This is a genomic window from Brevundimonas sp., assembly GCF_035626975.1.
GTDB lineage: Bacteria > Pseudomonadota > Alphaproteobacteria > Caulobacterales > Caulobacteraceae > Brevundimonas.
Genome location: NZ_DASPMQ010000044.1, coordinates 53,481 through 111,151 on the forward strand (window position 1 = coordinate 53,481; position 57,671 = coordinate 111,151).

The window sequence follows — 57,671 nt, forward strand, 5'->3', positions numbered from 1 at the left end:
CCAGGCGCGTCGTCGGTGAAATTCATCACGTCGCTGACGCGCGAGTCGATGTGGCCGGAGATGATGATGACGCGGTTCGGGTCGCCCGTGCCGCGCTGGATGGCGACGATGTCGACCACCTCGGTCGGGGTCGGGACGCGGGCGCCGGTGACCGTGTCCGAGGGCGTCACGACGGTCAGGCAGCCGCCGCAGTCGGCGCCGATCGCCTCGAACCGACGCTGGGCCCAGCGGCGGGCCGCGCCGATGCCGCGCGTTTCCGACTGCGTTTCCGACAGGGTGTGGCGGGTGCCGAAGCCGACCATGGCCTCGATGTCCGCGCGCATCCGCTCCGGACGCACCTCGCCCGCGACCTGATGGAGCAGCGCGTGCTCGGACGACGCGGGAGCCTGCGCCGCCGCGGGCCCGGATACCAGCATCAGCCCGGCCAGGGCGATCGACAGCGCGCGCATATCGGCGACCTCTTGGTGTGGAAGGCGCGGACCTTGCCGGGGCGAAGGGCGGCGGTCAATGCGCCGCGCCGGCCCCTCCGGCCTCTAGTCCGCGGCGAGCTGGCCGCAGACGAAAGCGACCTCGCCGGCGTTGAGCAGGGCCGCCAGCACCGGTTCGGCGTTCTCCGGCGCGACCAGGAGAATGAAGCCGACGCCGCAGTTGAAGGTCCGGCGCATTTCGTGATCGGAAACGCCGCCGGTTTCAGCCAGCCACTGGAACACCTGCGGCAGCGCCAGCGTGTCCCAGTCGAACACGGCGTGCAGGCCTTCGGCGATGCAACGCGGCGGGTTCTCGATCAGGCCGCCGCCGGTGATGTGAGCCGCGCCCTTGACCAGCCCGGCCTTCATCAACGGCAGCACCGGCTTCACATAGATCCGGGTCGGCTCCATCAGCGCCTGGGCCAGGGTGCGGTCCTTGGCGAACGGCGCGTCGTCGCCCCACGACAGGCCCGACTTCTCGACCACCTTGCGGATCAGGGAATAGCCGTTCGAGTGCGGCCCCGACGAGGCCAGCCCGATGATGACGTCCCCGGCGGCCTGCCGGTCGAGATACGGCAGGGCGTGGCCCCGCTCGACCGCGCCAAGCGAGAAGCCGGCCAGGTCGTAGTCGCCGCCGGCATACATGCCCGGCATCTCGGCCGTCTCGCCCCCGACCAGTGCGCAGCCGGCCTGACGGCAGCCCTCGGCGATGCCGGTCACGACCCGCTTCGCGGCGTCGATCTCAAGCTTGCCGGTGGCGTAGTAGTCGAGGAACAGCAGCGGCTCGGCCCCCTGGGCAAGCAGGTCGTTGACGCACATGGCGACCAGGTCGATGCCGACGCCGTCATGACGCCCGGTCTCGATGGCGATCTTCAGCTTGGTGCCGACGCCGTCCGTGGTGGCGACGATCAACGGGTCCTCGAACCCCGCCGCCTTCAGGTCGAACAGGGCCCCGAAACCGCCCAGGGAGGCCTCGGCGCCGGGCCGGCGGGTGGATTTCGCCAGCGGCTTGATGGCGTCGACCAGCATCTCCCCGGCGTCGATATCCACGCCCGCATCGGCGTAGGTCAGGCCGTTGCGCAGGCTTTCGGGGGTGTCGCTCATCGGTCACGGGCCTGAATCAGTGGGCGGATTTGTGCGGCGGCTCTTGCCACAACCGCATTGCGCGGGGCTATAGCATCCGAATGACGCCGATCACCACCACCGAGGCACTCCGCGAGTTCTGCGCCCGCCTCGCCGCCGCCCCCTTCGTCACGGTCGACACCGAGTTCATGCGGGAGACGACCTACTGGCCCCGGCTGTGCCTGATCCAGGCCGCGTCGGCCACAGACGCCGCGATCATCGACCCGATGGCCGAAGGCCTCGACCTGTCGCCCTTCCTCGACCTGATGCGGGACGAATCGATCCTGAAGGTGTTCCACGCCGCCCGGCAGGACGTGGAGATATTCGTCAAGCTGGGCGCCATGCCCAAACCGATGTTCGACACCCAGGTCGCCGCCATGGCCGCGGGCTTCGGCGATCAGGTCTCCTACGAGGCGCTGGTCCGGCAGATGGTGCGCCAGGAGGTCGACAAGGGCAGCCGCTTCACCGACTGGGCCCGCCGCCCGCTGTCGGACGCCCAGCTGATCTACGCCCTCGGCGACGTCACCCATCTCGCGGCCCTCTATCCGAAGCTGCGCGATCGCCTGCAGAAGGAGGGGCGGCTCGACTGGGTGATGGCCGAGATGGAGGATTTGACCGATCCGGCCCTCTACGACACCGATCCGGAAAAGGCGTGGAAGCGTCTGAAACCCAAGAAGTATTCGGCGAAATACCTCGCGGCCTTCGTGGCCACCGCGGTGTGGCGCGAACGGGCGGCGCAGGAGCGCGACCAGCCGCGCGGCCGCATCCTCAAGGATGAGGCCATCGACGAGATCGCGGCCCAGGGGCCGATCGACGCCGACGCCTTCAACCGGCTGCGCTCGGTGCCGAAGGGGTTCGGCGCCTCTCGCCTTGGCCTTGAGCTGACGGCGGAACTCAAGCGCGTGCTCGAGGATCCCGAGGCCCACGCGCCCAAGCTGGAGCGGCCGGCCCACAACCAGCCGGCGCCGCCTTCGGTCGTCGAGCTGCTCAAGGTGCTTCTGAAGGCCAAGAGCGACAACGCCGGCGTCGCCACCAAGCTGATCGCCAACGTCGCCGACCTCGAGAAGATCGCCCTGGACGACGAGGCCGACATCGACGCCCTGCGCGGCTGGCGCCGCCAGCTGTTCGGCGAGGACGCGCTGAAGCTCAAGCGCGGCGAGATCGCCCTGGTGCTGAACGGCGCCCGGGTCGAGGTGGTCGAGATCGAGTAGGTGGCAGCCACCCCACCGCCGTCATCCTCGGGCTCGACCCGAGGATGACGGAGGGGAGGGCTGTTCCAGATACGAAAAAGGGCCGCTCGATCGAGCGGCCCTTTCCGTTTCTAGCCCACCGTCGCCTTGACGATCTTGCCCGGGTTGCGGGGCGGTTCGCCCTTGGGCAGGGCGTCGACGTTGTCCATGCCTTCGATCACCTGGCCCCACACCGTGTACTGGCGGTCGAGGAAGGTCGCGTCATCCAGGCAGATGAAGAACTGGCTGTTGGCGCTGTTGGGATCGCTGGTCCGGGCCATCGAGCACACGCCGCGCACGTGCGGCTCGGACGAGAACTCGGCCTTCAGGTTCGGCTTGCTCGAGCCCGAGGTGCCGGTGCCGGTCGGATCGCCGCCCTGGGCCATGAAGCCGGCGATGACGCGGTGGAAGACGACGCCGTCGTAGAAGCCCTCTTTCGCCAGCTCGGTGATACGGGCCACGTGGCCAGGGGCCAGGTCGGGGCGCAGCTTGATCACCACGTCGCGGGCTTCGCCGTCGCCGGTGTCGAGAGTGAAGGTCAGGGTTTCGTCGGCCATCGGCGCGCTCCTTTGAAATGTCGCGGGGTCATAGCCCGCAATCCCGGTCGGGGCTATGGGAGAGGCATGAGTGACGACGAAAAGCCTGCCGGTCCGCCTGCCGGCCCGCCTTCTGGCCAGCCTCCCGAACGCCGCCGCATGGTCCGTCCGCCCTCCGGCGGGACCGCGGCCGGCCGCGGCATGGGCACGAAGATGAAGACGGCGGACACCAAGTCGATGTCCAGCCAGCAGTGGATCAAGCGCCAGCTGTCCGACAAATGGTCCGAAAAGGCCCGCGCCGAGGGCTGGCGTTCCCGCGCCGCCTTCAAACTGCTTGAGATCGACGACCGCTTCCATCTGATCAGACAGGGCAGCCGGGTCATCGACCTCGGCGCCGCGCCGGGCGGCTGGATCCAGGTGGCGGTGAAGCGCGGCGCGACCGCGGTCGTCGGCGTCGACCTGCTGCCGATCGCACCGATTCCCGGCGCGACCCTTATCCAGGCCGATTTCACCCATCCCGGCGTAGACCAGCAGATGATGGACCTGCTGGGTGGAGCGCCCGACCTGGTCCTGTCCGACATGGCCCACAACACGGTCGGCCACCGCCAGACCGATCACCTCAAGATCATCGCCCTGATCGAGATCGCCGCTGACTTCGCCATCCGCACCCTCAAGCCCGGCGGGCATTTCGTGTCGAAGAATTTCCAGGGCGGGGACGCCGGCGGGGTGCTGGCGCGGCTGCGGGCCGAGTTCGAGACGGTCAAATACGTCAAGCCGGAGTCGAGCCGGAAGGACAGCGCCGAGGTGTTCCTGGTGGCGATGAACCGGCGCTAGGCCGAGGCCAGTTCCGCCGCCCGCGCCTTCCGCGCCTCGATCCGCGTCCAGATACGGTCGTGGGCGGTGAAGAACACCGTCTGCACCAGGGGCTCGATGATGCCGATGGCCAGCGCCGTGCGCCAGTTCTGGGTCAGGGCGTAGGCTACGGTGACGGCCACGCTGAAATGCATCAGGCAATAGGTGACGGTCTTCAGCGCGACCTGTTTGAAAGAGCCGGGCAGGGCGTGGCTGTGGCCGTGGTGGCCATCCCCGTGGCCATGGGCCCGCGTCTGTTCCTCGGGTCGCATGACCTCGAGGCGAGCGGTGACCGCCTCGGCCGCCTCCTCGACGCCCGACAGCATGCCGCGATGCTCGATGCGGTGCCAGACACGGTCGTGGATCGAATAGGCGATGGTCTGGAAGAACGGCTCGACGACGCCGACCGCCAGAGCCAGCCGCCAGTCGCGGGTGATGGCGAAGGCGACCAGGATGGCGACCACCAGGTGCATCACGCCATAGCTCGCGATCTTGAGCGCGAGACGGCGGGCGGTGCTGATCAACAGTCGAACCATTCGTCTTTCAGATGTGGGGCCGGCGCCGCAGCCCGCAAGGCAATTGTTCTTATCGTCATCATAGGCCCGGGCGGCCCTTGCGGTTCCCCGCCTTCCACCGCTATACGCGGCCCGCAAAACGGAGACTCCTCATGGAGATACGCGAAGGGCTCACCTTCGACGATGTTTTGCTGGAACCCGGCCCGTCAGAGATCATGCCCGCCGACGCGGACGTCTCGACGAAGCTCACCCGCGACATCAGGCTGAACATCCCGCTGACCTCGTCCGCCATGGACACGGTCACCGAAAGCCGGCTCGCCATCGCCATGGCCCAGGCCGGCGGTCTGGGCGTGCTTCATCGCAATATGACGGTCGACGAACAGGCCGACATGGTGCGCGAGGTGAAGCGCTATGAAAGCGGCATGGTCATCAATCCGGTGACCATCACGCCGCAGACCACGCTGGGCGAAATCCGCGAGATTCGCGCCAGGAGGAAGATCAGCGGCTTCCCCGTCGTGGATCCGGCCACCGGCAGGCTGGTCGGCATCCTGACCAACCGCGACATGCGCTTCGACACCGATCCGAACCGCAAGGCCGCCGAGCTGATGACCACGGGCGACCTGATCACGGTGCGCGAGGGCGCCGGCCGCGACGAGGCCCGGGCCCTGCTGCGCGACCGCAAGATCGAGCGGGTGATCGTCGTCGACGAGGACTATCGCGCCGTCGGCCTGATCACGATGAAGGACATCGAGAAGGCCCAGGCTCACCCGCACGCCGCCAAGGACGATCAGGGCCGGCTGCTGGTCGGCGCCGCCTCGACCGTCGGCGACGCCGGTTACGAGCGCTCCATGGCCCTGGCCGAGGCCGGGGTGGACGTGGTCGTCATTGACACCGCCCACGGTCATTCGATCCAGGTCTCGCGCGCCGTTGAGCGCATCAAGCGCGAATCCAACCGCATCCAGATCATCGCCGGCAATGTGGCCACCTATGACGCCGCCCGGGCCCTGATCGACGCGGGCGCGGACGCGGTGAAGGTCGGCATCGGCCCCGGCTCGATCTGCACCACCCGTATCGTCGCCGGCGTCGGCGTGCCCCAGCTCACCGCCATCATGGAGGCAGTCCGGGCCGCCCGCGAGAGCGGCGCGCCGGTCATCGCCGACGGCGGCATCAAATATTCGGGCGATCTGGCCAAGGCCATCGCGGCGGGGGCGTCCTGCGCCATGATGGGTTCGATGTTCGCCGGGACCGACGAGAGTCCGGGCGAGGTCTTCCTGTACCAGGGCCGGTCCTACAAGTCGTACCGCGGCATGGGCTCGGTCGGGGCCATGGGCGCCGGCTCGGCCGACCGCTATTTCCAGAAGGAAGTGGAAGACACGCAGAAGCTGGTGCCCGAGGGCATCGAGGGCCAGACGCCCTACAAGGGGCCGATCGCGCCGGTGCTGCACCAGATGGTCGGAGGCCTGCGCGCCGCCATGGGCTATGTCGGCGCCGCCACCATCGCCGACTTCCAGGACCGCGCCCGGTTCGTGCGCATCACCGGCGCCGGCCTGCGGGAAAGCCACGTCCACGACGTGATGATCACGCGCGAGGCGCCGAACTACCGGCAGGGCTGAGGAGGGGAGGGCAGGCCATGGATATGACGCCGGAATTCATTCTGCTGGCCTTCACCCTGATCCTGGCGGTGGTCCAGATCATGGCCGCCGCCATGGCGCGGACGGCGGAGCTCGGCGTCAAATGGAACGCAAGCCCGCGCGACGCCGTCTCTCCGCCGCCCGGCAAGGTCGCCGGCCGTCTGATGCGCGCCCAGGCCAATCTGTTCGAGACCCTGCCGATCTTCGCCGCCGCCGTGATCATGGCGCATATCGCCGGTAAGGACGGGACGCTGACCGCCCTCGGGGCGCAGCTCTATTTCTTCGGGCGGCTGATCTATCTGCCGCTGTACGCCTTCGGCGTGCCCTACATCCGCTCGCTGGTCTGGCTCGCCGCCGCCGCCGGGCTGGTGATGGTCCTCGCCGCCCTGTTCGTTTGAAAGCCTGAATTGACCCCAGCCGCCCGCCTCGCCGCCGCCGCCTCCGTCCTCGACAGCATCGCCCAGGGGCGAGCCCCGGCCGAGGTCGTGCTCAAGGCCTGGGGCGCCGCCAACCGTTACGCGGGCTCCGGGGACCGTCGCGCCGTCGCCGACCGCGTCTACCGCGTGCTGCGCGCCCGCGGCCGGCTGGTCTGGGCCATGGGCGGGCGCGAGGACGGCCGCGCGCTGGTGATCGGCTCGCTGGCCCTGATCGACGGCCTGTCGCTGGAGGAGATCGAGGCCCTGCACTCCGGCGAGGGCTATGGTCCGCGACCGCTGTCGAAACAGGAACGCGCCCGCATCACGGCCCGGGAGGGGGACCTGCCCGGCTGGGTCGCCGCCGGCCTGCCGGAGTTCGTGGTCGAGGACTTCAAGACGACCTTCGGCGAGCGCTGGAGCGAGGAGGCCCGGGAACTGATGGCGCCGCGCGCGCCGATCGACCTGCGGGTCAATACGGCCAAGGCCCCGGTGGACATGGTCGCCGCCGAACTGACCGCCGCCGGCCTGTCGGCCGAACCGACGCCGTGGTCGGCCCGGGGCCTGCGTCTGTCGGCGGAGCCGCCACCCAATGTGCAGGCGCTCGAAGCCTTCAAGGCGGGCCGGATCGAGATCCAGGACGAGGGCAGCCAGATCGTCACCTGGCTGGCCGGTTCGGGGCTGACCTTCACGCCCGACAGCGTCGTCATCGACTATTGCGCAGGCGGCGGCGGCAAGACGCTGGCCCTGGCCCAGCAAGGCCTGCCGGACGCCGATCCGGCCAGGGCCGCCGCGCCGAAGCCGGCCGGATGGTCGCCGACGGGGGCCGACGAAGCCGCGGCCGCCCGCGCCGCGCCGCCGGCCGCCGGCCTGCGGCTGATCGCCTGCGACGTGGTGCAGAAGCGGCTCGACAACATCCGCCCGCGCCTGCAGCGCGCCGGCGTGGCTGCCGACCTGCGCCTGATCGGCCAGAACGGCGGCGGGGTCGAGGAGTTCAACGGCAAGGCCGACCTGGTCTTCGTCGACGCGCCGTGCAGCGGCTCGGGCACCTGGCGCCGCCGGCCCGAGGACGCCTGGCGGCTGAAGGCCGACGAGGTCGAGCGTCTGCACGCCCTGCAACTGCGCATCCTCGCCCAGGCGGTGGCGCTGGTGAAACCCGGCGGCCGGCTGGCCTATGTCACCTGCTCGATGCTGACGCTCGAGAACGAGGCCACGGCCGACGCCTTCGAGGCGGCCCATCCGGACTTCCGACCCCTGCTGGTCGCCGGTTTGCTGGACGCCCCGACGCTGACCCGCGCCGCCCGGGAGCGCCTCGTCGCCAACACCAGCGGCCATCGCCTGCGTCTGTCGCCGGCCGCGACCAACACCGACGGCTTCTTCCTCGCCCTCTATGAGCGGCGGGCGTGAGCCCGGACTGGACCCTCTCCCGCTTCGGTCCGAAGACCGTCCTGTGCGTCATGGCCGCCGAGCCTGAATACGGTCCGGCCCTGAAGGCGCGCATCCGGCCCCTGATCACCGGCGTGGGCCCGGTGGAGGCCGCCGCCGCCGTCGGCCATGCCCTCGCTGACCTGCGGGCCGGAGCCGGCCTGCCGGACCTCGTCGTGTCGCTCGGCTCGGCGGGTTCGCGCACGCTGGATCACGCCCGCGTCTACCGCGTGTCTCACGTCAGCTACCGCGACATGGACGCCAGCGCGCTCGGCTTCCCGAAGGGCGAGACGCCGTATCCACAGGTGGCCGCCATCCTGCCGCTCGCGGACGGCCCGGCCTCCCTGCCGTCAGCCCGGCTGGCGACCGGCGGCAGCGTCGTCTCCGGTGGAGCTTATGACGCCATCGACGCCGACATGGTCGACATGGAGACCTTCGCCGTCGTCCGCGCCGCCGCCCGATTCGACGTGCCGGTTCTCGGCCTGCGCGGCGTCAGTGACGGCCGCACGGACCTGAGCGAGCTTCGCCACTGGACCGACGCCCTGGCGGAGATCGATCTCCGTCTGTCCGAGGCGCTCGACCTGTTGCATGACCATTTCACGCCTGCCGCCACGGAGCCCGCATGACCGCCCCCGCCGATCACCAGAAGGTCCTCATCGTCGATTTCGGCAGCCAGGTGACCCAGTTGATCGCTCGCCGCCTGCGCGAGGCGAGCGTCTATTGCGAGATCCATCCCTATGCCAGGGCGGAGGCGGCGCTGGCCGCGCTGAAACCGGCGGCGATCATCCTGTCGGGCGGTCCCGAGAGCGTCCACGAAGAGGGCAGCCCCCGGGCGCCGCAGGCGGTGTTCGAGGCCGGCGTGCCCGTGCTCGGCATCTGCTACGGCGAGATGACCCTGTGCGAACAGCTGGGCGGCAAGGTTGAGGGCGGCCACACCCGCGAGTTCGGCCGCGCCGAAATCACGGTCGAGAAGGCGTCGCCCCTGCTCGCCGGACTGGCCCCGGTCGGCGAGGATGAGACCGTCTGGATGAGCCATGGCGACAAGATCGTCGCCATCCCGCGAGGCTTCGACGTCGTCGCCTCCTCGCCCGGCTCCCCCTACGCCGTGATCGCCGACGAGACCCGCCGCTTCTACGGCGTCCAGTTCCACCCCGAGGTGATGCACACCCCGCGCGGCGCCACCATGCTGAAGAACTTCACCCACGGCATCGCCGGGCTGAAGGGCGACTGGACCATGGCGGCCTATCGCGACGAGAAGATCGCCCAGATCCGCGAACAGGTCGGTTCGGCCAGGGTGATCTGCGGCCTGTCCGGCGGCGTCGACAGTTCGGTCGCCGCCGTCCTGATCCACGAGGCGATCGGCGACCAGCTGACCTGCGTCTTCGTCGACACCGGCCTGCTCAGGAAGGATGAGGCGGCCCAGGTCACCAAGCTCTTCCGCGAGCACTACAACATCCCGCTGATCCACGTTGATGCGTCGAAGGAATTCCTCGGCGCGCTTGCCGGCCAGTCTGACCCCGAGACGAAGCGCAAGACCATCGGTCGCGTCTTTATCGAGATCTTCGACCGCGAGGCCGGCAAGATCGAGGGCGCCGAATTCCTCGCCCAGGGCACCCTCTATCCCGACGTCATCGAGAGCGTCTCGTCTTCCAGCGGCAAGGCCCACGTCATCAAGAGCCATCACAACGTCGGCGGCCTGCCGGATTTCATGAAGCTGAAGCTGGTCGAGCCGCTGCGCGAACTGTTCAAGGACGAGGTGAGGGCGCTGGGCCGCGAACTGGGCCTGACCGACGCCTTCGTCGGCCGCCATCCGTTCCCCGGGCCGGGTCTGGCCATCCGCATCCCGGGGGAGATCACTCCCGAGGCGGTGGAGACCCTGCAACAGGCCGACGCCATCTATCTGGAAGAGATCCGCAAGGCTGGACTTTACGACCAGATCTGGCAGGCCTTCGCCGTCCTGCTGCCGGTGAAGACCGTCGGCGTGATGGGCGATGCCCGTACCTACGAGAAGGTGCTGGCCCTGCGCGCCGTCACCTCCACCGACGGCATGACCGCCGACTTCTTCGAATTCCCGTGGGACGTCCTGGGCCGGACGGCCACGCGGATCGTCAATGAGGTCAGGGGCGTCAACCGCGTCGTCTACGACGTCACGTCCAAGCCGCCGGGAACGATCGAGTGGGAGTGAGGGGCGACGGGCATGCGGGTGCTGCCTCGCGAAAGGGGCTTGATTGAAGAGGCGACGATAGCGGTCAGGGCCCAACCGCGCGATCCCGCGACTTCACGGTGGGAGATTTAAGGTACCGAGGCCCGGCTCTTGGTTCCGGCGGAGCTTCGGCAGGCTCGTTCACCGGGTCGCGGAGCCCGCCCCTCGGCCGCCAGGGAACTCGCTTTCACAGCCATTTCGAGCGTTTGAACCGGATGTGGAGGAACACACAGACGGTCAGGATGGGTGTCCACGACAGCTCCGGCCTGGCTTGGGCGAAGCGCCAGTGCCGCCCATAACTAATTACTCCTACAAAAGGGTTCTCATTTGACGAAATTTGTTTTATTTGTGAAGTGCGAGCGGGCCGGCGCGCCGGCAAAGACCGTTCCATTGGGAGAGGGCGTCACCCCAAGACCGTCTGAGAGCGGCCGCGGCGACAAAGGGGAGGATGGTTTGATGTTCCGGATTCACCGTGCCGGCAGGTTGGCGCTCATGTGTGGCGCATCTGTTCTTTCACTCGCAGCGATGACAGTCCCGTCGCTGGCGTTCGCGCAGGATGCGCCGGCGCCTCAAAACACTGAAGATGACGAGGCCGTCGAGGTCGAAGAGGTCGTCGTCTCCGGCATCCGGGCCCAGTCTCGCCTCCGCCCAGGCGATCAAGCAGAATTCCGATCAGTTCAGATCGTCGAGCCCCATCGTGACTACCAGGTCAACGATCGCAGGTTCAGCGTGAGGCTCCTTATCCGATACTGACGCGGGCGTCGCCGCCCGTGTCTCCTTCTGATCTCGACATCCCCCCCGGGATTGGACAGGCTTCCCAAAGGCTACTGTCCATACTTGGAGCGCCGCTTGAAACAAGCGGCGCTCCATTTTTGTGAGCGAACGCCTGCTGACCGCGATCGGCCGAGAGTATCATGGATCACAGGGGAACCTTCGCGCTGCGAATTCTACGGGGAGCGTGAACAGCCAGGCGCGCTCGGCGTGCATCAGGAGCGAAAGTCAGCTTTCAGGCGACGAGGCAAGGTCCGCTCATGGCGCTTCTGAGACCTTGGAGGGTCGACGTGATTCATTGCGGCCGTTCCCTGAGTCCGCTCACACGGCGACCTCCCAGAGGCGCCCCGGCGCGGCGGCCCGGCGTTTCCACTCATGAAAAATCGTTCCTATCCAAAAAGGTAGTTGCCCGACCTTAACCAGAGCGATACTCTGACAAATCTGCGCTGACGCTGACAGATGAGCGGCGTTGGAGGGGTTTGGGGCAGATCCATCGTGTCGCGCGCGACACCCATGGAAGGGGCGAACATGCGTCTGGTCGGACCCCGGGTCCTGAGAGCGGTCGTGCTCTGCTGCGCCGTAATCCTGACCGCCTGGCCTGCGTCCGCGATCGCGGACCCGGTCGTTCGGGCCGTCCGTCAGACGCCGCATGGGCTGGCGCTGGACCTGCCGGGGGGTGTTCTTCGCCTGGAGCCCTGGTCCGACCGGATCATACGCGTCCGCTTTTCCGCCGCCGGGGACTGGGTCGGTAACTACAACCCCGCCGTCATCAGCGAGCCCGTGCCGGTCACGTGGACCGTCCAGGACGATCCCGGTCACGTCGTCCTGGCGACAGGCGTGATCCGGGTCAGCATCGACAAGGCGACCGGTGAGATGCAGTTTCTCGATGAGCGCGGAGAGCGAATTCTGCGTGATCCGCCCTGGGGGCGCAATCCCACCGCCGGAGCACCGGCCCAGTTGTTCGACCTGCCGCCGACCGAGGCGATCTATGGCCTGGGCCAGCACCAGGGCGGACAACTCGACTATCGGGGAGCCAGCGTCCGGCTGCAGCAGATCAACACCGATGTCGGCGTCCCCCTGCTGGTTTCGTCGAGGGGCTACGGCGTGCTGTGGAACAATGCGGCCGTCACGCACGTCGAGGTCGCGACCCCGCATAACGCAGGCAACGTCAAGTTCCGGTCCGAGGCCGGCGAGGGCATCGACTATCACTTCATCTACGGGCCCGAGATCGACGATGTTGTCGCCGGATACCGCACGCTGACCGGTCAGGCGCCGATGATGGCGCGCTGGACATGGGGCCTCTGGCAGTCAAGGGAGCGATATCAGACCCAGGCAGAAACCCTTGACGTCGTTCGTCGCTACCGCGATCTCGGCATACCCTTCGATGCGGTGGTGCAGGATTGGCAGTACTGGGCCGGCGGCCAGTGGGGGAGCCACCAGTTCGACTCCAGCCGTTTTCCTGATCCCGCGGGACTGGTCGAGGCTGTCCATGCGCAAAACGCCCACATCATTATATCAGTCTGGCCGCGCTTCGACGTATCGACGACCCATCACGACGAACTGAGGGCCGCGGGCGCGCTGTTCGATCCTGTCTATCCGAATGTCTACCCCGCCGGCCAGGGCAGATGGTACGACGCCTGGTCGGAGGAAGGCCGCAGGATCTACTGGGCGCAGATCATGCGGGAACTGGGCCAATACGGTTTCGACGGATGGTGGCTGGACGGATCAGAGGCGGAGCTGGGCGGTCAAGCGGGGCAGATGGCCCAGCTGACGACGGCCGCGGGTCCGGGCTCCGAAACCTACAATTCCTATCCGTTGATGCACACGACGGCTGTCCATGACGGCATGCGCCGGGACATGCCGGCCAAGCGGGCCTTCATCCTGACGCGCTCGGCCTACGCCGGTCAGCAGCGAAACGCCGCGATCACCTGGTCTGGCGACGTCGCGGGCACCTGGGACACCTTCGCCAAGCAGATTCCCGCGGCGCTCAACTTCTCGGTCAGCGGAATTCCGTACTGGTCGGCCGACATCGGCGGATTCTTCGGCGGCGACCCCAAAGACCCCGCCTACGCCGAGCTCTTCACCCGTTGGTACCAGTTCGCTGTCTTCAACCCGATGTTCCGCATCCACGGCACCGGGCAGGGCAAGGAGATCTGGGAGTTTGACGAGCAGACCCGGCAGCGGCTCATCCGATATGATGGTCTGAGGTATCGCCTTCTGCCGTACATCTACTCCATGTCCTGGCGCGTGACCGATCGGGCGGACAGCCTGATGCGTCCGCTGGTCATGGATTTCCGCACCGATCCAGCGGTCCTCACGATCCGGGATCAGTATATGTTCGGGCGGGGCCTGATGGTCAGCCCCGTGACCCAGCCGCACGCTGACCTGAGAACGATCTACCTCCCGGCGGGCGACTGGTACGACTTCTGGACCGGAGCCAGGATCCAGGGCGGAAAAGTGGTGGCCGTCGCGGCCGATATAGACACGATCCCTGTCCACGTGCCCGCGGGGACATTGTTGCCGCTTGGGCCGGTCATCCAGTACGCCGATCAACCCTCTGACGATCCGCTAGAGATCCGGGTCTACCCCGGGCGGGACGCCGCCTTTCAGCTCTATGACGACGCCGGCGACGGGTATGGCTATCTCGACGGCGAGCGTGCGACGGTCGACCTGAATTGGGACAACGGCGCCCAGACGCTCCGGCTGGATGCGCGCCGGGGCAGCTACCCGGGCATGAGGCCGTCGTTCGCCCTCAAAGTGGTGTGCGTTTCGACGGGTGAAACCCGGCTTGAGACCTATGAGGGGCGTTCCAAGGTGGTGCGCCTTCCGGGGTGCGCATAGGCGGGCGATCGAGACTCTCGCCATTGCGCCACAGGGCCACAGGCTTCAGTCTGGCAGACCCTCCGGGCGGCTCAAGATCGGAGCGAAGGCTTGCTGGTCGCTGCGCCCGGGCAGGCGCACGACTAGCATCAGCGCGCTATCCCCCACCGGCCTCACACCCTCCTCGTCAACCTCCGACTGGAACATCCGATGCGGCTTCTCTCAATGATTTCGGGCGTCCTGCTGCCGACTTTTATTGCCCGGGTGAGAAACACAATCTCAACTAAACAAACAAATTTTCCTGACGTGCGAAGTTGATGAACAGTGGCAACCACAGGCCGTCCGGACGGCCTGGCAGGGCGCGCACGCCGAAGCCGTGACCGCCCCGAGCGAACAGGTGAGTCTCGACCGTGACCTTGGCCGCGACCATCGCCTCACGAAGCCGCACCGTATTGGCCACGGGCACCGTGTTGTCGTCCTCGGCGTGCACCAGGAATGTCGGGGCTGCCGCCGGGGTGACGTTGAGATCGGGCGACCACTCACGGATCTGAGCCGCCGTCGGCTGGGCGCCAAACAGCGACGGCGCCACACCCCCGTAGGCGTAGGCGGGATCGACGCTTTGCACCGGATAGATTGGCGCCGTCAGCAGAGGTCTGGCGCTTAGCTGATCCGCGGCGTCGACCGGCCTGTAGAACGGCGTCGAATGCCGCGTCGCGAGTGTCGCCGTCAGGAAACCGCCGGCGCTGAAGCCCATGACGCCAACCCGTTCCGGGTCAAGATGGAAGCGGGGAGCATTCGCGCGAATGAGCCGCATCGCCCGCTGGGCGTCGGCGGGCCCGACAGCGGCCGGGTCGGCCCAGCCGTCCCTGGCCAGGCGATAGATCAGCACGAAGCAGGTGATGCCCGCGCGATTGAGGACGTCGGCGATGTGGTAGCCCTCATGGTCGAAATAGTTCCATTCGAAGCCGCCGCCCGGAATGATCAGCATGGCCGAACCATTGGGCTGAGCCGCCGGTAACGCGATCAGGTACGGCTTCGAGACGCCCTTGGTGCGCCGGCTGCTATAGCCCGGACTCGACGATGTCTGCTCGATCACCTCGGCCATGCCGGGATGCATGGCGCCCGTCGGCGGCTGCGGCCACAGTCCAATGACCTCGCCCGCGCCCGCCGTACCTGACTGGACGAACACCTTGGTCGCCGTGCCCACGCCGATCGCTGACGCGCCGGCCACTACCAAAGGCGATTTTACAAGATCGCGTCGTGAAAGGCTCATGGAGACTCCTGTATTGTGTCCAAACCAGCCACATGTCCCGGGGCAGGGCCGGCCGTCCCGACGACAACGCCGTCAGGACATGCTCTTGGTCGCCGACCAACGCCGCGTTGCCTATGGGCGAAACCTGGGTCGTCGGATCGAGCACCTCCTGCCTGAACCGCCCTCGGAGCGGTGAGCTGTTCGTTCGTGACGCCCCGCTATTGTTGTGGGTTCGGGTGCGCCTGGGCCCAGTCCAACGCACCCTGCAGGGTGGTCACCCAAATCTCGCTGCGGTGGGCATCCAGCCAGGCGATCAGTTCGCGGTGCGCGGAGTCTGAGACCTGCAGATAGTCGCCGCCAACGCCGTGGAACAGATAGACCGCCATGCCTCCGCCGGCGGCCGCTTCCTCCGCGAACTCGATCAGCTGCGCTCCCGTGACCCCCTCGGGGAAACCGCGCGAGGGGATATGCATCGGATCCATGCGGCCGACGTCGGCGCGGAGATCGCCGGGCGAGGTGTAGACCCCGCGCGCATAGGTCACCAGATTCGCCGCCCTGAGCGCCTCAAGATAGTCGCGGCCACCTGCCAGGGTCTGGCCGCATGGCGCGGCAAATCCGTGGGCCGGCCTGCCGTCCAGCGAGGTCAGAAAAACATTCTGCTCCTCGATCTCCTCCAGCATTCTGTCGGTCGTATAAGCGTCGGAAGAGTGGCTGCGGTCGGCGGAAGGACCGGAGGCGGGGCAGGCGTGCAACACGGTGTGATTACCGAGTTCGTGGCCCCCGGCGGCCAGGGCGCGCCAACGTGGAACGGCCGCCGGCCTCAGGCGGGTGAGGAAGAAGGTCCCTTTGAATCCGGCGGCGTCCAGCACCGGCACGGCATGGTCGAGCTGCGAGTCCAGCGCGTCGTCATAGGTTAACACTACGGCCGCCTTGGCCCCGCCCGGCCACTCCGTCGCCGATGCGGCCGACACGCCGCAGACCACGCTCAGCGCGACCGCCAGAAGCATCTTCATCGTATCCCCCTCACGTCGAACACCGCCTGATTTTAATGCTGCTACCCCTCGCGGGCCGCGGACCTCGCCTATCGCGCAGGCCCGCGCCTCAGCCGGCCCGGGGCCGGACCCGGGACCGTCAATTCGTGAAGACATGTCCGTAAATCCGGATATCCGATATGCCTCGGCTTCCGGCCGGGGGAGACCGCAAGGTCAAGCGGAACTGTCGGCCCGTAAGGGGCGCCGTGTCGAGATCGACAACGCCGTCCGGCGTGGTTTCGCCAGACCACTCCGCCAAGCTCCGCCAGCCTCCCCCGACCTCCCTCGTCTCGACGACGAACGCAATCCTGCCTATGTGGGCGAAGGCGATCCTGAGGCGACGGTATCTGATGACGCGTTCAGGGTCGATCATGATCCAGGGCGTTTGTTCGTTCGGGCAGGCGATCCAGCTTGTCGAAGGGTCGCCGTCGTTAACGTGCCCGGGCATGTGACCAGGAGTGGTGCAGCTTGCGCTGGCCGGAGTGTCCATGCCGAACACTTCGTCGACGGCGACAGCCTCCACGGGCCGCGCCTCGTCATGGGGATAGGGCCGGTCCGGCGAAAGGGGCGTCACGCCGGGAAGGAAGGACGGACCCGTCAGGGTGCGAATTTCCAGCAGCGCGTCCTCGAGCCCAGGAGATGACGCCCGCAGACGGCTGACGCCAGCTTGCCAGCTTCGCATCGCGATGGCCGCCTGACCATCGCGAATGGGAATGTCGCCCGATGGCGTAAATTCGATCGCCCGGCCGGTCGGCAATTCGCCCGGACCAGATTCGATAACCAGGCGGACCGGAGGACTGTTACTGATCGCTTTCCCATTCTCGTCGACGACGGTGACCACCAACTGCACGTCGTCCGTTCCATCCGCGCGGCCTATGGACGGCGCGCTGCTGCTCAGGCGAAGCGCGGCGGCTCGACCCGGTTCCGGCCATCTCGGCGGAGCGATGCCGAGATAGGCGTTGCGGTACCAATACCAGGACCGTTTCGGCAGGCGGGAATAGTCGACGATGCCCATGGAGCCGAACTGCCGGCCGGCGATGGATCCGTGATCGAAACCGGCCCATATCGCCTCGCCGGAACGCCAGGGAAGTCGCCACGAGTAGGGCGTGTCGGGTGATGCTCCCGGCGTCCGTTCCAGATCGCCCCACCCCGGAGCATATTCCCCCGGTCGGTCGGCGATGGTCGAGCCGTATTCGGCCACGAAATTCGGGATGCCTGGATCGGGAAACAGGAAAGCACCGTCGCCATTATAGCCGGCGACATCGCCGATACGGTCGATTTCTCCGCGTTGCGCGCCGCTCACCGAAGCCAGCCGGGTCGGATCGAGTTCGTGGGCCAGAGCGACCATGTCCTGCAGGAGGCGACGCACATGCGGCATGGTTTCCGGCGCGGTAAAGAAGACCTCGTTGTCCATGCTCCAGGCGATGATGGACGGGCGATTGCGGTTAATGCGGATCATCTCCGCGAGTTGCTGCATGACGCTGGCGTCGAAGGCGGCGATATGCGCCGGGTCCGTTGGATAGGCCGAGGAACTCCACAGGTTATTGAACCCGGCCGTCCCCCAGAACGGAGCTTCGGACATGTACAGCATCCCGATACGGTCGGTGGCCTCGGCGAAGTGGGGGTCGTGCGGATAGTGTGAGCCGCGAATGAAATCGAAGCCCGCGTCCTTCATCATCTGGACGTCGCGTTCGATGGCCGCGTTCGTTACGGCGTCGCCCCAACCGGCCTGGTCCTGGTGCACGTTGGCGCCGCGGAAATATCGGTGCTGGCCGTTCAGGAAAAATCCCTTGTCGGCGGTCCACGAGACCCAGCGAAACCCGAATTCGGTTTCGTACCGGTCGCGTTCGACGCCGTTGGAAACCACACGGGTCCTTACGCGATAGAGGCTCGGCGTCTCGGGGCTCCACAGCTGGGGCCGAGACATCCGTTCGGACAGCTGAGTCACTGTGACGGTCTGCGACGGCGGCAGCTCCACGCGCCTTTCCGGAAGGATAGCGACGACGCGATCGCGGGGATCGATGACTTCGCCGCGCACGACCGCGGACACTGCCATGGCGCCATCATTGCGCACCTCGGTTTCTACTTGCACGCGGCTGGATGCGGCGGAAACCTCTGGCGTCGTGACGCGCGTTCCCATCCAGGCCACATGCACCGCGTCGGTCGTCACCAGCCAGACATCGCGGTAAAGTCCGCCGCTGAAGACATGCTCACCGGCGCGCGGCGCCAGGGTCGGATCCCAGTTGTTGTTGACGCGAACGGCGATCGTGTTGGCGCCTGCCTTCAGGGCGCTGGAGATGTCGATGGAGAAGCCGGTATAGCCGCCTCGATGTTGACCGGCGCGCGTACCGTTGACGAACACCTCGGCGGTCTGAAAGGCGCCCTCGAACTCCAGCACATGGCGCCGACCGGCCGGAACATCCGGCAACTGAAGCGTCTTACGATACCACCCATAGCCAACATAGAAGCTGGGCGCCTGGAAATAGGGCAGGCTGAAACTGTGCGGCAGTCCGGTAGGCTCCCAATCGCTGTCGTCGAGCGCCGGATCGGCTCCCGCCGCGACATCGCCGAGCTTGAAGCGCCAGTCGCCATTGAAATTCCGCCGCACCCGGGGGCTGGGATGCATCCCGTTCGCCGGGGCCGCGACCACCGTCGTCTGGGCGACGGCGGCCGAAGTCCCGCCCGACATAGCGAACGCCCCGAGGATGGCGACGATCATGTGCACCCAGACCAGGTCGACGCCGGATCGCCTTTTTCCTGCCGCGGCATCAATCCCAGGCTGGTTGTGCCTCGCCAGGGACCAGCGCCCTTCGCCGCGAGGTCTGTTTGCTGGCTCGAAGCCGCCTTCCCCGGTTGATCCGCCTGACGCCGGGCTCATGGCCGCGGCACGGCGGACGATACGACCCGAACTCCCCATACGGCCCCCCTTCGCACTTTGTCGGGTCTTAGGGTTCATTCGAAAATTTCGCCAATAAAAATTTATTCAAACCTTGCAACGCCCGTCAGAATAATTGAGGTTACCGCTATCAGTGTTTTTGTCAGAGTGATCCAGGTTCGACAACGAGCCGTGTCAAGCGGCCGAAAATGGGAGGCTACCGCTCCGCCCCGCCAGTTGGGCAGCGGCCATATTTCGACATGTAGGCGGCATGGCCGAGCTCGGCCCGTGCTGTGGGGAAGATAACAATCGTCGCCATACCGGCCCTCACAAGAAGGGGCGTCGTGAGCGACTTGGGGAGAGGCAATGAAACATCAATCGCGCATCCGTCACGCCCTGCTCGGCAGCGCTTCCGCCGCTGTCTTGTCGGCTCTGGCTTTCACAACCTCGGCCGTGGCTCAGGAACAAACGCCTGACCCGACTGCCGAGGCGACTGTCCTTGACGAAGTCATTGTCACGGCGCGTCGTCAGGCCATCCAGGCGGCAACGGAGTTGAAAAGGAACTCCGACACCATGATCGACTCGGTTGTGGCCGAGGACGCGGGTAAACTGCCCGACAATTCAATCACTGAAGTTCTCCAGCGGGTCTCCGGGGTGACCATGGTTCGTTTCGCCGCGCTCGGCGATCCGGACCACTTCTCTGTCGAGGGCTCCGGCGTTCAGGTTCGTGGCCTGTCGGGCATCACCGGCCTGCTGAACGGCCGTGAAGTGTTCGGCGCGAACGGCGGCGGCGGCCTGAGCTGGGGCGAAGTCACGCCCGAACTGATGGCGGGCGTCGATGTTTATAAGGCCAACCGGGCCGACATGATCGAGGGCGGCCTTGGCGGCGCGATCGATCTGCGAACCAAGATGCCTTTCGACTACCGGGAAGGCGCGGTGGAAGGGTCTCTCGGCGTGAGCTACGGCGACATGGTCGAAGAGGCCTCGCCGAGTGGGTCCATCCTGCTGACCGACCGCTGGGATACCTCCGTCGGCGAAGTCGGCCTGCTCGTCGATGTCGCCTATTCAGACTTCTATTCCCAGTCCAGCTTCCTGCGTGCCGAGCCGTACTACCGTCGGACGATCGGAGGCGAAGATCGTTATATTCCAGGCGGCTTCACCTATGGGGACGAGCACTTCCGCCGGACCCGCCGAGGCATTTACGAAGCCTTCCAATGGCGTCCGAACGACACTCTGACCGTCTTCCAGACCTTCTTCCAGTCGGAGTACGCGAGCGACAATGACGAGTCGGGCGTGTTCGTCGCCAACAATGATCTGCTGCTGCCAGACCCGACGACGTCTTCGGAGTTCGACGCAAACGGCTTCCTGATCCGGGCGGACCGGATCTACCGCGCGTCAGAAAACACGCCTGCGGACAATGTCGGCGGCGGGTGGGGCGGTCCTAACTGTCAGACGCCATACGGCACCCAGGCCCAACAGATCGATTGGGGCACCGGCGCCTGCGCGCTCCAGAGGATCCCCGTTGGCAGCACTCGCGGCGTTTCGGGCGGCGAGAACATGACCCGCGACTTCAGCCAGGGCTTCACCTGGGACGTAACGGACAGACTGAGGGTGGCGGGAACGCTTCAGTTCGTGGAGTCGTCGGTCCGCTCGAGAATGTTTGGCATGGGGCTGGGCAACTCGGTGAACTCCATCAGCATGGATTTCACCGGCGATCTGCCGGTGTTTACTGTCGAGGACAACGGCTACCTTTCAAACACCGCCAGCTATACCTGGGACAGCATCCGGTATCGCGAAGTTCGTAACCGCGCCAACATGAGTGCGGCCACTCTGGATGTCGATTACGACCTGGGCGACGGCTTCTTCAAGGAGATCAGCGCGGGCGTCCGTTACGCGGACAGGTCGGAACGCGACACCTTTGACGGCACCTATTGGGCGCCGACCGGCCGCGGCTGGAACGCGTCTAACCAACGAACGCTGGCCGACGGCTCGCCAGAGGACTCATCGCTTTACACGTTCGAGAACTTCTTCAGCGGCGACGCCACCCTGCCGGCGACCTTCTATCTGCCGACGACGGCTCTGCTGTCGAGCTTTGACACCGTCTATGCCCAGACGACCTATGGCTACACCAACGAGAACAACGGGGCGCCGGTCAATCCGACGGTCTTCACCGATCCATTCGGCACCTCTGACACCGACGTCACGACCAGCGCCGCCTATATCCAGGGTCGGTTCGCCAGCGACACGGGCCTGTTCGGCGTTCCGTTCACCGGCAACATCGGTGTCCGGGTCGTGGAGACCGAGACCATCAGCCGCGGGTTCTTCCAGTATTCCGAAAGCGACTTCTACCTGACCCAGGCAGAGGCCGACGCGGATTTACTGGCGACGGGCGGCAACAACCCGAACCACCTGAGCGCCACGGGATTCGAGCGTAGCGGCGGCGTGAAGTACACGAAAGTCTTGCCGTCGTTCAACATCAACTTCAAGCCGACTGAAGAGCTTTACTTCAGGATGGCGGTGAACCGGACGATGAGCCCCGCCGGCTATAACGACATCCGCGCCACGGGCTCGGCCGGCATCAACCGTGACGACAACGCCAACAACGTGCCCGGGCCGGGTGGCGTCACCTACGCCGGCATCTTCCGCAGCGTGAGCGGCAGCACCGGCAACCCGTTCCTCAAGCCCACGATGTCGACCAACTTCGACGCCACGGCTGAATGGTATCCCTCGAGAAGCACGTCGGCCCACCTGTCGGTGTTCCACAAGGATATCGATGATCTGATCATCTATGGCGACACCGTGAAGCCGATCACCATCAACTACACCAATGGTGCAGGTCAGGCCGCCACTCTCGATACGACGATTTCGTCTTCAGAGGTCTTCAACTCGCCTGAGAAGTCCACGATCAACGGATTCGAAGTCGGGCTGCGGACCTTCTTCGACAATCTGCCTGGGGCCTGGAAAGGTTTCGGCGTCGAAGCCAACTATACCTATATCGACAGCGACAACCCAGGCGCCAAGGCCCTCGACATCCATGGTCAGGTCATCACCACGCCCTTGCCGATCGTTGGCCTGTCGAAGGATACCTACAACGTCGTTTTGATGTATGAGTACAACAAGCTATCGGCCCGCCTCGCCTACAACTGGCGTAGTCGCTACCTTCAGTCGACGAACTCCAACGGCACCAATGGCGACTATCTGAACTATGCCAGCAGCGTCCAGAACACGAGCAGCAACCTCGTTGACATTTCTCTTCCCGTGTACGGCGAGGAATACGGGTCCCTGGACTTCGGCATCAACTATGAGCTGCCGAACAGGGTCAAGATCTGGTTCCAGGCGGCCAACGTCAACAACGAGATCGCCAAGACCGTGATGGGCGGCTACCCGGATGGGGTGACCCCCATTCGAAGCTGGTTCCAAAGCGATCGTCGGTACAGCGCCGGTCTCAATTTCCGGTTCTAGGCGTAAGAGTTGGCACAGGCCTCTCGACAACTGTCGGGAGGCCTGTTTCGTCTGTCAAAGCGCGTCAGTTTATACGTTCATATCGGGAACCGAGTGGTGTCAAAGACCGTCCTGGTGGTCGGTGGCGGTACGGCCGGCTGGATAACGGCTGCATACCTCGCCAAAGTGCTTGCGCCGAAGTCGGCGGACGGAATCCGCGTCACCCTCGTGGAATCCCGCGACATTGGCATCATCGGCGTCGGGGAGGGGACCTTCCCCAGCATCCGCAAGGTGCTGAAGCGAATCGGCGTCGATGAGGCGGATCTGATCCGCGAGTGCAGCGCCACCTTCAAACAGGGCATCAGGTTCGTCGACTGGCGTTACACGCCCGGTCAGGGCAAGCCGGATCACTATGTCCATCCGTTCGATGTCGCCAGGGCAGGCGGAGGGCTCGATCTACTGCCCTATTGGCTTCTGGGCTGCGCCGGCGACGTCGGCTGGGACGCGGTGAGCACGGTCCAAAGGCGGGTCGCAGACGACGACCGTGCGCCGAAACTGATCTCGCACGAAGATTACGGCGCGCCGCTGAACTACGCCTACCACTTCGATGCGGCGAAGCTCGCGGCACTGTTGCGCAAGACGGCCATAGGGCTTGGGGTGCATCACGTCGTCGACACGATTGACGCCGTCCATCTGACCCCCGATGGCGCGATCGACAGCCTCACGGCTCGAGACGGCGGGAAGATGACCGCAGACCTTTATATCGATTGCACCGGGTTCCGCGCCCAGTTGATCGGCGAGGCGATGAAGATCCCGTTCGGATCGAGGCGGTCCGAGCTGTTCACCGATCGGGCGGTCGCGATCCAGGTGCCTTACGACCGGCCGGATGCGCCCATCCCTTCCTACACCATCTCAAGCGGTCAGGAGGCGGGCTGGACCTGGGACATCGGGCTCGATGAGCGGCGCGGTGTGGGTTATGTCTATTCCAGCGATCATACGACCGATGAGCGGGCGGAAGCGGTCTTGCGCGCGTATATCGGGCCTGCGGCCGATGGGCTTGCGGCTCGCGTCCTGAAGTTCGAGCCTGGCTATCGACAGACCCAGTGGCGCAAAAACTGTGTCGCTATCGGACTGTCGGCGGGCTTTATCGAGCCTCTGGAGGCGACCGGGATAGGTTTTGCGGAAATAGCCGCGCTTAATCTCTCAAACCTTTTCCCATGGGCGGGCCCCATGGAGACGCCAGCCAAGCAGTTCAACGAGATGATGGCCAAGCGGTACGATCACGTGGTGGATTTCATCAAGCTGCACTATTGTCTGAGCGAGCGTCGGGACAGTGACTTCTGGCGAGACAACGTCGCGGCAAGCTCCATGTCCGACAGCCTGAAGGAGCGCCTCGAGCGGTGGCGCTACCGGCCGCCTTTGTTCATGGATGTGGATCTGAACCACGACATCTTCACCGAGGCGAACTGGCAGTATGTGCTGTACGGTATGGGCTACAAGACCGACCTTACCGCCCAGGCAGGCGTCTATCGCTACCATGACGAAGCCAGGGCGGAGTTCGCCGCGATCCAGCGCCGGGGGGACTATGCGCTCACCATCATGCCCAAGCACCGCGATCTGATTGCACAGGTTCGCCAGACCGGCTTCGCAAAACAGACCGCTCGACATGTCTGACGCCGCCCGGACGAACGCGGGCCCCGGCCGCGCCGAGCCTATTCGCCGCATCGTCATCGTCGGCGGCGGTACGGCGGGCTGGATGGCCGCGGCGGCGTTCAGCAAGCAGCTTGCCGATCTTCCCACGACCATAACATTGGTCGAGTCCGATGACATCGGCACGGTCGGCGTGGGCGAGGCGACGATCCCCGCCATCCACGCCTTCAACGCGATGCTGGGGATCGACCAGGCCGAGTTCATGCGGTTCTGCAACGGAACCTTCAAGCTCGGCATCGAGTTCGTCGACTGGGGCCGCCTCGGTTCGAGTTACATCCACCCGTTCACCAGCTTCGGGCGCGATTTTCGGCACCTTTCCTTCTATCAGATGTGGCTGAAATACAGCCGCCTGATGGCCGTTCACGGCGGGACCGCGCTGCCGTTCGACAACTACAACGTCTGCGCCGTCGCCGCCTACAAGCGGCGTTTCGCGCACCCCGAGGCCGGCGCCGGAGGTCCGGTGGCCCCGCTGAGATACGCCTTCCACTTCGACGCCAGCCGTTATGCGAAGTATCTTCGGGGCTTTGCCGAAAAGCGCGGCGTCACGCGCGTCGAAGGAAAGATCACGGACGTCCAGCAGGACAGCAGAACGGGGTTCATAACTTCTGTTCAACTGCAGGACGGGCAGGTCGTCCCGGGCGACCTCTTCATCGACTGTTCCGGCTTCAGGGGGCTGCTGATCGAGCAGACCCTGCACAGCGGCTATGAGGAATGGACGCACTGGTTGCCCTGCAACCGCGCGGTCGCCGTGCCCAGCGAGACTGTGGAGCCTCCGGTGCCCTATACCCGCTCGACCGCCGACGCCGCCGGGTGGCGATGGCGTATCCCGCTCCAGAACCGGGTCGGCAACGGCTATGTCTATTCGAGCGACTTCATCACCGACGACCAGGCGCAAGAGCAGATCCTGAGAACGATCGATGGCGAACCGCTCGCGGAGCCACGGCGGCTAAGCTTCGTCACGGGAAAACGCCGCCAGTTCTGGAACAGGAACTGTGTCGCCATCGGCCTGGCGTCGGGTTTTCTGGAGCCTCTTGAATCGACGAGCATCCATCTGATCCAGACGGCGATCCTCAAGCTGCTGGCCTTTTTCCCCGACAGTGACTTCTCGCCGGCGGATCGCGACGCCTACAACCGTCACACGTCCGATGAGTACGACTTCATCCGCGACTTCATCATCCTGCACTACAAGGCCACGGAAAGGGGCGACACGCCCTTCTGGCGCCAGTGTCGCGACATGGACGTCCCCGATACACTGGCGGCCAAGATGGATCTGTTCAGATCCCGGGGCCGCATGCTCATCTCAAACGACGATCTCTTCAAGACGCCGAGTTGGGAGGTGGTCATGGACGGGCAGGGGTTAAGCCCTCGCAGCTACGATCCAATCGTCGATACAATCCCCGACGACGATCTGGTGGCCGAGGTCGAGACAGCCTATCGCGATATTCAGAGCGCCGTGCAGCGCCTGCCGTCACATCAGGATTATATTGCCAGGTTCTGCCGGGCCGAAGTGCAACCGTGAGCCTTTCTCCCTCTGATCCTGTGCGCAAGGTCGTGATCGTGGGCGGGGGGACGACCGGCTGGATGTGCGCGGCCGCCATGGGGCGGTTTTTCGCAAGCGGCGGCCCTCGGGTGGTTCTGATTGAATCGGACGACATCGGGACGGTGGGGGTGGGCGAAGCGACCATTCCGCCGCTAAGGGATTTCAACGCGATCCTTGGCCTCGACGAAGACGAGTTTGTCCGCGAAACCCAGGGGACGTTCAAGCTCGGCATCGAGTTCGTCGACTGGAATCGCCTTGGAGGGCGCTACCTTCACCCGTTCGGGTTCCATGGCCGCGACACCGTTGATCACAGGTTCCACCAACTATGGCTGAGGCTGCGCAATGAGTTTGGTGACGAGGCGTCTGGCCCTCTAGGCGACTACAATATCAACGCGGTGGCGGCTCGGAGCGGCCGTTTTAGTCGCCCCAGCGGCGGGCCAAAAGCGATTCTATCGTCTCTGCAGTACGCCTTTCATTTCGATGCTGGGCTATACGGTAAATTCCTGCGCCGGTACGCTGAAGCGCGCAAGGTGCTGCGCATTGAAGGCCGCGTCACGAAGGTCAACCAGCGCGCCACGGACGGCTTTCTGACCTCCGTGACCCTGAGGGACGGCAGGGAGATTGCAGGTGATCTCTTCATCGACTGCTCCGGGTTTCGTGGCTTGTTGATCGAGCAGACCCTGAGGGCAGGATTCCGGGACTGGGGACACTGGCTGCCTTGCAATCGCGCCATTGCGGTCCCCACGAAAAATGTCGGGCCCGCTACGCCCTACACGCGTTCAACCGCGCGAGAGGCGGGTTGGCAGTGGCGCATCCCGCTGCAGCATCGGACCGGTAACGGCTACGTTTACAGTAACAATCACATTACGGATGAAGAAGCCCAGACCACGCTGCTCGAGAATCTCGGTGGCGATGCGTTAGCGGAGCCGCGCAGGCTCGCTTTCAACGCTGGCCATCGTGAGAGGTTGTGGGACCGGAATGTTGTCGCGCTTGGGCTCGCTGGTGGGTTCCTGGAACCGCTGGAATCGACCAGCATCCATCTTGTGCAGACGGGCATCACCAGATTGCTGACGCTTTTTCCGGACAAAGGCTTCACGCAGGTCGATATTGACGAGTTCAATCGACGAAGCACGCTGGAATACGAGCAGGTACGCGACTTTATAGTTTTGCACTACAAGGCGACGGCGCGCGCAGACACAGCTTTCTGGCGGGAGGTGCAGGCCATGGAAATCCCCGACAGCCTGGGCCATCGAGTCGAGTTGTTTCGGTCAAAGGGTCGAATCTTCTGCTCAAGCGACGAACTCTTCACGCTCGATAGCTGGTTAGCGGTCTTGCTAGGCCAGGACGTCACGCCGAGCGGCCACGATCCGCTCGTCGATGCTATTCCTGAGCTGGACTTGAAGCGAAATATGCAGATCTTGCGAGACAAAATCCGCGATGCGGCTGCTAGCCTGCCTAGGCACGAGGACTATATTGCGGCGCATTGTGCAGCATCGCCGATCATAAACCAAACTAATCATTAAGGCCGGACGGCTGAACTCTTCGGTATTTCGACCTGACGGTGAATACGCGCACAGAAAACCTGGAGATGTGGCGATGAGGTATGACGCCTGGATCAGCTCGTTCCAGATGTCAGTGCCAGCCCAGGGGGTAGGGATGGCTCAGTTGGGCACGGTCCAGGCAGCGAGGTCGGGCCACGACCAGTCGTCTCTCGGCTTGCCATTGCGCATTTTTGTTCAGGCGCATTCCGAGGCGCTTGCTGCTCGCTGGCACACCCGCTACGCCTGTTTTCAATAGTCAGAGCAATACGGGCAGGCGATGCAATCCTTGGCGAGACTTCTGGCGGCAGCGTCATGCGCCTTGGCGCTGGCTGCTCCGGCGGCGGCACAAACTGTCTCTCGCGCCCCCACCCGCGTCGTCACCGCCGACCAGTCCGCGCCCACCACCCCGCGCGACCGGATGGCCGACTTCTCGATCGGGTCGGACTATCCCGGCACCCTGATCCGCGACGACAGCCTGGCCCAGTTGCGGACCCTCCAGGACGAGCTGGCGTTCCGCTACATCCGCTTCCACGACATCTTCCACGACGACCTGGGGACGTACCGCGAGGTCGACGGCCGGCCGGTCTATGACTGGACCCGAATCGACTATCTCTACGACCGGCTGCTGGCGATGGGGCTGAAGCCCTTCATCGAGGTGGGCTGGTCGCCCGACGCCATGCGCACGACCGACCAGACCATCTTCTACTGGCAGGGCAACGTCTCACACCCCGACCCGGTGAAGTGGGACGGTCTGGTCGACGCCTTCGTGCGCCACCTGATCGAGCGCTACGGGATCGAGGAGGTCCGTACCTGGTATTTCGAGTTCTGGAACGAGCCGAACCTGGACGGCTTCTGGGGCGGCGCGGACCAGGCGGCCTATTTCGCCTATTACGGCCGCACGGCCAGGATCATCAAGGCGATCGACCCGGCCCTGCGCGTCGGCGGGCCGGCCACGGCGGGCGCGGCCTGGGTGCCCGAGTTCATCGCCTATGCCGACCAGCACGACCTGCCGATCGACTTCATCGCCACCCACACCTACGGCGTCGAGGGCGGCTTCCTGGATGAGTTCGGCGAGGGTGACAACAAGATGTCGCGCGACTTCAACGCCGTGGTCTCGGACGTCCAGAAGGTGCGCGCCGAGATAGAGGCCTCCAGCCGTCCGGGCCTGCCGCTGTTCTTCACCGAGTGGAGCACCAGCTACAATCCGCGCGACCCGATCCATGACGACTACATCGGCGCCGCCTACATCGTGGACCGGATGCGGCGGGTCGAGGGCATCGTCCAGGGCATGAGCTACTGGACCTATTCGGACCTGTTCGAGGAGCCCGGCCCCCAGACCCGCGCCTTCGACGGCGGCTTCGGCCTGATGACCCCCGACGGCATCCGCAAGGCCACCTGGTTCGCCTATAAATACCTCAACAGCCTGGGCGACGCCGAGCTGCCGGCCGGCGACGAACAGGCCATCGTGGCCCTCGACGGCGACACGCTGCAGGTGCTGGCCTGGACCTATTCCGGTCCGCCCGCGCAGGACGTCAGCAACCGTCCCTTCTTCCGCCGCGTCCGCCCGGCGGCCGAAGCCGCCCCGGTCCGCATCGACTTCGCCGGCCTGGCGCCGGGCGCCCATGAGGTGAAGGTCCGCCGCGTCGGTTTCCGCAACAACGACGCCTACACCGCCTATCTGGAGATGGGCCGCCCGGAGAAGCTGACGGCCGAGCAGATCGCCACGCTCAACGCCCTGTCCGAAGACGAACCGGTCATGCAGACCGTCCAGATCGGCGCCGATGGCCGGGGCAGCCTGACCCTGCCGATGCTGGAAGGCGACGTGGTGCTGGTGGAGGTGACGGCGAGTTAGCGGCCGTGCACCGCGGCGCTTGGCTTCCAGCGCGCACTTTAGCAGGAGAATGTCGGTCAGGTGCTGGACGCGCAGCGCCGCCAAGACGACGTGCAGGCGTCTACCCCCTGAGAGAGGCGCTGGAGCACGAACGATATTTGTCCGGCCACTGTACTGACATCATCCCACAACTCGTTTCATTGTGGCGCGCTGCACCGAACGGGGTGTCAGGCGAGTAGAAAATGCAATGAAGTTATTCAACAACCCCGGAATCACGGAGGCTCTCCCTTGTGCCAGGGCCCGGAGACCGCTTTCGACGACGGGACGGGGCTTCATCGTCAGAAGACGCAGCACGGGCGAAACGGGAGCGTCGGCGGCCGCATCGAAGCCCGTTTCGGTGTGCCCTGGGCAAAGACTGGTGACGGTCACACCTTGCGGGCGAAGTTCGTCGTGCAGTGCTTCGCCAAAAGCCAGCACATAGGACTTCGTAGCCGCGTAAGCCGCATAGGTGGGAACAGGCTGGAGCCCCAGTAGACTGGCGATCAGGAGGATCTGCCCGGCTCCCCGGGCTGCCATGTCCCGCCCGAAGACATAGCTCAGCTCGGTGACCGCCGTGATGTTGAGCTGAATCATATCTGTGGTGCGCTCGATCGGCGTTTCCAGAAATTCGCCGTGCAACCCGTAGCCGGCATTGTTGACCAGAATGTCGATCTGTAGCGCTCGCTCGTCCAGGCTGCCCTTTAACCGGGCAGCAGCTCCAGGCGCGGCAAGGTCGATCGGCTCGACAACGACATCGACGCCATGTTTGCGGCGAAGGTCAGCGGCGAGCTTTTCCATTGGCTCCCGCCGCCGGGCGGCGAGCACCAGATCGACCCTCTGCGCCGCAAGCAGCTCGGCAAATTCGAGCCCGAGGCCGCTTGAGGCGCCCGTGATCAGGGCCCGTTTCGCCCGGGCGCCATTCGGCTTTCCACCTGCGGAGCTCCGGGTTCCGGGATCAGCGTGGTTCAGCATGCCGCTGTCCTCCAATACCTTGCGTCAAGGCCAATCCCCGCTCTCAAGCCAGCATCGACTGCTGGGCGGAAATACCCGCCGTCGCGCCGTGCGATGACGCCAGGGTGACCGAGGGCATGAGGGGGTTGGCGAGGTCCCCCGCGGCGTAGATGCCGGGCATGCTGGTTTCGCGGCGCTCGTCGACCTTGAGGGCGATGCCGAGCGGCGTATCGACCGTGGCGAGGCCCAGTGATTCATGCAGGCTTGCCGACGGCTTGTTGCGCGGATGCGCGAACAGGATGTCGACCGCGACATTGGCGCCGGTATCGAGCGTGACGGTGGCGTTATGACCCCCGTGATGGGCGATCCCGGTGATCCGGCCATCGACGACAGGTACGTTGCGGCGCGCCAGATCGGCCCGGATATCGGGCGGAATGTCGTGACCATCGGCGAAGAGCGTCAACCTGTCGGTCCAATCACGGAACAGCCTGACATGATTGTGCGACTGCGGGCCGGACCAGACGAGGCCCCAATGCTGGTCGGCGACTTCAAAGCCGTCGCAATAGGGGCAGGGCACGATGGACGTGCCCCAGCCTTCGGCAAAGCCCGGAACATCAGGCATCTGGTCGGCGACGCCATAGCTCAGGATCAGGCGGCGCGCCCCAAGGCGTTCGCCATCGGCGGTGAGGACGGCGAAATCGTCGATGGCGCCAGTGATGCTGTCGGCCCGGGCATTGACCAGCCTGATCGTGGGATAGCGCGCCAGCTGCCGCCGCGCCTCGGCCAGGATGTCCAGCGGCGGCTTGTGATCGTGGCCGAGCAGGCCATGCGAGTGGCCGGCGAAGCGGTTGCGCGGCAGGCCGGTATCGAGAACGGTGACCTTGCGGCGGGCCCGGCCGAGCTGCAGGGCGGCGGCGAGACCGGCAAAGCTGCCGCCGATGATGATGACGTCATCCATGGTTATGGGCTCCGTGTCGTGGATGAAGGGGGGCAGGTTGAGCCTGGCGTGCAATATCGTCCACCGATACATGCTCGGGACGGGCAGCCAGCAGGGCTCGGCATCGGCGAGAACGTCGCCCGGTGACGGCTACGCGTCGCATGGCGCCGCTCCCACGCTGACGGATTGCGGGCAGGCTTCGGTCGAGGCGCGCGTTGCCGCTTGGGACGACCATCCACCGCCCAGAACGCGGAACAGGCCGACCGAGGCCCGCGAGGCGTCGGCGCGTGCGGTGGCGGCGGCGTCCTCGACGTCGAGCAGGCGTCGTTGAACGTCCAGCGCATCCTTCAGACTCAGACCCCCAAGATCGTAGGCCGTCCGCGCTGTCGCGTTGGCCCGGGTCAGCGCGGCCCGACTCTCCTCCAGTTCGAGCGCATGTCGGTTGCCGCGCGCCAGGCGAGAGAAGCCGTCCTCGGCCTCCGACGCGGCTCGCAAGACGGTCAAGCGATAGGTCGCCGCGGCCTCGCGCGTCCGGCCTCGCGCCGCCTCGACTCCGCCCCGCGCGGCGCCGAAGTCGAACAGCCGTCCTGACAGTCCGGCCGAGCCTGCGGCCTGCAGCGTCTCGTCGGACAGGAGCCCTGACAGGCCCGACGACAGGAAGCCGACCAGGCCCTGGATGGTGAGGCGGGGGTAGTAGGCCGTCAGGGCTTCGGCGACCCGGGCGTCCGCAGCCGCCAGCCGGCTTTCCGCCGCGACGATGTCGGGCCTGCGCACCAGGAGGGCGGCGGGGCCGTCGTCGGTCGTGACCGCCAGCGCGGCGGGTACGACGCCCTCGCCGAGAATGGCGGCGGCTTGGCCCGGGGCCCGCCCCGACAACAGGTCGATGCGATTCAACGCCTCGTCGCGTCCCGCCTCCACCAGGGGAAGCATGGCCCTGGAGGCCGAGGCGTCGGCACGGGCCTGGTCCATCTCGAAGCGGGACGCCGCGCCTTCCGCGTAGCGGAGGGCGACCAGATCGAGCATTTCGTCAGTGGTGCGCACCCGCGCCTGGGCGATTGTAACCCGGGTCTGCAGTTCCCGGGCTGTGATGTAGGCGCTGGCGATCTCCGCGGCGACGCTCAGCCGGGCGCCTTCGACGTCGATCGCCGCCGCCCTCTGGTCCGAGACCGCGGCGCGGCGCGCGGCTGACAGTCGGCCGAAGAGATCCAGTTCCCAGGACGCCGCGGCGCCCAGGCCATAGAGATCGCCAGTCCTGTCATAGTCAGGAGACGCTGACGCCATCCGCGCCAGGGGATCCTCGAGGGACTGCCGCTGTGTCGATCCGGATGCGCCGAACGTCGCTGAGGGCAGGCGATTGGAGGACGCGACCCGCGACGCCCCGGCGGCCTGCTGCAGCCGGGCGGCGGCCGCTTCGATGTCCAGGTTGCCGAGCAGGGCGTCCTCGACCACGCGATCGAGCACCGGGTCGCCGAACGCACGCCACCAGTTCGGCTCGAGGCGAGCCGTCCGCAATCCTTCGGCTTCGAGCCTCGATGCGGCGAAGGCGGCCGGCAGAGCCACAGGCGGCGTCGGTGACGGCTGGCTCGCGCAGGCGGACAGCGATATCGTGGCAAGCAGGATGGCAGGTAGAGGAGCCCTCATGGGAAATCCCTTGCTCAATGTAGAATGACGAAATATATTATCTTTCATGAAAAGCAAGCCCGAGAGTCCAACGACCGAAGCCAAGCGCCCCGGCCGCCCCAGCGTCGATCGCCGGGAGGAAATCCTGGCGGCCGCCGAGCGGCTCTACGCATCCGTCGGGTTCGACAAGACGACCATCGGCGACGTGGCCCGCGAGTTGGGAATGTCGCCCGCGAACCTCTACCGCAGCTTCCCGAACCGCCAGGCCATCAATGAGGCCATCGCCGCCCGCACACTGGCAGTCATCGAGGATCGGGCCTGGGCAGAGGCGCGGGCGACCCGAGATCCCGGCGCCGCGCTGGAGGCGCTGAGCCGGGCCGTGCTGGAGGAAACGCTTCGCCTGTCGTTCAGCGGACAGCGCGTGAATCAGCTTTGCGCCGTGGCGGCGCGGGAAAAATGGCCGGTCGTCGACGCCTACCTGGATGGCCTCCGGGGCGCGGTTCGCCATGTCCTCATGGAGGGGCAGCGGATGGGCGTTTTCGCGAAGGGGGACCCCGAAGGCCTGGCCGACACCGTCTGCGCCGCCCTCACCCGAATCTGGCACCCGTCCATGATCGAGGTTTTCCGCGAGGAGGATTTGGCGGCCACCAGCGACCGCATCTGCCGTCTGCTCGTTCAGGGTCTGAGGAACGGGTAGCGCCAACCGGAATCATAAAATGATAGATGAGGGCATTTTTCATCTTTCATTTTTGAAATGACGGCGGTAGGTTTACGGAGAAGTGAACCCTCTCACAGGCCCTCCGATGTCCGTCCCGCTCCTGCGCCCCGCCGCAATCTTCATGCTCCTCGCCCTCGCCGCCTGCGGATCTGGCAAGGCCGGCGAAACGGCGGAGGCGCCGCTGGTCCGCACCGCCCTTGTCGGGGACGCGGAAGCGGCGCCCATCCGCTACACCGGCGTCATCCGGTCGCGCACAGAGAGCGATCTCGGCTTTCGCGTCGGCGGCAAGATCGTCCAGCGGCTGGTGGATCCCGGCCAGCGGGTACGACGCGGCCAACTCCTGATGCGCCTGGATGCGGTGGATCTTCAGCTCGCCGCCAGCGCGTCGCGGGACCAGCTTCGGGCCGCGGAGGCCCAGGCGACGCAGGCCGTCGCGGAGGAGGCCCGGCAACGCCGTCTGCTGGAGGCGGGCGCCGTCTCCCGTTCCGCCTACGACCTTGCGCTGGCGAACGCCCGGTCCGCGCAGGCCGCCGCAGCTGCCGCGCGCTCCGGCGCCAGCCAGGCGGGAAACCAGGCCGGCTACGGCGCCCTGTTCGCGGACGCCGACGGGATCGTGACGGAGGTTCTGGTCCAGCCCGGTCAGGTCGTCCAGGCGGGCGCGGTCGTGGCCCGGCTGGCGCGCGCGGGAAGCCGGGAGGCCGCCGTGGCGGTTCCCGAGACCCAGCTCTCGAGCCTGCCGCGAAACGGACAGGCCTTCCTCTACGGCTCCAACGCTCCGCTGTCGGCGCAGCTGCGCGAGGTCGCGGGCGTCGCCGATCCCCTGACGCGAACCTTCGACGCCCGGTTCGTCCTCAACCGGTCCGATCTGCCGCTCGGCGCGACCGTCACGGTCGAACTGCCTCGGGCGACGACCGCCGAGCTCCGGATTCCCCTCACCGCATTGCATGATCGGGGGGGCGGGCCCGGCGTCTGGGTTCTGCGAGGGGACCGCGTCCGGTTCAGACCGGTGCGGGTCGCGAGGCTTGGCGAGGAGGCGGCTTCGATTGAGGCCGGCTCGCTCGCCGGCGGCGAACGTATCGTCACCTTGGGCGCGCATCTGCTGCGCGAGGGCCAACGCGTCCGGATCGCCATTACGCCGGTCGTGCGGTCATGAAGATCCCCAATCTTTCCGCGGTGGGGGTCCGCCATCCGTCCGTCACCCTGTTCCTGATCATCGCCATTCTCGCGGCCGGGGCCTTCGCCTTCCTGAACCTCGGTCGTGCCGAGGATCCGACCTTCACCGTCAAGGTGATGACCGTCACGGCGGTCTGGCCGGGCGCCACCGCCGAAGAAATGCAGAACCAGGTCGCCGATCGGCTCGAGAAGCGACTGCAGGAACTGCGCTACTACGATCGCGTCGAGACCCAGGCGCGGCCCGGCGTCGTCTCGATGACCGTGACCCTGCTGGATACGACGCCGCCCGCCGCCGTGCCCGAGGAATTCTATCAGGCCCGCAAGAAGCTGCAGGACGAGGCGGTCAACCTGCCCCGGGGCGTGATCGGCCCGATCGTCAACGACGAATTCTCCGACGTCTATTTCGGCCTCTTCGCGCTTCAGGCGGTCGGCATGCCGCACAGGGACCTCGTCCGCGAGGCCGAGACTCTGCGCGAAGGCCTGCTGCAGGTCGAGGGCGTCAAGAAGGTCAACATCATCGGCGAGCAGCGCCAGCGCATCTTCGTCGAGCTGTCCAATCGGCGGTTGGCGACGCTCGGCATCGCGCCTGACAGGATCATCGGCGCCCTCGCCCAGCAGAACCTGCTGACCGGCGACGCGACGGTTCAGACCGGCGCCCAGTCGGTCAACATCCGCGTCGCCGGCGCCTTCGACGGGGTCGAGGCGGTGCGCGACACGTCGGTGGCCATCGACGGCCGCAGCTTCCGGCTCGGCGACATCGCCGACGTGCGGCGCGGCTATGAGGATCCGGCCTCCTATCTGGTCCGGCACGACGGCGCGCCCGCCATCGTCCTGGGCGTGGTCATGCGTGAACGCTGGAACGGCACCACCCTGGGCGAAAGCCTGGCGGAGAAGACGGCCGAAATCCGTGAGGAACTGCCCGTCGGCCTGACCTTCACCCAGGTGGCGGACCAGTCGAGGAATATCGAGGAGGCCTATGGCGAGTTCATGCTCAAGTTCGCCGTGGCGCTGTCGGTCGTGATGATCGTCAGCCTCCTCGCCCTGGGTTTCAGGGTCGGTCTGGTGGTCGCGGCGGCGGTGCCGCTGACGCTGTCCGCCGTGTTCGTCATCATGCTGATCACGGGGCGGGACTTCGACCGCATCACGCTGGGCGCTCTCATCCTGTCGCTGGGCCTGCTCGTCGACGATGCCATTATCGCCATCGAGATGATGGTGGTGAAGATGCAGGAAGGTCTGGACCGGGCGGCCGCGGCGACCTTCGCCTGGGGCGCCACCGCCGGACCGATGCTGACCGGCACCCTGGTCACCGTCATCGGCTTCATTCCCGTGGGCTTCGCCCGCTCCACTGCGGGGGAATACGCCGGCAACATCTTCTGGATCGTCGCCTTCGCCCTGCTCGTGTCGTGGCTGGTGGCGGTCTATTTCACGCCCTACCTCGGCGTGAAGCTCCTGCCGAAGATCAAGCCGGCCCCCGGCGGGCACGACGCCATCTACGCGACGGCCCGCTACGAGCGGCTGAGGGCCTGGGTCCGCCGGTCCGTCGCCAGCCGAGGGACGGTCTCGCTGGCGGTCGTGGCCGCCCTGCTGGTCGCCGGCGCGCTTCTCGCGCTCGTCGTGCCCAAGCAGTTCTTCCCCACCTCGGACCGGCCCGAACTTCTCGTCGAGGTGTCGATGCCGAAGGGTACGAGCATCCGCGCGACGGAGGCCGTCGTCGCGAGGATCGAGGCGGACGCGCGCAAACTGCCCCAGACGCGCTTCGTCGATTCCTACGTCGGCGCGGGGGCTCCGCGCTTCTTCCTGTCGCTGAATCCCGAACTGCCGGATCCCTCCTTCGCCAAGCTGGTCATCCTCACCGAGGGTCACGAGGATCGCGACGCCCTGCGGAGGGCCCTGACCGAGCGGATCGCCGCGGGCGCCTACCCCGAGGCCCGGGTCCGGGTGAACACCCTGCTGTTCGGCCCGCCCGTTCCCTATCCGGTCGCCTTCCGCGTCTCCGGCCCTGACCTGAACCAGGTGCGCGGCATCGCCGCCCGAACCGCCGACATCGTCCGCGCCGAATCCCGCACCCGCGAGGTCAACGTCGACTGGGGCGAGCGCGCGCCTTCGGTCAGGCTGGAGTTCGACGAGGCGCGCCTGCGTCTTCTCGGGCTCGATCCGGCCAGCGTGTCCCGGCAGGTGGGAGCCCTCGTCTCGGGCGTGACCGTCTCGCAGATGCGCACGGGCGACCGCACCGTGGACATCGTCGTCCGCGCCGCCGGTGACGAGCGCAGGGATCTGGCGGGCCTGGACAACCTCGTGATCACGACGGCGGACGGCCGCTCGGTCCCCCTTAGCGGCGTCGCACGGCTGGTTCCCGGGTTCGAGGAGCCGATCCTGCTCAGGCGCGACCGGCAGCCCACCGTCACGGTGCGGGCGGACGTGGCTCCGGGCGTCCAGCCGCCGGTGGTGACGGCGGCGATCCTGCCCAAATTACGCGAACTGAAGGCCGGCCTGCCGCCGGGTTACGCCATCACCACGGCGGGTTCGGTCGAAGAGTCGGGCAAGGCCAATGCCGCCCTGGCGCCGATCTTCCCGCTGATGATCGTGCTGATGCTGACCGTGATCATGGTCCAGACGCGATCGTTCAAGATGACGGCCCTGGTGTTCGCGACCGGACCGCTCGGACTGATCGGCGCCGTACCCGCCCTGCTGCTCACCGGCACGCCGTTCGGCTTCAACGCCATCCTCGGCCTGATCGGCCTCGCCGGCATCCTGATGCGCAACACCCTGATCCTGGTCGACCAGATCGAGGCGGAGCGGGCGAGGGGACTCGATCAGATCGACGCCGTGGTCGAGGCGACGGTGCGGCGCGCCCGGCCCGTTCTTCTCACGGCCCTGGCGGCGGTTCTGGCCTTCCTGCCGCTGACGCTTTCCACCTTCTGGGGCGCGCTCGCCGTCGTGCTGATCGGCGGTACGCTGGTGGGAACGGCGCTCACGCTTTTCTTCCTGCCAGCCCTCTACGCCCTGTGGTTCACCGGCCGATTGCCCCGGTTGAAGGTCCGCGGAGGCGCGACGTCAAAGCAGGATTCCGGCGGGCCGGATCATGTTCCCGTTGTCGCGCCGAGGGGTTAGTCCATGCCGTTGTCCCCGCTCCCAGAGGTCGGTCGAAAGAGGGAGCGCCCCTGGCCGCGCCTCCCTGAGGCTCCTTCACGAGCTTGATGACGCCCTGAGCCGAACCGAGGCCGATGGCTTGCTCGATCGGATCGTCGCGCTCGAACGGCGCGTAGATGACCTGTCGGCTGATCGATCGGGGGAGTGAGGCCGCCTTACTCATCTCCGGCCCCGCTGGCGCCCGCCCTTCAGCGTTGAGGCCGTGCTGCCCCGGTCTGATCGATGCCACTTGTGCAGTGCAGCATTCCGTGTAACCATCCGCAAGTCGCGTATCGAACGCGATGTCCAGCGGTCCGTCCCCAACGGTGGGTGACGCTCCGACATTCAACAGATTTCGGCAATGAAGCCGCCCGGGGCGCTCTGACAGGAGCCGCGCCGAGGCGGCGTTTCTGCGTCCGCGATCCGCCCTGATTTTGCGACCGAACCTGAACGACGGTGGATGACAATGATCGACAAGCGACAGCTTCTGAGGGGCGGCGGATCGCTCCTGCTGGCCTCGGGCGCGATCCCCCTTCTGGCGGGATGTGGCGAGAAGAAAGCAGCGCCCGGCCGGGCGCCCGCGCCGGGCGGAGCCGTCGAGAAGCCCAGCCTCAAACTGGGATTCATCAAGCTGACCGACATGGCGCCGCTGGCCGTCGCCAGGGAGAAGGGGTTCTTCGCCGAGGAGGGCCTGAACGTCGCGCTGGAGCCCCAGGCCAACTGGAAGGTGCTGCTGGACGGCGTCATCGGCGGCCAGCTCGACGCCGCCCATATGCTCGCGGGCCAGCCGATCGCGGCGACCATCGGTCTGGGCACGAAGGCTGACCTGATTGCACCCCTGTCGCTGGATCTGAACGGCAATGCGGTCACGGTGTCGAACCGCATCTGGGCCCAGATCGAGCCGGGCCTGCCCAAGGGCGCCGACGGCAAGCCGACGCACCCGATCCCGGCCTCGGCGCTGCGGCCGGTGGTCGATCGCTTCAAATCGGAGGGCAGGCCGCTGAAGTTCGGCATGGTCTCCCCGGTATCGACCCACAATTACGAGCTGCGCTACTGGCTGGCGGCCGGGGGGATTCATCCGGGCTTCTATCTGCCGGGCGACGTGGCGGGCGTGACCGGCGCGGACATCCAGTTGTCCGTGACGCCGCCCCCGCAAATGCCCGCGACGCTCGAGGCCGGCACTATCGAAGGCTACTGCGTCGGCGAGCCGTGGAACCAGGCGGCGGTGAAGAAGAAGATCGGCGTGCCGATCATCACCGACAACGACATCTGGACCCGGAATCCGGAAAAGGTGCTGGGCATGACCAGGGCATTCGCCGCCCGCTATCCGGCGACCACCACCGCCCTGATCCGGGCGATCATCAAGGCGCAGCAATGGCTGGACGCCGATGACGGCTCCAACCGGGCCGAGGCTGTACAGATTCTGGCCCGACCCAACTATGTCGGCGCCGACGCCGACGTGATCGCGGCCTCGATGACGGGGCAGTTCACCTATGCGCCCGGCGACACGCGGCCCGCGCCCGATTTCAACATCTTCTTCCGCGACTTCGCCGGCTATCCGTATGCGTCGGATGCGGTCTGGTACCTGACCCAGATGCGGCGCTGGGGGCAGATCGCGGAGGACCATCCCGATCAGTGGTATATCGACACGGCCAGGGCCGTGTACCGGGCCGATCTCTACACGGCCGCCGCCAATTCCCTGGTGGCCCAGGGGACGATCCCGGCCGCCTCCGTGCCCACCACCGACGGTTTCAAGGGCGTGCAGAGGGGGTTCATCGACGGCGTGACCTACGACGGCCGGGCGCCCAACGCCTATCTGGCGAAGTTCGCGATCGGGCTGAAGGCGGGGCAGGCGGTCACCGCCGCCGGCGTCGCGGCGGCGTGACCGGATCGCGGGGATGCAGGAAATGACCATGAGCCAGTTGAAGTCCGCGAGCGATGCGGTCCAGACCTCGATCAAACCTCCCGCCCTAGCCGCCCTGCAGGGCGCATCTCCCCCGAAGGCCCCGGAATCTCCGCGCTTTGGGGGGCAGCCCTCCGGGGGAACCGGTCTTGTCCCGGGTTTCGCCGCCCTCGGACCCAAGGCCCGGACGGTGATCCTGCCGATGGTCGGGATCGTCGTCTTCATCCTGCTGTGGGCGTTGACCGCGCCGATGGTGAAGACCTCGCTGGGCGCCTTGCCGGGACCGGTCGCCGTGGCCGCGCAGGGCGTGTCTCTGGTCGAGGAATGGCAGGCGGGACAGGCCGAGAAGTCGGCTTTCTATGCCGCCCAGTCGGACCGCAACGCCGCACTCGAGGCCGCCGGTCGCGGGGGCGAGGCGCAGCATTTCCGATATTCGGGCTCGCCCAGCTTCATCGATCAGATCTTCACCTCGCTGTTCACCGTGGCGTTCGGCTTCGCCCTGGCTTCGCTGGTCGCCGTGCCGCTGGGACTGGTCTGTGGCCTGTCGAAGGGGTTCAACGCCGCGTTCAATCCGCTGGTGCAGATTTTCAAGCCGATCAGCCCCCTGGCCTGGCTGCCCATCGTGACCATGGTGGTGTCGGCGACGATGACCAGTCCCGATCCGATGCTGCCCAAGAGTTTCGTCATCTCGGCCATCGTGGTGATGCTGTGCTCGCTCTGGCCGACGCTGATCAATACGGCGGTGGGCGCGGCTTCCATCGACAAGGACCTGCTGAACGTCGGCCGGGTGTTGCGTCTCAGCCCGTTCGCACGACTGCGCCGCCTGATCCTGCCCTCCGCGCTGCCCTACATCTTCACCGGCATGCGTCTGTCGCTGGGCGTGGGCTGGATGGTGCTGATCGCCGCCGAGATGCTGGCCCAGAACCCGGGTCTCGGAAAGTTCGTCTGGGACGAGTTCCAGAACGGCAGCGAGCAGTCGCTGGCGCGGATCATGTTCGCGGTCATCGTCATCGGCGTGATCGGCTTCCTGCTCGACCGGCTGATGATGGCGCTGCAATCGCTGGCTTCGCGGAACCACGAGAAATGAGCCCCCCGATCCTGTCGCTGAAAGGCCTGTCCAAATCCTATGTCGGCGCGTCCGGCGAGGAGACCAATGTGCTGGCCGGCGTCGATCTCGATGTCGAGGAAGGGGAGTTCGTCGCGGTTCTGGGCTTCTCGGGCGCCGGCAAGACCACCCTGGTCTCGCTCATCGCCGGGCTGATCCAGCCGGACACGGGCCAGGTCCTGATCAGGGGCGAGCCCTGCGCCGGGCCGGGACCGGATCGCGGGGTGGTGTTCCAGAGCTATTCCCTGTTCCCCTGGCTGACGGTCGAGCAGAACGTGCGGCTGGCCGTGGACGCCGTCCACCTGTCGATGCCCGGGGACGAGCGCGCTGCACTGGCGCGGTCCACCCTGAAACTGGTCGGCCTGGATCACGCGCTGGATCGCAAACCCGCCCAGCTGTCGGGCGGGATGCGCCAGCGGGTGGCGGTGGCGCGGGCGCTGGCGACGAAGCCTGAAATCCTGCTGCTGGACGAGCCCCTGTCGGCGCTGGACGCCCTGACGCGGGCCAAACTCCAGGACGAGATCGAGCGCATCCGCGGCCAGGAAAAGCGCACCATCTTCCTGGTCACCAACGATGTCGACGAGGCCCTGCTGCTGGCCGACCGGATCGCAGTCCTGACCCCGGCGCCCGAGGCCCATATCGGCCGCATCTTCGACGTCGCGATCGCCCGGCCGCGCCTCCGCACGGACCTGAACCACGACGAAGCCTACAAGACGCTGCGTAACGAGATCGTCGGCTATCTCGGACAGCTCGCGGGCGGGGTGAAGGAGACCGCGCCGTCCAATGTGATCGACCTGCCGACCGTTGCGCCGCTCGATCTGCTGGCGCCGCCCAAGGCCTACCAGGACGCCGCCTACAGCCCGATCAACCGGCGCTATCTCGAGTTCTACAACCTGTCCAAGGTCTATCCGACCCCGAAGGGGCCGCTGACCGTCGTGGAGGACGTCAACCTGCTGATGGACCGGGGCGAGTTCATCTCCCTCATCGGACATTCGGGGTGCGGCAAGTCCACGGTGCTGACGATGGCCGCGGGACTGAACCCGATCTCGGACGGCGGCATCGTGCTCAACGGGCGCGAGATCGAGATCGCCGGACCGGACAAGGCGGTGGTGTTCCAGTCTCCGTCACTGATGCCTTGGCTGACCGCGCGCCAGAACGTGGCCCTGGGGGTCGAGCGGGTCTATCCCCACGCGACGCGCGCCGAACGGGCCGACATCGTCGCCTACTATCTCGAGCGGGTCGGTCTGGGCGACGCCATGGACAAGATGGCGGCCGACATGTCGAACGGCATGCGCCAGAGGGTCGGCATCGCCCGCGCCTTCGCCCTGTCGCCCCGGCTGCTGTTGCTGGACGAGCCGTTCGGCATGCTGGACAGCCTGACTCGTTGGGATCTCCAGGACGTGCTGGTCGAGGTCTGGAACCGCACCAAGGTCACCACCGTCATGGTCACCCATGACGTCGACGAGGCGATCCTGCTGGCCGACCGCGTGGTGATGATGACCAACGGTCCCAACGCCACAATCGGCAAGGTGCTGAAGGTCGATCTGCCGCGTCCGCGCGACCGGCGGGCGCTGCTGGGCCACCCCCAGTTCTACGCCTATCGCGAGGAGGTGCTTCAGTTCCTCGCGGACCACCAGCACGACACCCACGCCGACGCCGCATGATGGCCCTGCCGGACCAGGCCTGAACGCCGGTATTGTTGCACTGCAAAATAACCCCTTGCCGCCAGGGGTGAAAAGAGTCACCTTCGAGATGTGAGGCAAGGGCGCCTCGCAGTTCTGGACATTCCACCGGAGGATTGTCCGACCATCGCACCCCTGACCTGTGTCGGGCCCCGGGGTGATCGAGATTTGGCAAAGCCGCCATGCAGCCGCTGGGAAACCAGCGTCCGCATGGCGGCTTTTTTCGTTTTGAGGCCTCGGAATGGACGGTTTCACAAGGACCATGGAGCGCCCGGCGGTCGTCCCGCTGGAGAGCCGGGAGCATCTGGTCGTCATCGGCAACGGCATGGCCGGATGTCGAGCGGTCGAGGAACTGCTGGCGCGCGACGCCGGACGATATCGTGTCACCATCTTCGGGGCCGAGCCCCATGTGAACTACAACCGGATCATGCTGTCGCCGGTGCTGGCGGGCGAGAAGACGTTCGATCAGATCGTGATCAACGACCGGGCCTGGTACGACGACAACGCCATCGATCTGATCGTCTCGGATCCTGTCGAGGCCATCGATCGGATCGGCAAGACGGTGACGGCGCGGTCGGGGCGGGTCGTCGGCTACGACCGGCTGCTGATCGCGACGGGGTCGGACCCCGTGATCATCCCGGTGCCAGGCCACACGCTGGACGGGGTGATCAGCTTTCGCGACATGACCGACGTCGACCGGATGATCGCGGCCGCGGACGCCGGCGGAGACGCCGTGGTCATCGGCGGCGGGCTGCTGGGCCTCGAGGCCGCGCATGGTCTCAGCCTGCGCGGCATGAAGGTCACCGTCATCCACCTGATGTCGACGCTGATGGAGCGTCAGCTCGACGAGGCCGCGGGCTGGTTGCTGAAATCGGCGCTGGAAGCGCGGGGGCAGACGATTCTGACCGGCGGCGACACCGCGGAGATCGTTGGCGAGACCTGCGTGGAAGGGGTGCGGCTCAAGGACGGGCGGCTGATCCCGGCCTCGCTGGTGGTCATGGCCGTCGGGATCCGACCCAGTGTCCGACTGGCGCGGGAGGCCGGTCTGGCGGTCGGGCGCGGCATCCATGTCGACGACCACATGGTGACGTCCGACCCGGCGGTGCTGGCGGTCGGGGAATGTGTCGAGCACGCCGGTCAGGTCTATGGCCTGGTCGCGCCGCTGTGGGACATGTGCCGGGCGCTGGCCGACGGCCTGACCGGGCGGCCGACCGGCTATCGCGGATCGGTTACCTCCACCAAGCTCAAGGTCTCGGGGATCGACGTGTTTTCCGCGGGCGACTTCTCCGGCGGGGACGGCGCGCAGGACATCGTGCTGCGGGACGCCTCGCGCGGCGTCTACAAGCGGGTCGTGGTCAGGGAGAACCGCATCGTCGGCGCGGTCCTGTATGGCGATACCGGCGACGGCGGCTGGTATTTCGACCTGATGAAGAAGGCCGAGGACGTCAGCGCCGTCCGCGACATGCTGATCTTTGGCCAGGCCTTCGCCCTCGGAGGTGGGCCGGGGGACCCTAACGCGGCCGTTGCGGCCCTCTCGGACGATGCCGAGATCTGCGGCTGCAACGGCGTGTCCAAGGGCAAGGTGGTCGCGGCGATCACGGGCGGGGCGACGACGCTGGACGCGGTGCGGTCAGGCTGCAAGGCCTCGGCGAGCTGCGGGTCCTGCACCGGACTGGTCGAAAGCCTGCTGACTGTGACGCTGGGCGACGACTACGACGGCGAACGGGCCGTCAAGACGATGTGCAAATGCACCAGCTTCGGCCATGACGACGTACGCCGGGAGATCGTGGCCCAGGCCATGCGGTCGATCCCCGAGGTGATGCAGAGGCTGCACTGGTCGACGCCCGACGGCTGTTCCTCGTGCCGGCCCGCGCTGAACTACTATCTCCTGTGCGCTCTGCCGGGCGAATATGTCGACGACCAGCAAAGCCGGTTCGTCAACGAACGGATGCACGCCAACATCCAGAAGGACGGCACCTATTCCGTCGTGCCGCGGATGTGGGGCGGGGTCACCAATCCGCGTGAACTGCGGGCCATCGCCGATGTGGTCGAGAAATACGACGCCCCCCTGGTCAAGGTCACGGGCGGCCAGCGTCTGGATATCTTCGGGATCAAGAAGGACGACCTGCCGGCCGTCTGGGCCGATCTGAACGCCGCCGGGATGGTCTCGGGCCACGCCTACGGGAAGTCGCTCAGGACGGTGAAGACCTGCGTCGGCTCGGACTGGTGCCGGTTCGGGACCCAGGACTCGACCGGTCTGGGCATCCAGACCGAGCGGATGACCTGGGGTAGCTGGATGCCGCACAAGTTCAAGATCGCGGTCTCGGGGTGCCCCCGCAACTGCGCCGAGGCGACGATCAAGGACTTCGGCGTCATCTGCGTCGACAGCGGCTACGAACTCCACGTCGGCGGCAACGGCGGCATCAAGGTCCGGGTCACGGACCTGCTGTGCAAGGTCGCGACCGAGGCGGAGGCGCTGCACTACTGCGCCGCCTTCATCCAGCTGTACCGCGAGGAGGCGCGGTATCTGGAGCGCACCGCGCCCTGGATCGAACGGGTCGGACTGGAGGCCATCAAGGCGCGCATCGTCGACGACGCCGAGAGTCGCGACGCCTTGGCCGCGCGGTTCCACCATTCGCAGAGCTTCAGCCAGGACGATCCGTGGGCGGCGCGGGCCAACGGCGCCGAAAGCGAGCAGCACCAGCCCCTCAGCCTGATGGAGACCGCGTGATGGCCGCCGATCGCTGGATCGATGTCGGGCGGGTGGAGGATATTCCCCAACGCGGCGCCCGGACCATCGTCATCGAGGGCAGCGAGGAGATCGCCGTCTTCCGCACGGGAGACGACGCCGTCTTCGCCCTGATCAACCGCTGTCCGCACAAGGGCGGTCCGCTGAGCCAGGGGATCGTGCATGGCCATAGCGTCGCCTGTCCGCTGCACAACTGGAACATCGCCCTGGCGACCGGTCAGGCGCAGGGGCCCGACAGCGGCTGCACGCCGACGGTGAAGGTCCGGGTCGAGGACGGGCGTATCCTGATCGATGCCGCCGCAACCCTGATCGTGATGGTCTGAATGACCGGGCCGGTCTCCACCACCTGCCCCTATTGCGGCGTCGGCTGCGGCGTTCGGGCGACGGTGACGGCCGGGCGGTCGGTGGAGATCGCCGGCGACCGCGGGCACCCGGCCAACAGCGGGCGGCTGTGTTCCAAGGGTACGCATCTGGGCGAGACGGTGGGGCTGGACGGCCGGCTGCTGTATCCGATGATCGGGGATCGCCCGGTCGGCTGGGACGAGGCGCTGGATCTTGTCGCCAGCCGCTTCTCCGCGGCGATCGCCGAACACGGCCCCGACAGCGTCGCCTTCTATGTCTCGGGCCAGCTGCTGACCGAGGACTACTATGTCGCCAACAAGCTGATGAAGGGGTTCATCGGCTCGGGGAACATCGACACCAATTCGCGCCTGTGCATGTCCAGCGCTGTGTCGGCGCATCTGCGGGCGTTCGGCGAGGACGTCGTGCCGGCCTGCTACGACGACCTGGACCAGGCCGATCTGATTGTCCTGGTGGGGTCCAACACCGCCTGGTGCCACCCGATCGTCTGGCAGAGGATCGAGGCGGCGCGGGCGGCGCGGGGGACCAGACTGGTCGTCATCGACCCGCGCCGGACAGAGACCGCCGACCTGGCCGACCTGCATCTGGCCCTGCGTCCCGGCAGCGACGTGGCCCTGTTCAACGGTTTGCTGGCGGGCCTGCGCGCGAGGGGCGCCCTGGACCCGAGCTATCTGGCCGCGCATGTCGCCGTGCCTGACGGCTTCTGGGACGCCCTGGAAAGCGAGGGCGATCTCGATGGGACCGCCGCAACCTGCGACCTTCCGCGCGCCGACCTGGAGACCTTCTTCGATCTGGTCGCCGGTCATCCGCGCACGGTCACCCTGTTCAGCCAGGGGGTGAACCAGTCGACACAGGGCACCGACAAGGCCAACGCCATCATCAACGTCCATCTGGCGACCGGCCGCATCGGCAAGCCGGGAGCCGCGCCGTTCTCGATCACCGGCCAGCCCAACGCGATGGGCGGCCGCGAGGTCGGAGGGCTGGCCTCGACCTTGGCCGCGCACATGGATTTCGCCGCGGACAATGTGGATCGGGTGCGGCGGTTCTGGAGCGCGCCGAATATGGCGACGGCTGCGGGTCTGAAGGCCGTCGACCTCTTCAGGGCGGTCGGCGACGGGCGGATCAAGGCGCTCTGGCTCATGGCCACCAATCCGGCGGTCAGCATGCCCGAGGCGGGGGCGGTGAGGGCGGCCCTGGCGGCCTGTCCGTTCGTCGTGGTGTCCGATGTGATGGCGGACACGGATACCGGCCGGTTCGCCCACGTCCGCCTGCCCGCCGCCGCCTGGGGCGAGAAAGACGGCACGGTGACCAACTCCGAGCGGGTCATCAGCCGTCAGCGGCCCTTTTTTCCGCCCCCCGGCGAGGCGCGGGCCGACTGGCGCGCCCTCGCCGAGGTGGCGCGGCGCATGGGTCACGGGGACGCCTTTGCCTGGACCACGCCGGGCGAGGTCTTCGACGAGCATTGTCGCCTGACCGCGTTCGAGAACCAGGGCGGCCGCCGGCTGGACCTGTCACCCCTTATCGGCCTGGACGAGACCGCATACGTCGCTCTGGAGCCGACCCGCTGGGGCCGCGATCGCGAGTTTGCCGATGGTCGGTTCTCCACCCCCGACGGACGCGCCCGAATGGTGGCGGTGACGCAGGGGCCGTTGGCGGCGAACGCCATGACCCTGAATACCGGCCGCTATCGGGATCAGTGGCACACCATGAGCCGCACCGGCCTTTCGCCGCGCCTGTCCCAGCATCGACGCGAGCCCCTGGTCGAGGTTCATCCTGACGACGCGACCTTGGCCGGGCTTGTCGAGGGCGACCTGGCGGCGGTCACCACGGCCCAGGGGCAAAGCGTGTTCCGGGTCTCCATCACCGACGCCCAGAGACGGGGCGAGGCCTTTGTGCCGATCCACTGGACCGATCGCACGGGCTCCGGCGGGCGGGCGGGCCTGCTGCCCGGGGGCGCCGTCGATCCGGTCTCGGGTCAGCCGGGCTTCAAGCTGACGGCGATGACCCTGTCCAGGCTCGAGACCGAATGGCGGGGCTTTCTGATCATGCGCGGGACGCCGGCGGTCGAGCCGGGCTGCGTCTGGTGGGCCGCCGTCGCCGTACCGGGCGGACGCTTGGTCGAACTGGCCGGAGACGGCGACCCGGCCGTTCTGGAAGCCCTGCTGCCTTCGGGCGATCGCATGACCGCCGTCGATCCGGCCCGCGGTTCGCTGCGGACGGCGGTGTTGACCGAGGGCCGGTTGGCCGGGGCGTTGTTCGTCGCGCGGGACGGGTCGCTGCCCGGTCGCGACTGGCTGATCGCCCAGTTGTCCGAGCCCGTCGCGCCGGTCGGGCTGCTGGCCGGCCGCGCACCCGGCGCGACCGTGGATCGCGGCGCCATCGTCTGCGCCTGTTTCGATGTCGGCGCCTGCACCATCCTGGCCGCCATCGCGAACCAGAGACTCACCACGGTGGCCGAGGTCGGCGCCGCCCTGTCGGCCGGGACCAACTGCGGCTCGTGCCGCCCCGCCATCGCCAAACTGATCGCCGCCTGAGGAGGACCGCCCATGGCCCGCCGCGCCACCGCAAATGAACCCGCCCTGATCGCCCCCGGCGAGGTCTGGCTGGTCGGCGCCGGCCCTGGCGATCCTGAACTGCTGACCCGTCAGGCTGAACGGTTGATCCGCGCCGCCGACATCGTCTTCCACGACGCGCTGGTGGGGCCGGGCGTTCTGGCCCTGATCCCGGCGGGCGTCGAGAGGGTCGGCGTCGGCAAGCGGGCGGGCGCCCATTCGAAGGATCAGGGCGGGATCAACGATCTGCTGCTGGCGGCGGCGCGCGCCGGGCGGCGGGTGGTGCGGCTCAAGGGCGGCGACCCCTCGATGTTCGGCCGGTCAGCCGAGGAGATCGGCTACCTGAGCGCGCACGGGGTCCGGGTGCAGGTCGCGCCGGGGATCACCACGGCCAGCGCGGCGTCGGCGCGGGCGGGGGTCTCGCTGACGTTGCGAGGCCTGGCGCGTCGCGTCCAGTTCGTGACCGCCCACGCCCAGGCGGGCCACGCTCTTGATCTCGACTGGGATGCGCTGGCCGATCCGGCGGCGACCCTGGGCGTCTACATGGGGCGCTCGGCGGCGCCGGAACTGACCCGCCAGTTGCTGTCGCGGGGCATGGCCGGGGCCACGCCGGTGCTGGTCGCGGTCAATGTAAGCCTGCCGGACGAGCGTCTCGTGTTCACCCGGCTCGACCTGTTGCCGCTGAGCGTCGCCACCCTGGCCGAGGATGCGCCCACCCTGCTGCTGATCGGCCAGGCGGTGGGCCGACCGGAGCAGACGCCGGCCTTGCGGTCCTCACACGCGACGGCCAGCGTCACGGGTTCAGCGGCATGACCGGAAGAATTCTCGGCGCCGTGCTGGCGGGCGGACGGTCGAGCCGGTTCGGGTCCGACAAGGCCGTGGCCCTGTTCGAGCACCGGTCGTTGCTGGATCACGCGATCGCCGCCCTGTCGGATCAGGTCGACACAGTCGTGATCTGCGGACGCGATCTCTCCGCGCGGCCCTGCCTGCCGGATCGCCCCGGGCCGAATCTCGGCCCCCTGGGCGGGCTGGCGGCGGCGCTGCGCCACGCGATGGATCACGGCTACGAGGCCGTGGTCAGCGCCGGCTGCGACACCCCGATGCTGCCCGCCGACCTGGTGTTGCGGCTGCAGTGCGCCGGCCCGGTCAGCTTTCTCCGCGAGCTGCCGGTCACGGGCTTGTGGCCGGCCGCCGTGTCGACCGACCTGGACAGGTTCATCGTCGACAGCCCCAGCCGGGCGATGCGTGCATGGGCGGCCTCGGTCCGGGCGGTCGCGGTCGACCTCCCGCGCCCGATCGCCAATATCAACACGGTACAGGACCTGCGCCGCCTTGAACTGGCGAGCTGACGTGCGCGTCGGCGATTGACCCGACGACCCCGGGGCTAGTCCACAAAACCCTGGAGCTCTGTGGGCGGTGGACCGGTCGCGCCCCGCCGGTGCGTCAGACCCTGCGGCCGTCTGCCATCGACAGGACGTCATGGGCGAGCTCGGCGAGGTCGCGGTCGTCATGGGATACGATGATCATCGGCGTTTCGAGGGTGTCGCGCAGGCGCGCGAAATACGGGATCAGCGCCGCCCGGCGGCCGGCGTCCAGACCGGTGAACGGTTCGTCCAGCAACAGCAGTCGTGGACGGGCCACGAGGGCGCGGGCGACGGCGACGCGCCGGCTCTCGCCGCCCGACAGGCTGAGCGGCCAGCGGGTCTCGAACCCCTCCAGCCCCACCAGCGCGAGCGCCGCCGCCACCTCAAGCGGGGCGCGGGCATAGCGACGGCCGAAACCCACATTGGCCCCGACGCTCAGATGCGGAAACAGCCGGCCGTCCTGGAACACATAACCCACCCCGCGCCGATGCGGCGGCGGCGTAAGTCCCGACGCCGTGTCGGCGACGATCGCGCCGTCGACGACCAGTCGGGCGGCCTCGACCGGGATCAGCCCCGCCAGCCCTTGAAGCAGGGTGGTCTTGCCCGCCCCGGACGCGCCGACCACGGCCACCGCGCGCGCCGTCGTCTCGAGCCCGGCGTCGAGCAGGAAATCGCCGCGCCTGGCGCGTACGTGAAAGGCGAGGCTCATCGGAGGCTCCCGCCGCGCAGCGCCCGGCGGGTGAGCCATTCCGCGGCGAGCAGGGCGGCGATCGAGACGACGACGGCCACCACCGCCAGCCGCATCGCCGCGGGCTCCCCGTCCACCCGCTGCAGCGTCGTATAGATGGCGACGGGCAGGGTCAGGGTCTCGCCGGGTATGGCTCCCACGAAGGTGACGGTGGCGCCGAATTCGCCGAACGCCCGGGCGAAGCCGAGCGCCATGCCCGCGATCATGCCCGGCGCGGCGAGAGGCAGGGTGACGCGGGCGAAGACGTGAAGCGGCGGCGCGCCCAGCGTGGCGGCCGCCTGCTCCAGTCGGGGGTCGACGGCCTCCAGTGACAGCCGCATGGGCCGTACGACCAGCGGCAGGGCCATGACGGCGGCGGCCAGCGCGGCGCCGGTCCAGTGGAAGGCGAGGGTCATGCCGAAGGTCTCACGCAGCCAGCCGCCCACCGGCCCCCGCGCGCCGAACACCATCAGCAGGACCAGCCCCGTCACCACGGGCGGCAGGACCAGCGGCAGATTGACCATCGCCTCCAGCAGCCATCGGCCCGGCAGGTTCGTCCGGGCCAGCAGCCAGGCCAGGGCCAGGCCGAGCGGCAGGGTGACGACGAGTGACGCCGCCGCCACCTTCAGGGACAGCAGCAGCGCCTCGATCTCGAAGGGCGTCAGGGGCTCAAGCATCGGGGCCGCCGGGCGGGGTCATCGGGGTGAAGCCGTGGCGACGGAAGATCGCGGCCGCCACGGGGGATCGCAGGAAGCGCAGGAAGTCGGCGCCGCCGCCACTCGCGCCCACGGTCAGGGCGGCGGGATAGACGATCTCCGGCCGGCCGACGGTGGAGGGCTCCGCGACAATGCTGACGGCCTTCTGTCCGATGGCGTCGCTGCGGTAGACGACGCCCAGCGCGACCTCGCCCCTTGAGACGAAGGCGCGCACGGCGCGCACATCGGCGGCCGTCACGAGCCGGGACTGGACGTCATCCCATCGTCCGGTCTGCTCGAGCCAGGCCCTGGCGTAGGCGCCTGCCGGCACGCTCCCGGGATCGCCGATGGCGAGCCGACCTCTGGTCCGGAGCAACCCGTCGATGGGATCGCCCTCGATCCGCGCATCCGCGGGGGCGATGACCACCAGTGCGTTGCCCAGAAGGTCGCCGCGGCTGCCTGCCTGGATTCGGTCGGCGTCGGCCAATCGGTCCATCCATGCGCGATCCGCCAGGATCACCACATCCGCCGGAGCCCCCGCCTCGACCTGGCGGGCCACGGCCCCGCTGCCCGCGAAGGACAGGCGCACCCCGATCCCCGTCGCCGACCGCCAGGCGTCCGCGACCTCTTCCAGTGCGTCGGTCAGGGAAGCCGCGGCGAACACCGTGACCGGCCGGGTCTCGCGGGAGGATGGCGAACAGGCGGCGAGGGCCAGCACGACCGTCGCGGCGAGGGCGGCGCGGCGGGAGTAGGGGGTCACGGGGCCGGCCTCAGCACCTGGACGGGCGCGCCGACAGGCGCAGCCGGCGCCAGCGGCGGGCGGCGGATCAGGGCGTCGGCGGCGGCCATGACCCCGACCAGGGACGAATCCTGGTTGGGAAACGGCGTCGCCCACAGGACGCCGTCGTCGGCGATGCGAAGGCGCGCCCGCATGTAGTGGTCGCGAGGGCCGTTGACGGGCAGGGGATCGGCCAGCCGGGCTGTGACCATGTCGGGGCCGGCCTCGCCGTGCTGGAGCGCGCGCAGCAGCGGACCGAGGAACAGCTCGGCGCAGACGAGAGCGGACGCCGGATTGCCCGGAAGGCCGAGGACGAGCCGGCCGTCGGCCAGCCGCGCGAACCAGACCGGCTTGCCGGGTCGCACGGCCACGCCCTCTACGCTGAGGACGGCGCCAAGGCCGCGCAGGGCGGGCTTGACCCGGTCGTGATCGCCGACCGAGGCGCCGCCCACGGTGACCAGGACGTCGAAGGCCGCACTGGAGACAAGGGCGGCGATCGCATCCTGATCGTCCCTGGCGATAGGCAAGGGCTCGGGTGCGCCGCCCTGGCTGGCGACGAAGGCCGCCAGGGCCGGGGTGCAGGAATCGTAGATCTGATGAGGCGCCACCGGTTGACCCGGTTCAACGAGTTCGTCGCCGGTGGCGAGGATGGCGACCCGTGGCCGTCCGCCACAGACCACGTCGCGCGTTCCGGTCGAGGCGGCCAGCGCGAGACGCCACCGGTCGAGGCGGACGCCCGCCGCCAGCAGGACCTCGCCCCGGCGAAAATCGCCGCCGCGGGGCCGCACGCAGGTCCCGTCTCTGATCACTGACGACAGGACGACGAACTCCCCGTCCGATTCCGCCTCTTCCTGGATCACCACCCGGTCGGCGCCCGGCGGCAGGGCGGCGCCGGTGAAGATCCGTGCGGCCTGGCCCGGACCGATAACACATCGGGGGGCGTGGCCCGCCGCACTCTCGCCGACGATGCGCAGCCGGGCGCCGGGCGCGACATCGGCGGAGCGGACCGCCCAGCCGTCCATCGCCGAGGCGTCGAACGGGGGTTGATCCCGGCCGGCCAGGACGGGCTCCGCCAGCCATCGGCCGGCGGCCTGACGCAGCGGGACGCGTTTGACCGGCAGGGGCGTCGCCGCCTCCAGCATCAGCGTCCGGGCGGAGTCCACCGTCGGCAGGGTCACCCGCGCGTCCAATCACCCGACGCGCCGCCGGACTTGGCCGTCAGCCGCACGGCGTCGATGGTCATGCCCCGGTCGACGGCCTTGAGCATGTCATAGAGGGTCAGCAGGGCGACGGCGGCCGCCGTCAACGCCTCCATCTCCACGCCGGTCTGACCGGTCGTACGCACCCGGGCGACGACGCCGAGCCCGGCGCCGTCCTCCAGCGGTTCGACCGAAACCTTGACCGAACTGAGCATCAGCGGATGGCACATCGGGATCAGGTCGGCGGTGCGCTTGGCCGCCATGACCCCGGCGATCTCGGCCACCGCGCGCACGTCGCCCTTCTTGCCGCCGCCCGAGAGCGCTGTCGCCAGGGTGTCGGGCCGCATCGTCAGCCGCCCCTCGGCGACGGCCTCACGAGTCGTCACCGCCTTGTCGGAGACGTCGACCATCCGCGCGCGGCCTTCGGCGTCGATATGGGTGAGCCGGCCCGGGGATTGCGCGTCGGGCATCAGACCTCCAGCAGCCGCGGCATCAGTTCGACCATGTTGCAGGGCCTGTGCCGGCTGTCGAGTTGCCAGCGGATGATGTTGTCCCAGCCGTCACGCACCGCGCCGTTGGATCCCGGCAGGCAGAAGACGAAGACCCCGTCGATGATCCCGGCGGTCGCCCGCGATTGCAGGGTCGACAAACCGATGGTCTGGTAGCTGACCTGGTGGAAGATCACCGAGAAGCCGTCGATCCTCTTGTCGAACAGCGGCTCCAGGGCTTCCGGCGTCACGTCCCGACCGGTGAGACCGGTGCCGCCCGTGGTGATGACGGCGTCGACCGCGCCCGCCGCGATCCACGAACGAACCCGGGCGCGAATGGCCTCCACATCGTCGGTCACGATCTCATGCGCGGCGCAGACATGACCCGCGGCGGCGATGCGATCGGCCAGAATCTTTCCGGAGGTGTCGCTATCCTCGTCGCGCGTGTCCGAAATGGTCAGGACGGCGATGCGGACGGGCGTCACCGGCCCGTCGATCAGCCTGCCGCCGGGCGCCGGCAAGGTCGACAGGTCTGGCGTATCGGTCATCGGTCTGGCGTCTCCGGAGCCCAGCGGGCGAGGTCTTGATGGTCCTGCGCGCGAGGTTCGATCCAGCGCACGCCGTCCGGTCCCTCCTCCTTCTTCCAGAAGGGGGCGCGGGTTTTGAACTGGTCCATCAGATAGTCGACGGCCTCGAAGGCCGCGCGTCGGTGGGTCGCCGCCACGGCGACGAATATGATCGGCTCTCCGACCGAGATGGGGCCCCAGCGATGGATCGCGAGAATGTCCTGTACCTCGAAGCGCGCCTCGGCCTCGGCCTCGATCTCCGCCATGACCGTCTCGGTGAACCCGGGATAAGCGTCCAGGGTCAACAGGGCCACCGGCCCTCCGTCGCCCGCGCCGCGCGTCAGGCCGGTGAAACTGGCGATGGCGCCGGTTTCGGTTCGTCCGGCCGAGAATTCCGCCAGCAGGGCGGCGGGGTCGATGGCGTCCCTGGTGATGTGGATCACCCTATCCTCCGCTGACCGGTGGTCCGAAGGCGATCTCGTCCGACATCGAGACCGGCGCATCGTCTCGCCGCAAACTGTGCGGGATGACGGCGGCGTTCAGGATCACCAGGGTGCTGGGGTGGTCGAGCCGTTTCGGAAGGCGGGGATCGCTTTCCGCAACCGCCGCCTTGATCGCTCCGAGGGTCGTGACGTCGATCTCGCGCTCGGCCCAGCCGGCCATGTCCTGAAAGGCGCCGAACAGCTTCACAGTCGCCATCTCAGCCTCCCGTCATCGACATGGGGCGCGCCACCGCCGGCGCCGCCCCGCGACGTTCGATCCGGAAATCATGTCCCATGGGCTTGCGCGTGATCGCCTCGCGGATGGCCGATCGGAGATGGCTGTCGTCAGCCGGGTGTTCGCGCAGGACGGTGCGAAGATCGGCCTTGTCGTCCTGCCCCAGGCACATGAACAGCTCGCCCGTGCAGGTGACGCGCACCCGGTTGCAGGTCTCGCAGAAGGTGTGGCTCATCGGGGTGATGAAGCCGAGCACGCCTCCTGTCTCCTCGACCCGGACATAGCGGGCCGGGCCGCCGGTCCTGCGCGTCAGCGGCGTCAGGGTCCACTGCCGTTCCAGGTCGGCCCGGACATCGGCCAGCGAGAGGTACTGATCCGTCCGGTCGCCCTCGATCTCGCCCAGGGGCATCGTCTCGATCAGGGTCAGGTCCATGCCCCCTGCGTGGGCCCAGCGCACCATCCCGGCGAGTTCGCCCGCGTTGTCGGCCTTGAGGGCGACGGCGTTGATCTTGACCTTCAGCCCGGCCGTTCGCGCCGCCGCCAGCCCGGCCATGACCCTGTCCAGGTCTCCGCCCCGCGTGATGCGGCGATAGGCGTCGGGGTCCAGGGTGTCGAGCGAGACATTGATCCGCCGCACCCCCGCGCGGGCAAGCCCCTCCGCATGGTCCGCCAATCGGGTCCCGTTGGTCGTCAGGGTCAGTTCGTCCAGGGCTCCGGACCGCAGATGGCGCGACAGGTTCCCGACCAGGTCGATAAAGCCCTTGCGGACGAGCGGTTCGCCGCCCGTCAACCTCAGACGCCGGGTCCCGAGATCCACGAATGCGCTGCACAGCCGGTCCAGTTCCTCAAGCGAGAGAATCTCGGATCGCGGCAGGAAGGTCTGTCGCTCCAGCATGCAATAGGTGCAGCGCAGGTCACAGCGATCGGTGACGGACACCCGCACATAGTCGATCACGCGTCCGAACGGATCGACCAGCGCCGGCGAGGCGGGGCGGGCGGCGGCGTGCGAGGCGGAATGGATGACCGTCATGCGTCGGCCTGGTCGCCGCGGACCGGCGCCGGCGTCCAGGGTTTCTCGCAGCAAGGCGGAGGCATGAACATCCTTGTCTGGCGGCCGGAGCGGCCGGTCCGGCCGTCGGTTCGCCACAGGCCGATAGTATACCGCGCGGCGCGGAATCCGACCATAGGACGGGATGCGCCGATGAGACGCAGCGCTCCCCTTTCTGGCCCGAATTTGGCCTCTGCGTCAGAACCCGGGCGTCCGGGCGACCACAAAGCTTTCCCACGCTTCCCGGCTGTTGAAGTCCAGCCCTCCGTCCCAGGCCGAGCCCATGTAGTAGGTGAAGGGCTGGCCGGGCGTGACGCGGATCAGGATCAGGTAGTTGTCCGCGTCCTCGGCGAACCCCTCGACCATCGCCGGGTCTACCAGGATGGCGATCCCCAGAGAGCCGTGTTCCGGGCTCCGGGGCTCCCAGAACATCAGCCGGCCGTTGGCCGCGTCACGGGTGACGAAGCCGCGGCCCGCATCGGTGGCGCGTTTGGAAATGCCGATGCCGACGATCAGGGGCTCCGCGGTGTCCGACCGCAGCGTCGAGGTCATCCGGGTGAAATTCGACCCGAGAGGCAGGGAGAACTCCCGGGTCTCCCAGACGCGGCGGGCGACGTCCACCGGCCAGGGCCGGTAATCGACGCTGAAGCGGGCCTCGTCACCGCCGGTCTCGTCGATCCGCCAGGTCGAGAAGTTCCGGCTGGTCCACAGCTTGTTGTCGTACCAGACGCCCAGTCCGCCGGCGCCGCGCCCGCGGCCGACGTCGTAGTAGTCCAGCCCCTCGCCGCGATCGACGTGGTAGTTGGGGAAGCGCAGCTGGCGGTCCATGAACGGGTAGCGGACCCGTTTGGCCCAGACGTCGATGCCCGATCCGGACGGCGGCTCGCGGGCCTCAAGCGCCGGACCGTAGATGCGGTGCGCCACCCGGTCGTTCTCCCACAGCAGGTCGTCCAGCCGGTCCGGCGCGAAGCGGGCGACCGCGCGGGGCTGACGCTGGTCGGTCGGCGGCGGGGCGAGGGGTTCGATGGTGGAGGGACGGTTCAGGGCTGAAGGATCATAGGCGAGGGCGCGGGTGGCGCGCATTTCGGCTTCGCGGCGACGCCGCTCCTCCTCGCCGACCACGGTGACCGGAGCGGGCGGGGTCGGGGTGGTGGCCGCGATCACTCCGGGCGCATCGCGGGCGGGCTCCGGCTCCGGGAGAGCCTGGATCTCGCCGCCCAGGTCGCCGATCTCGAGGGCGGCCAGCACATAGGCCCCCGAGGCGTAGAGGCCGGTCTCCTCCGGCCCGGTGTGGACCGGCTGGTCGCCGGTCTTCTGGGCGGCGCCGATCAGGCCGTTCGGCAGGACGTGGCGGTTAAGCCCCGCCCAGCCCTTCTGCACGGCGGGCAGGTAGATCTCGCGCTTCAGCAGGCCATGGTTGACGCCCCAGGCCAGGCCATAGACGTAGAAGGCGGAGCCGGAGGTCTCGGCCTCCGGATAGAGCTCGGGCGCCAGCAGGCTGGCCCGCCACAGCCCGTCCGGCTGCTGCAGGTCACGAATCCGGCCCGCAACTTTCTGGAACAGGTCGACATAATAGGCGCGGTCCGGGTGGTCGGCCGGCATGGACTCCAGCCAGCGCGCCAGGCCGGCCATCACCCAGGCGTTGGCCCGCGACCAGTAGACCGGCTGGCCGTTCGCCTCGATACGGCCGATGAAGCGCTCGTCGCGCAGGAACAGACGCTGGTCCGGCACCCACAGGCGCTCGGCGGTGCGGCGCCATTCACGGTCGGCGGCGGCGAGGTATTTGGGGTCGCCGGTCAGGGCCGACATGCGGGCGAACACCGGCGGAGCCATGAACAGGGCGTCGGCCCACCACCACACCAGCGCCGGCGTCTCCGTCGACCGGTTCAGATGCGGGACCTGCCAGTCCAGCCGCTGGCGCAGCGGCATCAGCACGCCCTCCTGGCCCCGGCGGGCGTAGAGCTCT

At 67.5% G+C, this 57,671-nt stretch carries 45 protein-coding genes (2 of these 45 cut by a window edge); 25 read left to right on the plus strand and 20 right to left on the minus strand.

Translation table 11 applies throughout. The annotated features are described in order from the left end of the window. Nucleotides 1-449 carry the 5' portion of a M20/M25/M40 family metallo-hydrolase gene (locus tag VEB62_RS11950; RefSeq protein ID WP_324799794.1) on the minus strand. The gene continues 931 nt to the left of window position 1, outside the view, so 449 of the gene's 1,380 nt are visible here — the first part of the coding sequence; its start codon is at nt 447-449; its stop codon lies beyond the left edge, outside the window. 84 nt (nt 450-533) lie between these two features. Beyond that, the gene (purM, locus tag VEB62_RS11955) at nt 534-1,571 is read right to left on the minus strand and encodes a phosphoribosylformylglycinamidine cyclo-ligase (protein ID WP_324799797.1); all 1,038 of its coding nucleotides are present in this window, start codon (nt 1,569-1,571) and stop codon (nt 534-536) included. Nucleotides 1,572-1,651: 80 nt separating this feature from the next. Between purM and rnd the strand changes: the two genes are divergently transcribed. Next, nucleotides 1,652-2,800 (plus strand): ribonuclease D, encoded by a 1,149-nt coding sequence (gene rnd / locus VEB62_RS11960; RefSeq protein ID WP_324799799.1) that lies wholly within the window; start codon nt 1,652-1,654, stop codon nt 2,798-2,800. A gap of 110 nt (nt 2,801-2,910) precedes the next feature. On the opposite strand, the gene VEB62_RS11965 is transcribed toward rnd, so the two are convergent. Continuing rightward, nucleotides 2,911-3,375, minus strand: a complete 465-nt coding sequence (locus tag VEB62_RS11965) for a peptidylprolyl isomerase (protein ID WP_324799801.1) — start codon at nt 3,373-3,375, stop codon at nt 2,911-2,913. Between the two features lie 66 nt (nt 3,376-3,441). Here VEB62_RS11965 and VEB62_RS11970 point away from each other — a divergent pair, with 66 nt between their 5' ends. Next, on the plus strand, nt 3,442-4,188 hold the full coding sequence (locus VEB62_RS11970; RefSeq protein WP_324799804.1) for an RlmE family RNA methyltransferase: 747 nt from the start codon (nt 3,442-3,444) through the stop codon (nt 4,186-4,188). On the opposite strand, the gene VEB62_RS11975 is transcribed toward VEB62_RS11970, so the two are convergent. Further along, nucleotides 4,185-4,742 carry a DUF2061 domain-containing protein gene (locus VEB62_RS11975; protein ID WP_324799807.1) on the minus strand — a complete coding sequence of 186 codons (558 nt, stop codon included), beginning with the start codon at nt 4,740-4,742 and terminating at the stop codon, nt 4,185-4,187. The genes VEB62_RS11970 and VEB62_RS11975 overlap by 4 nt on opposite strands. A gap of 131 nt (nt 4,743-4,873) precedes the next feature. Here VEB62_RS11975 and guaB point away from each other — a divergent pair, with 131 nt between their 5' ends. The 7 genes from guaB to VEB62_RS12010 all read left to right on the plus strand — a co-directional run bounded on the left by guaB (nt 4,874) and on the right by VEB62_RS12010 (nt 14,005). Further along, a complete protein-coding gene (gene guaB / locus VEB62_RS11980) occupies nt 4,874-6,334 on the plus strand; it encodes an IMP dehydrogenase (RefSeq protein ID WP_324799810.1) in 1,461 nt (486 codons plus the stop codon). Between the two features lie 17 nt (nt 6,335-6,351). Then, entirely contained in the window at nt 6,352-6,750 is a 399-nt protein-coding gene (locus tag VEB62_RS11985; protein WP_324799813.1) for an MAPEG family protein, read from the plus strand. Nucleotides 6,751-6,759: 9 nt separating this feature from the next. Beyond that, nucleotides 6,760-8,172: an RsmB/NOP family class I SAM-dependent RNA methyltransferase gene (locus VEB62_RS11990; protein WP_324799816.1), complete on the plus strand. Its 1,413-nt coding sequence runs from the start codon at nt 6,760-6,762 to the stop codon at nt 8,170-8,172. Then, nucleotides 8,169-8,816, plus strand: a complete 648-nt coding sequence (locus VEB62_RS11995) for a 5'-methylthioadenosine/S-adenosylhomocysteine nucleosidase (RefSeq protein ID WP_324799819.1) — start codon at nt 8,169-8,171, stop codon at nt 8,814-8,816. The genes VEB62_RS11990 and VEB62_RS11995 overlap by 4 nt, the downstream gene beginning before the upstream one ends. After that, a complete protein-coding gene (gene guaA, locus VEB62_RS12000) occupies nt 8,813-10,375 on the plus strand; it encodes a glutamine-hydrolyzing GMP synthase (RefSeq protein ID WP_324799822.1) in 1,563 nt (520 codons plus the stop codon). The genes VEB62_RS11995 and guaA overlap by 4 nt, the downstream gene beginning before the upstream one ends. 345 nt (nt 10,376-10,720) lie before the next feature. Next, on the plus strand, nt 10,721-11,146 hold the full coding sequence (locus VEB62_RS12005; protein ID WP_324799825.1) for a hypothetical protein: 426 nt from the start codon (nt 10,721-10,723) through the stop codon (nt 11,144-11,146). A gap of 546 nt (nt 11,147-11,692) precedes the next feature. After that, complete coding sequence (locus VEB62_RS12010; RefSeq protein ID WP_324799827.1) at nt 11,693-14,005, plus strand: glycoside hydrolase family 31 protein; 2,313 nt, start codon at nt 11,693-11,695, stop codon at nt 14,003-14,005. 262 nt (nt 14,006-14,267) lie between these two features. Here the strand turns inward: VEB62_RS12010 and VEB62_RS12015 are convergent, their stop codons facing one another. The 3 genes from VEB62_RS12015 to VEB62_RS12025 form a co-directional block, all read right to left on the minus strand. Further along, a complete protein-coding gene (locus VEB62_RS12015; protein WP_324799828.1) occupies nt 14,268-15,257 on the minus strand; it encodes an alpha/beta hydrolase in 990 nt (329 codons plus the stop codon). 197 nt (nt 15,258-15,454) lie between these two features. Then, complete coding sequence (locus tag VEB62_RS12020; RefSeq protein ID WP_324799830.1) at nt 15,455-16,249, minus strand: polysaccharide deacetylase family protein; 795 nt, start codon at nt 16,247-16,249, stop codon at nt 15,455-15,457. 118 nt (nt 16,250-16,367) lie between these two features. Further along, on the minus strand, nt 16,368-18,986 hold the full coding sequence (locus VEB62_RS12025) for a glycoside hydrolase family 2 protein (protein ID WP_324799832.1): 2,619 nt from the start codon (nt 18,984-18,986) through the stop codon (nt 16,368-16,370). A 522-nt stretch (nt 18,987-19,508) separates the two neighbouring features. Here VEB62_RS12025 and VEB62_RS12030 point away from each other — a divergent pair. The 5 genes from VEB62_RS12030 to VEB62_RS12050 all read left to right on the plus strand — a co-directional run bounded on the left by VEB62_RS12030 (nt 19,509) and on the right by VEB62_RS12050 (nt 29,226). Next, complete coding sequence (locus tag VEB62_RS12030; protein ID WP_324799834.1) at nt 19,509-22,604, plus strand: TonB-dependent receptor; 3,096 nt, start codon at nt 19,509-19,511, stop codon at nt 22,602-22,604. Between the two features lie 96 nt (nt 22,605-22,700). Further along, nucleotides 22,701-24,257 (plus strand): tryptophan halogenase family protein, encoded by a 1,557-nt coding sequence (locus tag VEB62_RS12035; protein ID WP_324799836.1) that lies wholly within the window; start codon nt 22,701-22,703, stop codon nt 24,255-24,257. Then, nucleotides 24,250-25,812, plus strand: coding sequence for a tryptophan halogenase family protein (locus VEB62_RS12040; RefSeq protein ID WP_324799839.1), 1,563 nt, complete (start codon nt 24,250-24,252; stop codon nt 25,810-25,812). Before VEB62_RS12035 ends, VEB62_RS12040 begins: the two co-directional genes overlap by 8 nt. Next, nucleotides 25,809-27,356 carry a tryptophan halogenase family protein gene (locus tag VEB62_RS12045; RefSeq protein ID WP_324799842.1) on the plus strand — a complete coding sequence of 516 codons (1,548 nt, stop codon included), beginning with the start codon at nt 25,809-25,811 and terminating at the stop codon, nt 27,354-27,356. The genes VEB62_RS12040 and VEB62_RS12045 overlap by 4 nt, the downstream gene beginning before the upstream one ends. Nucleotides 27,357-27,651: 295 nt before the next feature. After that, nucleotides 27,652-29,226, plus strand: coding sequence for a GH39 family glycosyl hydrolase (locus VEB62_RS12050; protein WP_324799844.1), 1,575 nt, complete (start codon nt 27,652-27,654; stop codon nt 29,224-29,226). Between the two features lie 159 nt (nt 29,227-29,385). Here VEB62_RS12050 and VEB62_RS12055 read toward each other — a convergent pair whose 3' ends face one another. From VEB62_RS12055 to VEB62_RS12065, 3 genes are all read right to left on the minus strand, one after another. Then, nucleotides 29,386-30,216, minus strand: a complete 831-nt coding sequence (locus tag VEB62_RS12055; protein ID WP_324799846.1) for an SDR family NAD(P)-dependent oxidoreductase — start codon at nt 30,214-30,216, stop codon at nt 29,386-29,388. A gap of 43 nt (nt 30,217-30,259) precedes the next feature. Beyond that, nucleotides 30,260-31,153: an NAD(P)/FAD-dependent oxidoreductase gene (locus VEB62_RS12060; RefSeq protein ID WP_324799849.1), complete on the minus strand. Its 894-nt coding sequence runs from the start codon at nt 31,151-31,153 to the stop codon at nt 30,260-30,262. A gap of 129 nt (nt 31,154-31,282) precedes the next feature. Further along, the gene (locus VEB62_RS12065; protein WP_324799852.1) at nt 31,283-32,821 is read right to left on the minus strand and encodes an efflux transporter outer membrane subunit; all 1,539 of its coding nucleotides are present in this window, start codon (nt 32,819-32,821) and stop codon (nt 31,283-31,285) included. Here VEB62_RS12065 and VEB62_RS12070 point away from each other — a divergent pair. From VEB62_RS12070 to mobA, 11 genes are all read left to right on the plus strand, one after another. Then, nucleotides 32,820-33,449, plus strand: a complete 630-nt coding sequence (locus VEB62_RS12070) for a TetR/AcrR family transcriptional regulator (RefSeq protein ID WP_324799855.1) — start codon at nt 32,820-32,822, stop codon at nt 33,447-33,449. The two genes, VEB62_RS12065 and VEB62_RS12070, sit on opposite strands and share 2 nt — an antisense overlap. 106 nt (nt 33,450-33,555) lie before the next feature. Continuing rightward, nucleotides 33,556-34,623: an efflux RND transporter periplasmic adaptor subunit gene (locus tag VEB62_RS12075; RefSeq protein WP_324799858.1), complete on the plus strand. Its 1,068-nt coding sequence runs from the start codon at nt 33,556-33,558 to the stop codon at nt 34,621-34,623. Beyond that, nucleotides 34,620-37,754, plus strand: a complete 3,135-nt coding sequence (locus VEB62_RS12080) for an efflux RND transporter permease subunit (RefSeq protein ID WP_324799860.1) — start codon at nt 34,620-34,622, stop codon at nt 37,752-37,754. Before VEB62_RS12075 ends, VEB62_RS12080 begins: the two co-directional genes overlap by 4 nt. 478 nt (nt 37,755-38,232) lie before the next feature. Continuing rightward, nucleotides 38,233-39,657, plus strand: a complete 1,425-nt coding sequence (locus VEB62_RS12085) for a CmpA/NrtA family ABC transporter substrate-binding protein (RefSeq protein WP_324799863.1) — start codon at nt 38,233-38,235, stop codon at nt 39,655-39,657. A gap of 28 nt (nt 39,658-39,685) precedes the next feature. Beyond that, entirely contained in the window at nt 39,686-40,762 is a 1,077-nt protein-coding gene (locus VEB62_RS12090; RefSeq protein ID WP_324799866.1) for an ABC transporter permease, read from the plus strand. Next, nucleotides 40,759-42,444: an ABC transporter ATP-binding protein gene (locus VEB62_RS12095; protein WP_324799869.1), complete on the plus strand. Its 1,686-nt coding sequence runs from the start codon at nt 40,759-40,761 to the stop codon at nt 42,442-42,444. Before VEB62_RS12090 ends, VEB62_RS12095 begins: the two co-directional genes overlap by 4 nt. Before the next feature lie 343 nt (nt 42,445-42,787). Beyond that, entirely contained in the window at nt 42,788-45,193 is a 2,406-nt protein-coding gene (gene nirB / locus VEB62_RS12100) for a nitrite reductase large subunit NirB (protein ID WP_324800107.1), read from the plus strand. Next, nucleotides 45,193-45,534 (plus strand): nitrite reductase small subunit NirD, encoded by a 342-nt coding sequence (gene nirD, locus VEB62_RS12105; RefSeq protein ID WP_324799872.1) that lies wholly within the window; start codon nt 45,193-45,195, stop codon nt 45,532-45,534. Before nirB ends, nirD begins: the two co-directional genes overlap by 1 nt. Next, nucleotides 45,535-48,105: a molybdopterin-dependent oxidoreductase gene (locus tag VEB62_RS12110; RefSeq protein WP_324799875.1), complete on the plus strand. Its 2,571-nt coding sequence runs from the start codon at nt 45,535-45,537 to the stop codon at nt 48,103-48,105. Nucleotides 48,106-48,117: 12 nt separating this feature from the next. Beyond that, nucleotides 48,118-48,936 (plus strand): uroporphyrinogen-III C-methyltransferase, encoded by an 819-nt coding sequence (gene cobA, locus VEB62_RS12115; RefSeq protein ID WP_324799878.1) that lies wholly within the window; start codon nt 48,118-48,120, stop codon nt 48,934-48,936. Beyond that, nucleotides 48,933-49,472: a molybdenum cofactor guanylyltransferase gene (gene mobA / locus VEB62_RS12120; protein ID WP_324799880.1), complete on the plus strand. Its 540-nt coding sequence runs from the start codon at nt 48,933-48,935 to the stop codon at nt 49,470-49,472. Before cobA ends, mobA begins: the two co-directional genes overlap by 4 nt. Nucleotides 49,473-49,566: 94 nt before the next feature. Here mobA and VEB62_RS12125 read toward each other — a convergent pair whose 3' ends face one another. The 10 genes from VEB62_RS12125 to VEB62_RS12170 all read right to left on the minus strand — a co-directional run. Then, the gene (locus VEB62_RS12125; protein WP_324799883.1) at nt 49,567-50,196 is read right to left on the minus strand and encodes an ATP-binding cassette domain-containing protein; all 630 of its coding nucleotides are present in this window, start codon (nt 50,194-50,196) and stop codon (nt 49,567-49,569) included. Continuing rightward, nucleotides 50,193-50,891, minus strand: coding sequence for a molybdate ABC transporter permease subunit (gene modB, locus VEB62_RS12130; RefSeq protein ID WP_324799886.1), 699 nt, complete (start codon nt 50,889-50,891; stop codon nt 50,193-50,195). The genes VEB62_RS12125 and modB overlap by 4 nt, the downstream gene beginning before the upstream one ends. Next, nucleotides 50,884-51,669, minus strand: a complete 786-nt coding sequence (modA, locus tag VEB62_RS12135; RefSeq protein WP_324799889.1) for a molybdate ABC transporter substrate-binding protein — start codon at nt 51,667-51,669, stop codon at nt 50,884-50,886. The genes modB and modA overlap by 8 nt, the downstream gene beginning before the upstream one ends. Beyond that, nucleotides 51,666-52,865 carry a molybdopterin molybdotransferase MoeA gene (locus VEB62_RS12140; RefSeq protein WP_324799891.1) on the minus strand — a complete coding sequence of 400 codons (1,200 nt, stop codon included), beginning with the start codon at nt 52,863-52,865 and terminating at the stop codon, nt 51,666-51,668. The genes modA and VEB62_RS12140 overlap by 4 nt, the downstream gene beginning before the upstream one ends. Continuing rightward, nucleotides 52,862-53,356: a cyclic pyranopterin monophosphate synthase MoaC gene (moaC, locus tag VEB62_RS12145; RefSeq protein WP_324799895.1), complete on the minus strand. Its 495-nt coding sequence runs from the start codon at nt 53,354-53,356 to the stop codon at nt 52,862-52,864. The genes VEB62_RS12140 and moaC overlap by 4 nt, the downstream gene beginning before the upstream one ends. Beyond that, complete coding sequence (gene moaB, locus VEB62_RS12150; RefSeq protein ID WP_324799897.1) at nt 53,356-53,922, minus strand: molybdenum cofactor biosynthesis protein B; 567 nt, start codon at nt 53,920-53,922, stop codon at nt 53,356-53,358. Before moaB ends, moaC begins: the two co-directional genes overlap by 1 nt. Continuing rightward, complete coding sequence (locus tag VEB62_RS12155; RefSeq protein WP_324799900.1) at nt 53,919-54,383, minus strand: molybdenum cofactor biosynthesis protein MoaE; 465 nt, start codon at nt 54,381-54,383, stop codon at nt 53,919-53,921. The genes moaB and VEB62_RS12155 overlap by 4 nt, the downstream gene beginning before the upstream one ends. A 1-nt stretch (nt 54,384) precedes the next feature. Next, complete coding sequence (locus VEB62_RS12160) at nt 54,385-54,639, minus strand: MoaD/ThiS family protein (RefSeq protein WP_324799903.1); 255 nt, start codon at nt 54,637-54,639, stop codon at nt 54,385-54,387. 1 nt (nt 54,640) lies between these two features. Then, entirely contained in the window at nt 54,641-55,687 is a 1,047-nt protein-coding gene (gene moaA / locus VEB62_RS12165) for a GTP 3',8-cyclase MoaA (RefSeq protein ID WP_324799906.1), read from the minus strand. Between the two features lie 216 nt (nt 55,688-55,903). Further along, a protein-coding gene (locus tag VEB62_RS12170) for a glycoside hydrolase family 88 protein (protein WP_324799909.1) crosses the window boundary here: on the minus strand, nt 55,904-57,671 show its 3' portion. Its footprint extends 470 nt past the window's final position; only the last 1,768 of its 2,238 coding nucleotides appear in the window; its start codon lies off the right edge, out of view; the stop codon is at nt 55,904-55,906.

What these genes read in the sequence shown, in the direction of transcription:
- purM (WP_324799797.1), bottom strand. Translation starts at nt 1,571, where the DNA reads ATGAGCGACACCCCCGAAAGCCTGCGCAACGGCCTGACCTACGCCGAT.
- rnd (WP_324799799.1), top strand. Translation starts at nt 1,652, where the DNA reads ATGACGCCGATCACCACCACCGAGGCACTCCGCGAGTTCTGCGCCCGC.
- VEB62_RS11965 (WP_324799801.1), bottom strand. Translation starts at nt 3,375, where the DNA reads ATGGCCGACGAAACCCTGACCTTCACTCTCGACACCGGCGACGGCGAA.
- VEB62_RS11970 (WP_324799804.1), top strand. Translation starts at nt 3,442, where the DNA reads ATGAGTGACGACGAAAAGCCTGCCGGTCCGCCTGCCGGCCCGCCTTCT.
- VEB62_RS11975 (WP_324799807.1), bottom strand. Translation starts at nt 4,742, where the DNA reads ATGGTTCGACTGTTGATCAGCACCGCCCGCCGTCTCGCGCTCAAGATC.
- guaB (WP_324799810.1), top strand. Translation starts at nt 4,874, where the DNA reads ATGGAGATACGCGAAGGGCTCACCTTCGACGATGTTTTGCTGGAACCC.
- VEB62_RS11985 (WP_324799813.1), top strand. Translation starts at nt 6,352, where the DNA reads ATGGATATGACGCCGGAATTCATTCTGCTGGCCTTCACCCTGATCCTG.
- guaA (WP_324799822.1), top strand. Translation starts at nt 8,813, where the DNA reads ATGACCGCCCCCGCCGATCACCAGAAGGTCCTCATCGTCGATTTCGGC.
- VEB62_RS12010 (WP_324799827.1), top strand. Translation starts at nt 11,693, where the DNA reads ATGCGTCTGGTCGGACCCCGGGTCCTGAGAGCGGTCGTGCTCTGCTGC.
- VEB62_RS12015 (WP_324799828.1), bottom strand. Translation starts at nt 15,257, where the DNA reads ATGAGCCTTTCACGACGCGATCTTGTAAAATCGCCTTTGGTAGTGGCC.
- VEB62_RS12020 (WP_324799830.1), bottom strand. Translation starts at nt 16,249, where the DNA reads ATGAAGATGCTTCTGGCGGTCGCGCTGAGCGTGGTCTGCGGCGTGTCG.
- VEB62_RS12025 (WP_324799832.1), bottom strand. Translation starts at nt 18,986, where the DNA reads ATGATCGTCGCCATCCTCGGGGCGTTCGCTATGTCGGGCGGGACTTCG.
- VEB62_RS12030 (WP_324799834.1), top strand. Translation starts at nt 19,509, where the DNA reads ATGAAACATCAATCGCGCATCCGTCACGCCCTGCTCGGCAGCGCTTCC.
- VEB62_RS12040 (WP_324799839.1), top strand. Translation starts at nt 24,250, where the DNA reads ATGTCTGACGCCGCCCGGACGAACGCGGGCCCCGGCCGCGCCGAGCCT.
- VEB62_RS12050 (WP_324799844.1), top strand. Translation starts at nt 27,652, where the DNA reads ATGCAATCCTTGGCGAGACTTCTGGCGGCAGCGTCATGCGCCTTGGCG.
- VEB62_RS12055 (WP_324799846.1), bottom strand. Translation starts at nt 30,216, where the DNA reads ATGCTGAACCACGCTGATCCCGGAACCCGGAGCTCCGCAGGTGGAAAG.
- VEB62_RS12060 (WP_324799849.1), bottom strand. Translation starts at nt 31,153, where the DNA reads ATGGATGACGTCATCATCATCGGCGGCAGCTTTGCCGGTCTCGCCGCC.
- VEB62_RS12070 (WP_324799855.1), top strand. Translation starts at nt 32,820, where the DNA reads ATGAAAAGCAAGCCCGAGAGTCCAACGACCGAAGCCAAGCGCCCCGGC.
- VEB62_RS12065 (WP_324799852.1), bottom strand. Translation starts at nt 32,821, where the DNA reads ATGAAAGATAATATATTTCGTCATTCTACATTGAGCAAGGGATTTCCC.
- VEB62_RS12075 (WP_324799858.1), top strand. Translation starts at nt 33,556, where the DNA reads ATGTCCGTCCCGCTCCTGCGCCCCGCCGCAATCTTCATGCTCCTCGCC.
- VEB62_RS12080 (WP_324799860.1), top strand. Translation starts at nt 34,620, where the DNA reads ATGAAGATCCCCAATCTTTCCGCGGTGGGGGTCCGCCATCCGTCCGTC.
- VEB62_RS12085 (WP_324799863.1), top strand. Translation starts at nt 38,233, where the DNA reads ATGACAATGATCGACAAGCGACAGCTTCTGAGGGGCGGCGGATCGCTC.
- VEB62_RS12090 (WP_324799866.1), top strand. Translation starts at nt 39,686, where the DNA reads ATGAGCCAGTTGAAGTCCGCGAGCGATGCGGTCCAGACCTCGATCAAA.
- VEB62_RS12095 (WP_324799869.1), top strand. Translation starts at nt 40,759, where the DNA reads ATGAGCCCCCCGATCCTGTCGCTGAAAGGCCTGTCCAAATCCTATGTC.
- nirB (WP_324800107.1), top strand. Translation starts at nt 42,788, where the DNA reads ATGGCCGGATGTCGAGCGGTCGAGGAACTGCTGGCGCGCGACGCCGGA.
- nirD (WP_324799872.1), top strand. Translation starts at nt 45,193, where the DNA reads ATGGCCGCCGATCGCTGGATCGATGTCGGGCGGGTGGAGGATATTCCC.
- VEB62_RS12110 (WP_324799875.1), top strand. Translation starts at nt 45,535, where the DNA reads ATGACCGGGCCGGTCTCCACCACCTGCCCCTATTGCGGCGTCGGCTGC.
- cobA (WP_324799878.1), top strand. Translation starts at nt 48,118, where the DNA reads ATGGCCCGCCGCGCCACCGCAAATGAACCCGCCCTGATCGCCCCCGGC.
- mobA (WP_324799880.1), top strand. Translation starts at nt 48,933, where the DNA reads ATGACCGGAAGAATTCTCGGCGCCGTGCTGGCGGGCGGACGGTCGAGC.
- VEB62_RS12125 (WP_324799883.1), bottom strand. Translation starts at nt 50,196, where the DNA reads ATGAGCCTCGCCTTTCACGTACGCGCCAGGCGCGGCGATTTCCTGCTC.
- modB (WP_324799886.1), bottom strand. Translation starts at nt 50,891, where the DNA reads ATGCTTGAGCCCCTGACGCCCTTCGAGATCGAGGCGCTGCTGCTGTCC.
- moaC (WP_324799895.1), bottom strand. Translation starts at nt 53,356, where the DNA reads ATGCCCGACGCGCAATCCCCGGGCCGGCTCACCCATATCGACGCCGAA.
- moaB (WP_324799897.1), bottom strand. Translation starts at nt 53,922, where the DNA reads ATGACCGATACGCCAGACCTGTCGACCTTGCCGGCGCCCGGCGGCAGG.
- VEB62_RS12160 (WP_324799903.1), bottom strand. Translation starts at nt 54,639, where the DNA reads ATGGCGACTGTGAAGCTGTTCGGCGCCTTTCAGGACATGGCCGGCTGG.
- moaA (WP_324799906.1), bottom strand. Translation starts at nt 55,687, where the DNA reads ATGACGGTCATCCATTCCGCCTCGCACGCCGCCGCCCGCCCCGCCTCG.